This window comes from Paenibacillus pseudetheri, from assembly GCF_924513355.1.
In the GTDB taxonomy this organism is placed as follows: Bacteria; Bacillota; Bacilli; order Paenibacillales; family Paenibacillaceae; genus Paenibacillus_AQ; species Paenibacillus_AQ pseudetheri.
Genome location: NZ_CAKMAB010000040.1, coordinates 1 through 54549, shown reverse-complemented (window position 1 = coordinate 54549; position 54549 = coordinate 1). Strand labels below are relative to the sequence as shown.

At 44.3% G+C, this 54549-nt stretch carries 81 protein-coding genes and 1 pseudogene (1 of these 82 only partly in view); 73 read left to right on the top strand and 9 right to left on the bottom strand.

Annotated features, from left to right (window positions below):
• The 28 genes from L1028_RS25400 to L1028_RS25265 form a co-directional block, all read left to right on the top strand.
• Positions 1–708, top strand: partial view of a phage terminase large subunit family protein gene (locus tag L1028_RS25400; RefSeq protein ID WP_234540731.1) — the 3' end only. Its footprint begins 1152 nt before the window's first position; 708 of the gene's 1860 nt are visible here — the last part of the coding sequence; its start codon lies off the left edge, out of view; its stop codon occupies positions 706–708.
• A 28-nt stretch (positions 709–736) separates the two neighbouring features.
• Entirely contained in the window at positions 737–967 is a 231-nt protein-coding gene (locus L1028_RS25395) for a DUF6148 family protein (RefSeq protein ID WP_234540730.1), read from the top strand.
• Positions 964–2652 (top strand): phage portal protein, encoded by a 1689-nt coding sequence (locus L1028_RS25390; RefSeq protein ID WP_234540729.1) that lies wholly within the window; start codon positions 964–966, stop codon positions 2650–2652. Before L1028_RS25395 ends, L1028_RS25390 begins: the two co-directional genes overlap by 4 nt.
• A gap of 5 nt (positions 2653–2657) precedes the next feature.
• Complete coding sequence (locus L1028_RS25385) at positions 2658–3761, top strand: head maturation protease, ClpP-related (RefSeq protein WP_234540728.1); 1104 nt, start codon at positions 2658–2660, stop codon at positions 3759–3761.
• Positions 3761–4153, top strand: a complete 393-nt coding sequence (locus tag L1028_RS25380; RefSeq protein WP_234540727.1) for a head decoration protein — start codon at positions 3761–3763, stop codon at positions 4151–4153. The genes L1028_RS25385 and L1028_RS25380 overlap by 1 nt, the downstream gene beginning before the upstream one ends.
• A 17-nt stretch (positions 4154–4170) precedes the next feature.
• On the top strand, positions 4171–5211 hold the full coding sequence (locus L1028_RS25375) for a major capsid protein (protein ID WP_234540725.1): 1041 nt from the start codon (positions 4171–4173) through the stop codon (positions 5209–5211).
• A 21-nt stretch (positions 5212–5232) separates the two neighbouring features.
• Positions 5233–5424: a hypothetical protein gene (locus L1028_RS25370; RefSeq protein WP_234540723.1), complete on the top strand. Its 192-nt coding sequence runs from the start codon at positions 5233–5235 to the stop codon at positions 5422–5424.
• A gap of 3 nt (positions 5425–5427) precedes the next feature.
• On the top strand, positions 5428–5751 hold the full coding sequence (locus tag L1028_RS25365; RefSeq protein ID WP_234540722.1) for a hypothetical protein: 324 nt from the start codon (positions 5428–5430) through the stop codon (positions 5749–5751).
• On the top strand, positions 5748–6317 hold the full coding sequence (locus L1028_RS25360) for a phage tail protein (RefSeq protein WP_234540721.1): 570 nt from the start codon (positions 5748–5750) through the stop codon (positions 6315–6317). Before L1028_RS25365 ends, L1028_RS25360 begins: the two co-directional genes overlap by 4 nt.
• Complete coding sequence (locus L1028_RS25355; RefSeq protein ID WP_234540720.1) at positions 6314–6748, top strand: hypothetical protein; 435 nt, start codon at positions 6314–6316, stop codon at positions 6746–6748. Before L1028_RS25360 ends, L1028_RS25355 begins: the two co-directional genes overlap by 4 nt.
• Complete coding sequence (locus L1028_RS25350; protein WP_234540719.1) at positions 6745–7149, top strand: hypothetical protein; 405 nt, start codon at positions 6745–6747, stop codon at positions 7147–7149. The genes L1028_RS25355 and L1028_RS25350 overlap by 4 nt, the downstream gene beginning before the upstream one ends.
• Complete coding sequence (locus L1028_RS25345) at positions 7139–8587, top strand: phage tail sheath family protein (protein WP_234540718.1); 1449 nt, start codon at positions 7139–7141, stop codon at positions 8585–8587. The genes L1028_RS25350 and L1028_RS25345 overlap by 11 nt, the downstream gene beginning before the upstream one ends.
• A gap of 15 nt (positions 8588–8602) precedes the next feature.
• Entirely contained in the window at positions 8603–9121 is a 519-nt protein-coding gene (locus L1028_RS25340; protein WP_234540717.1) for a phage major tail tube protein, read from the top strand.
• A 44-nt stretch (positions 9122–9165) separates the two neighbouring features.
• The gene (locus tag L1028_RS25335) at positions 9166–9474 is read left to right on the top strand and encodes a phage tail assembly protein (RefSeq protein WP_234540716.1); all 309 of its coding nucleotides are present in this window, start codon (positions 9166–9168) and stop codon (positions 9472–9474) included.
• Between the two features lie 17 nt (positions 9475–9491).
• Positions 9492–9629 (top strand): hypothetical protein, encoded by a 138-nt coding sequence (locus tag L1028_RS25330; RefSeq protein ID WP_234540715.1) that lies wholly within the window; start codon positions 9492–9494, stop codon positions 9627–9629.
• A gap of 3 nt (positions 9630–9632) precedes the next feature.
• Complete coding sequence (locus L1028_RS25325) at positions 9633–12578, top strand: phage tail tape measure protein (protein WP_234540713.1); 2946 nt, start codon at positions 9633–9635, stop codon at positions 12576–12578.
• Complete coding sequence (locus tag L1028_RS25320; RefSeq protein ID WP_234540712.1) at positions 12575–12781, top strand: tail protein X; 207 nt, start codon at positions 12575–12577, stop codon at positions 12779–12781. The genes L1028_RS25325 and L1028_RS25320 overlap by 4 nt, the downstream gene beginning before the upstream one ends.
• An 11-nt stretch (positions 12782–12792) precedes the next feature.
• A complete protein-coding gene (locus tag L1028_RS25315; RefSeq protein ID WP_234540735.1) occupies positions 12793–13815 on the top strand; it encodes a phage late control D family protein in 1023 nt (340 codons plus the stop codon).
• Between the two features lie 7 nt (positions 13816–13822).
• A complete protein-coding gene (locus L1028_RS25310) occupies positions 13823–14203 on the top strand; it encodes a phage baseplate assembly protein V (protein WP_234540710.1) in 381 nt (126 codons plus the stop codon).
• A gap of 3 nt (positions 14204–14206) precedes the next feature.
• Positions 14207–14626, top strand: a complete 420-nt coding sequence (locus L1028_RS25305; RefSeq protein ID WP_234540708.1) for a phage tail protein — start codon at positions 14207–14209, stop codon at positions 14624–14626.
• The gene (locus L1028_RS25300; protein ID WP_234540706.1) at positions 14623–14955 is read left to right on the top strand and encodes a GPW/gp25 family protein; all 333 of its coding nucleotides are present in this window, start codon (positions 14623–14625) and stop codon (positions 14953–14955) included. The genes L1028_RS25305 and L1028_RS25300 overlap by 4 nt, the downstream gene beginning before the upstream one ends.
• Before the next feature lie 4 nt (positions 14956–14959).
• Positions 14960–16087, top strand: coding sequence for a baseplate assembly protein (locus L1028_RS25295; RefSeq protein WP_234540734.1), 1128 nt, complete (start codon positions 14960–14962; stop codon positions 16085–16087).
• Positions 16080–16631, top strand: coding sequence for a phage tail protein I (locus L1028_RS25290; RefSeq protein WP_234540705.1), 552 nt, complete (start codon positions 16080–16082; stop codon positions 16629–16631). The genes L1028_RS25295 and L1028_RS25290 overlap by 8 nt, the downstream gene beginning before the upstream one ends.
• Positions 16632–16661: 30 nt before the next feature.
• The gene (locus L1028_RS25285) at positions 16662–19934 is read left to right on the top strand and encodes a phage tail-collar fiber domain-containing protein (protein ID WP_234540703.1); all 3273 of its coding nucleotides are present in this window, start codon (positions 16662–16664) and stop codon (positions 19932–19934) included.
• Positions 19935–19937: 3 nt separating this feature from the next.
• A complete protein-coding gene (locus L1028_RS25280; protein WP_234540702.1) occupies positions 19938–20786 on the top strand; it encodes a hypothetical protein in 849 nt (282 codons plus the stop codon).
• 126 nt (positions 20787–20912) lie between these two features.
• Entirely contained in the window at positions 20913–21158 is a 246-nt protein-coding gene (locus L1028_RS25275; RefSeq protein WP_234540701.1) for a hemolysin XhlA family protein, read from the top strand.
• 1 nt (position 21159) lies between these two features.
• Complete coding sequence (locus L1028_RS25270; protein WP_234540700.1) at positions 21160–21426, top strand: phage holin family protein; 267 nt, start codon at positions 21160–21162, stop codon at positions 21424–21426.
• Entirely contained in the window at positions 21426–22097 is a 672-nt protein-coding gene (locus L1028_RS25265; RefSeq protein ID WP_234540699.1) for an N-acetylmuramoyl-L-alanine amidase, read from the top strand. The genes L1028_RS25270 and L1028_RS25265 overlap by 1 nt, the downstream gene beginning before the upstream one ends.
• Positions 22098–22347: 250 nt before the next feature.
• On the opposite strand, the gene L1028_RS25260 is transcribed toward L1028_RS25265, so the two are convergent.
• Positions 22348–22554, bottom strand: a complete 207-nt coding sequence (locus tag L1028_RS25260) for a hypothetical protein (protein ID WP_234540697.1) — start codon at positions 22552–22554, stop codon at positions 22348–22350.
• Between the two features lie 106 nt (positions 22555–22660).
• On the opposite strand from L1028_RS25260, the gene L1028_RS25255 reads away from it, so the two are divergent.
• From L1028_RS25255 to L1028_RS25245, 3 genes are all read left to right on the top strand, one after another.
• Positions 22661–23428, top strand: coding sequence for a hypothetical protein (locus L1028_RS25255; RefSeq protein WP_234540696.1), 768 nt, complete (start codon positions 22661–22663; stop codon positions 23426–23428).
• 258 nt (positions 23429–23686) lie between these two features.
• Positions 23687–23923, top strand: coding sequence for a hypothetical protein (locus L1028_RS25250; RefSeq protein ID WP_234540695.1), 237 nt, complete (start codon positions 23687–23689; stop codon positions 23921–23923).
• A 53-nt stretch (positions 23924–23976) separates the two neighbouring features.
• Complete coding sequence (locus L1028_RS25245) at positions 23977–24192, top strand: hypothetical protein (protein ID WP_234540694.1); 216 nt, start codon at positions 23977–23979, stop codon at positions 24190–24192.
• A 52-nt stretch (positions 24193–24244) separates the two neighbouring features.
• Here the strand turns inward: L1028_RS25245 and L1028_RS25240 are convergent, their stop codons facing one another.
• Positions 24245–25108 carry an ATP-dependent DNA ligase gene (locus L1028_RS25240; protein WP_234540693.1) on the bottom strand — a complete coding sequence of 288 codons (864 nt, stop codon included), beginning with the start codon at positions 25106–25108 and terminating at the stop codon, positions 24245–24247.
• Positions 25109–25807: 699 nt separating this feature from the next.
• Here L1028_RS25240 and L1028_RS25235 point away from each other — a divergent pair.
• Together L1028_RS25235 and L1028_RS25230 are read left to right on the top strand one after the other, a co-directional pair.
• Positions 25808–26023, top strand: a complete 216-nt coding sequence (locus L1028_RS25235) for a helix-turn-helix domain-containing protein (protein WP_234540691.1) — start codon at positions 25808–25810, stop codon at positions 26021–26023.
• Between the two features lie 84 nt (positions 26024–26107).
• Complete coding sequence (locus tag L1028_RS25230; RefSeq protein WP_234540689.1) at positions 26108–26416, top strand: hypothetical protein; 309 nt, start codon at positions 26108–26110, stop codon at positions 26414–26416.
• A 114-nt stretch (positions 26417–26530) separates the two neighbouring features.
• Here L1028_RS25230 and L1028_RS25225 read toward each other — a convergent pair whose 3' ends face one another.
• From L1028_RS25225 to L1028_RS25210, 5 genes are all read right to left on the bottom strand, one after another.
• A complete protein-coding gene (locus L1028_RS25225) occupies positions 26531–27493 on the bottom strand; it encodes a hypothetical protein (RefSeq protein WP_234540688.1) in 963 nt (320 codons plus the stop codon).
• Positions 27494–27747: 254 nt separating this feature from the next.
• Positions 27748–28170 carry a type II toxin-antitoxin system HicB family antitoxin gene (locus L1028_RS25220; protein WP_234540687.1) on the bottom strand — a complete coding sequence of 141 codons (423 nt, stop codon included), beginning with the start codon at positions 28168–28170 and terminating at the stop codon, positions 27748–27750.
• A 37-nt stretch (positions 28171–28207) separates the two neighbouring features.
• Entirely contained in the window at positions 28208–28396 is a 189-nt protein-coding gene (locus L1028_RS25215) for a type II toxin-antitoxin system HicA family toxin (protein WP_234540686.1), read from the bottom strand.
• A 181-nt stretch (positions 28397–28577) separates the two neighbouring features.
• Positions 28578–28805 carry a helix-turn-helix transcriptional regulator gene (locus L1028_RS31770; RefSeq protein ID WP_423803087.1) on the bottom strand — a complete coding sequence of 76 codons (228 nt, stop codon included), beginning with the start codon at positions 28803–28805 and terminating at the stop codon, positions 28578–28580.
• Between the two features lie 207 nt (positions 28806–29012).
• Positions 29013–29405 (bottom strand): helix-turn-helix domain-containing protein, encoded by a 393-nt coding sequence (locus tag L1028_RS25210; protein ID WP_234540685.1) that lies wholly within the window; start codon positions 29403–29405, stop codon positions 29013–29015.
• 216 nt (positions 29406–29621) lie between these two features.
• Here L1028_RS25210 and L1028_RS25205 point away from each other — a divergent pair, with 216 nt between their 5' ends.
• The 25 genes from L1028_RS25205 (at position 29622) to L1028_RS25085 (ending at position 42913) form a co-directional block, all read left to right on the top strand.
• Complete coding sequence (locus L1028_RS25205) at positions 29622–29846, top strand: helix-turn-helix domain-containing protein (protein WP_234540683.1); 225 nt, start codon at positions 29622–29624, stop codon at positions 29844–29846.
• A gap of 76 nt (positions 29847–29922) precedes the next feature.
• The gene (locus L1028_RS25200; protein WP_234540681.1) at positions 29923–30882 is read left to right on the top strand and encodes a ParB N-terminal domain-containing protein; all 960 of its coding nucleotides are present in this window, start codon (positions 29923–29925) and stop codon (positions 30880–30882) included.
• A complete protein-coding gene (locus L1028_RS25195; protein ID WP_234540680.1) occupies positions 30875–31312 on the top strand; it encodes a hypothetical protein in 438 nt (145 codons plus the stop codon). Before L1028_RS25200 ends, L1028_RS25195 begins: the two co-directional genes overlap by 8 nt.
• The gene (locus tag L1028_RS25190; protein ID WP_234540679.1) at positions 31309–31548 is read left to right on the top strand and encodes a DUF7667 family protein; all 240 of its coding nucleotides are present in this window, start codon (positions 31309–31311) and stop codon (positions 31546–31548) included. The genes L1028_RS25195 and L1028_RS25190 overlap by 4 nt, the downstream gene beginning before the upstream one ends.
• Positions 31545–31715 (top strand): hypothetical protein, encoded by a 171-nt coding sequence (locus L1028_RS25185; protein WP_234540678.1) that lies wholly within the window; start codon positions 31545–31547, stop codon positions 31713–31715. The genes L1028_RS25190 and L1028_RS25185 overlap by 4 nt, the downstream gene beginning before the upstream one ends.
• Positions 31712–31900, top strand: coding sequence for a hypothetical protein (locus tag L1028_RS25180; protein ID WP_234540676.1), 189 nt, complete (start codon positions 31712–31714; stop codon positions 31898–31900). Before L1028_RS25185 ends, L1028_RS25180 begins: the two co-directional genes overlap by 4 nt.
• Complete coding sequence (locus L1028_RS25175) at positions 31897–32172, top strand: hypothetical protein (RefSeq protein WP_234540675.1); 276 nt, start codon at positions 31897–31899, stop codon at positions 32170–32172. The genes L1028_RS25180 and L1028_RS25175 overlap by 4 nt, the downstream gene beginning before the upstream one ends.
• 187 nt (positions 32173–32359) lie before the next feature.
• Positions 32360–32647, top strand: coding sequence for a hypothetical protein (locus tag L1028_RS25170; RefSeq protein ID WP_234540674.1), 288 nt, complete (start codon positions 32360–32362; stop codon positions 32645–32647).
• A 31-nt stretch (positions 32648–32678) separates the two neighbouring features.
• Positions 32679–32951 carry a hypothetical protein gene (locus tag L1028_RS25165; protein WP_234540673.1) on the top strand — a complete coding sequence of 91 codons (273 nt, stop codon included), beginning with the start codon at positions 32679–32681 and terminating at the stop codon, positions 32949–32951.
• A gap of 90 nt (positions 32952–33041) precedes the next feature.
• A complete protein-coding gene (locus L1028_RS25160) occupies positions 33042–34673 on the top strand; it encodes an AAA family ATPase (RefSeq protein WP_234540672.1) in 1632 nt (543 codons plus the stop codon).
• 3 nt (positions 34674–34676) lie between these two features.
• Positions 34677–35486 (top strand): RecT family recombinase, encoded by an 810-nt coding sequence (locus L1028_RS25155; protein ID WP_234540671.1) that lies wholly within the window; start codon positions 34677–34679, stop codon positions 35484–35486.
• Complete coding sequence (locus tag L1028_RS25150) at positions 35473–36288, top strand: PD-(D/E)XK nuclease-like domain-containing protein (protein WP_234540668.1); 816 nt, start codon at positions 35473–35475, stop codon at positions 36286–36288. Before L1028_RS25155 ends, L1028_RS25150 begins: the two co-directional genes overlap by 14 nt.
• Entirely contained in the window at positions 36288–36626 is a 339-nt protein-coding gene (locus L1028_RS25145; RefSeq protein ID WP_341482581.1) for an HNH endonuclease, read from the top strand. The genes L1028_RS25150 and L1028_RS25145 overlap by 1 nt, the downstream gene beginning before the upstream one ends.
• Positions 36623–36805, top strand: a complete 183-nt coding sequence (locus tag L1028_RS25140; protein ID WP_234540666.1) for a TraR/DksA C4-type zinc finger protein — start codon at positions 36623–36625, stop codon at positions 36803–36805. Before L1028_RS25145 ends, L1028_RS25140 begins: the two co-directional genes overlap by 4 nt.
• Positions 36806–36821: 16 nt before the next feature.
• Positions 36822–37715 (top strand): hypothetical protein, encoded by an 894-nt coding sequence (locus tag L1028_RS25135; protein WP_234540665.1) that lies wholly within the window; start codon positions 36822–36824, stop codon positions 37713–37715.
• A gap of 20 nt (positions 37716–37735) precedes the next feature.
• Complete coding sequence (locus L1028_RS25130; protein ID WP_234540664.1) at positions 37736–38671, top strand: hypothetical protein; 936 nt, start codon at positions 37736–37738, stop codon at positions 38669–38671.
• Entirely contained in the window at positions 38601–39014 is a 414-nt protein-coding gene (locus L1028_RS25125) for a hypothetical protein (RefSeq protein WP_234540663.1), read from the top strand. The genes L1028_RS25130 and L1028_RS25125 overlap by 71 nt, the downstream gene beginning before the upstream one ends.
• Positions 39007–40347 (top strand): replicative DNA helicase, encoded by a 1341-nt coding sequence (locus L1028_RS25120; protein WP_234540662.1) that lies wholly within the window; start codon positions 39007–39009, stop codon positions 40345–40347. The genes L1028_RS25125 and L1028_RS25120 overlap by 8 nt, the downstream gene beginning before the upstream one ends.
• Positions 40344–40592, top strand: coding sequence for a hypothetical protein (locus L1028_RS25115; RefSeq protein WP_234540660.1), 249 nt, complete (start codon positions 40344–40346; stop codon positions 40590–40592). Before L1028_RS25120 ends, L1028_RS25115 begins: the two co-directional genes overlap by 4 nt.
• 12 nt (positions 40593–40604) lie before the next feature.
• Entirely contained in the window at positions 40605–40796 is a 192-nt protein-coding gene (locus L1028_RS25110; protein WP_234540659.1) for a hypothetical protein, read from the top strand.
• Positions 40797–40800: 4 nt separating this feature from the next.
• A complete protein-coding gene (locus L1028_RS25105) occupies positions 40801–41436 on the top strand; it encodes a hypothetical protein (RefSeq protein ID WP_234540657.1) in 636 nt (211 codons plus the stop codon).
• A gap of 12 nt (positions 41437–41448) precedes the next feature.
• The gene (locus tag L1028_RS25100; protein ID WP_234540656.1) at positions 41449–41613 is read left to right on the top strand and encodes a hypothetical protein; all 165 of its coding nucleotides are present in this window, start codon (positions 41449–41451) and stop codon (positions 41611–41613) included.
• Positions 41610–42287 carry a hypothetical protein gene (locus L1028_RS25095; protein WP_234540655.1) on the top strand — a complete coding sequence of 226 codons (678 nt, stop codon included), beginning with the start codon at positions 41610–41612 and terminating at the stop codon, positions 42285–42287. The genes L1028_RS25100 and L1028_RS25095 overlap by 4 nt, the downstream gene beginning before the upstream one ends.
• A 5-nt stretch (positions 42288–42292) precedes the next feature.
• Complete coding sequence (locus tag L1028_RS25090) at positions 42293–42718, top strand: hypothetical protein (RefSeq protein WP_234540654.1); 426 nt, start codon at positions 42293–42295, stop codon at positions 42716–42718.
• Positions 42719–42730: 12 nt separating this feature from the next.
• A complete protein-coding gene (locus L1028_RS25085; RefSeq protein WP_234540653.1) occupies positions 42731–42913 on the top strand; it encodes a hypothetical protein in 183 nt (60 codons plus the stop codon).
• Positions 42914–42941: 28 nt separating this feature from the next.
• On the opposite strand, the gene L1028_RS25080 is transcribed toward L1028_RS25085, so the two are convergent.
• Positions 42942–43226 (bottom strand): phosphatidylinositol kinase, encoded by a 285-nt coding sequence (locus L1028_RS25080; RefSeq protein ID WP_234540650.1) that lies wholly within the window; start codon positions 43224–43226, stop codon positions 42942–42944.
• A 122-nt stretch (positions 43227–43348) separates the two neighbouring features.
• Here L1028_RS25080 and L1028_RS25075 point away from each other — a divergent pair, with 122 nt between their 5' ends.
• The 3 genes from L1028_RS25075 (at position 43349) to L1028_RS25065 (ending at position 44956) form a co-directional block, all read left to right on the top strand.
• Positions 43349–43561 carry a hypothetical protein gene (locus L1028_RS25075; protein WP_234540647.1) on the top strand — a complete coding sequence of 71 codons (213 nt, stop codon included), beginning with the start codon at positions 43349–43351 and terminating at the stop codon, positions 43559–43561.
• Between the two features lie 163 nt (positions 43562–43724).
• Positions 43725–44336, top strand: a complete 612-nt coding sequence (locus tag L1028_RS25070) for a nucleoside triphosphate pyrophosphohydrolase family protein (RefSeq protein ID WP_234540644.1) — start codon at positions 43725–43727, stop codon at positions 44334–44336.
• Positions 44333–44956, top strand: coding sequence for a hypothetical protein (locus L1028_RS25065; RefSeq protein ID WP_234540642.1), 624 nt, complete (start codon positions 44333–44335; stop codon positions 44954–44956). The genes L1028_RS25070 and L1028_RS25065 overlap by 4 nt, the downstream gene beginning before the upstream one ends.
• 458 nt (positions 44957–45414) lie before the next feature.
• On the opposite strand, the gene L1028_RS25060 is transcribed toward L1028_RS25065, so the two are convergent.
• Complete coding sequence (locus L1028_RS25060; protein ID WP_234540639.1) at positions 45415–45582, bottom strand: DUF4083 family protein; 168 nt, start codon at positions 45580–45582, stop codon at positions 45415–45417.
• A gap of 151 nt (positions 45583–45733) precedes the next feature.
• On the opposite strand from L1028_RS25060, the gene L1028_RS25055 reads away from it, so the two are divergent.
• The 12 genes and pseudogenes from L1028_RS25055 to L1028_RS25000 all read left to right on the top strand — a co-directional run.
• Entirely contained in the window at positions 45734–46021 is a 288-nt protein-coding gene (locus tag L1028_RS25055) for a hypothetical protein (protein WP_234540636.1), read from the top strand.
• A complete protein-coding gene (locus tag L1028_RS25050; RefSeq protein WP_234540634.1) occupies positions 46018–46725 on the top strand; it encodes a hypothetical protein in 708 nt (235 codons plus the stop codon). Before L1028_RS25055 ends, L1028_RS25050 begins: the two co-directional genes overlap by 4 nt.
• A gap of 37 nt (positions 46726–46762) precedes the next feature.
• The gene (locus L1028_RS25045; protein ID WP_279306914.1) at positions 46763–47449 is read left to right on the top strand and encodes a putative metallopeptidase; all 687 of its coding nucleotides are present in this window, start codon (positions 46763–46765) and stop codon (positions 47447–47449) included.
• Positions 47450–47505: 56 nt separating this feature from the next.
• Positions 47506–47976, top strand: a complete 471-nt coding sequence (locus tag L1028_RS25040; protein ID WP_234540630.1) for an ArpU family phage packaging/lysis transcriptional regulator — start codon at positions 47506–47508, stop codon at positions 47974–47976.
• Positions 47977–48014: 38 nt separating this feature from the next.
• Positions 48015–48227 carry a hypothetical protein gene (locus L1028_RS25035; protein ID WP_234540628.1) on the top strand — a complete coding sequence of 71 codons (213 nt, stop codon included), beginning with the start codon at positions 48015–48017 and terminating at the stop codon, positions 48225–48227.
• Between the two features lie 67 nt (positions 48228–48294).
• Positions 48295–48897, top strand: a pseudogene (locus L1028_RS25030) (ABC transporter substrate-binding protein); the annotation flags it as partial.
• A gap of 53 nt (positions 48898–48950) precedes the next feature.
• On the top strand, positions 48951–49727 hold the full coding sequence (locus tag L1028_RS25025) for an ABC transporter ATP-binding protein (protein ID WP_234540627.1): 777 nt from the start codon (positions 48951–48953) through the stop codon (positions 49725–49727).
• A complete protein-coding gene (locus L1028_RS25020) occupies positions 49727–50563 on the top strand; it encodes an ABC transporter permease (protein WP_234540626.1) in 837 nt (278 codons plus the stop codon). Before L1028_RS25025 ends, L1028_RS25020 begins: the two co-directional genes overlap by 1 nt.
• 95 nt (positions 50564–50658) lie before the next feature.
• Complete coding sequence (locus tag L1028_RS25015) at positions 50659–51645, top strand: aromatic acid exporter family protein (RefSeq protein WP_234540625.1); 987 nt, start codon at positions 50659–50661, stop codon at positions 51643–51645.
• A gap of 165 nt (positions 51646–51810) precedes the next feature.
• Entirely contained in the window at positions 51811–52833 is a 1023-nt protein-coding gene (locus L1028_RS25010; protein WP_234540624.1) for an HD-GYP domain-containing protein, read from the top strand.
• A 226-nt stretch (positions 52834–53059) separates the two neighbouring features.
• On the top strand, positions 53060–53617 hold the full coding sequence (locus L1028_RS25005; RefSeq protein ID WP_234540621.1) for an outer spore coat protein CotE: 558 nt from the start codon (positions 53060–53062) through the stop codon (positions 53615–53617).
• A gap of 221 nt (positions 53618–53838) precedes the next feature.
• Positions 53839–54549, top strand: a 711-nt coding sequence (locus tag L1028_RS25000) for a putative amidoligase domain-containing protein (protein ID WP_423803086.1), incomplete at its 3' end; no start/stop codon positions are given.

Here is a 54549-nt window from a genome sequence, read left to right as displayed (position 1 = left end):
ACACGCTTTGAAATTGACGTGATGGGCTGGGGAAAAGGGTACTCAAGTTGGAGAGTTCAGCGCCATATCATCGTCGGGGACCTTAATCAGCAACAGCCGTGGGATGAATTGGACGAGTTCCTGGCGCGGACGTGGAAAGATGCTGAAGGCAGGACGTTTCGCCCGGTCAGAATCTTGATTGACTCCGGAGGACACCACACATTGAAGGTATACAAGTTCTGTAAACCACGGCAGGGAAGAAATATTTACGCTTTGAAGGGTGAAGAGAAAGGCGACGGAACGGAGACTCCGTTACTAAACGGGATAAGTACAAATAATGTTGTTAATGCGACTGTAATCCGTGTCGGAGTATCTGAGGGGAAGGCTACAGTATTTGCCTCTCTAAAATTGGAACCGGGGAAGCCAGGATCATGTCGATTTCCGTTGCCACACCCTGACAACCCAGATGCTTTCGTGTATGACGAGGAATATTTCATGCAACTAACAGCAGAACAATTGGTAACCCGGTACAAGGAAGGTCTACCTTACACTGTTTGGGTTAAAACACGAGTGCGAAATGAGGCGCTTGACCTTGCTGTTTACAATCGAGCAGCTATAGAAATGATCAACCCGAATTTCGACTTGCCTTTGCCTAATCCTGTCAAGGTGAGGGAGGCTCCAGCTAAAGGCAAAAAGCCAAAGAAAAAGAATGTACCAAGCAGCATTTAGACCAGATGAAGGAGGTGAGAAAGGGAAAATGCCAAGAATACCTTATGAGGAAGCTAAAGCCAAATATCAAATGTGGAATGAAGCTGAGGATGCTATAGCTACAGGGAGTTCCTACAGTATTGCTGACAGATCATTAACTCGTGCAGATATGGCAACCGTTCTAATGATGAAAAGGAAGTATGGTCGTATTGTTGATGCTTATGAGAATGGCGGAAAACGACGTTCTAGGACAGCGGGATTTTACCCCGTTGACCGATGAATATCATCGACAGAACGCTTAGTTTTATTGCTCCCGGTATTGCTGTAAAACGAGAGAAAGCTAGGACAGAGATAGTACGGCAGCAGGCGGTGCGTAATGTCACCAGCCAATTAATCGGAAGTTCTGGGAGCAATGGACGGGGTTATGGTAAGCATGGGGCTAGCTCATCTAAGTCATCCATGTTGTTTTGGCAAACGCCTGCCGGAGACGCAGACGTGGATATCCATCAGAACGTTCCTAAATTGCGGGAACGGGCTCGCGATTTGCACATGGGCACTGATATTGTAGCAGCTGCACACAAAGGATTAAGGACTAACATCGTCGGAACCGGACTACGTCTAAACCCTTCCTTTGATGCTAAATTCTTAGGCCTGAATGAGGTTAAGGCTGAGGAGTTACGTAGTGCCATTCAGCGAGAGTGGTCCTTGTGGGCAGATACAACAAAATGTGACGCTGCTGGACTCAGTGATTTTTACCAATTACAAGCCTTAGCGTTTATATCAACCATGATGAGCGGCGATGTATTCGCACTTATGCCGAGTAAAAAGCGCCCGTGGTCAATATATGATCTCAAGGTTAATTTAATTGAAGCAGACAGGTGTGCCACTCCACCGGAAAAGACAGTAATAGATAGGGATCTTATTCAGTCAGGGGTTGAAGTTGACGCTGACGGAATGGTTACGGCATACCATTTCAGCAATCGACATCCTGGAGCAGATGGATACAACTTGACTGGAGCGAATGAATGGGTGCGTGTAGAGAAGTATGGCAAACGAACTGGACGTGTGAATGTTCTACATCTGTTTGAAGCAGAACGCCCAGGTCAGAGAAGAGGTATTCCAGTCATTGCTCCGATCATCGAATCGCTGAAGCAACTTAGTCAGTACACCAGCGCCGAGCTAGCAGCAGCTGTCATTACATCTATGTACACGGTTTTTATTACAACTCCAGCAGATGAAGAGGGTGGAAGCCCGTTCGATGGAGTAGGGATGGATGACGATGACTTAGATGGCACAGATAATGTGCCAGGATCTAATGGTGACGAAATCAAGCTTGGTCAAGGTGCTATCATGCGGACTGATCCGGGCGAGGATGTGAAATTCGCCGACCCGACTAGACCTAATCCGAACTACGAGGCGTTTGTTCGTGCCATGCTTAAGCAGATGGCAGCGGCGCTAGAGTTGCCTTATGAAATATTGACTAAACAATTCACCAGTTCATATTCAGCGAGTCGCGGCGCTCTCCTAGAAGCCTGGAAGATGTATCGTATGCGTCGTTCATGGTTATCAAAAACATTCTGTCAGCCTATCTATGAAGAATGGTTTGTGGAGGCTGTGCTTAAAGGAAGAATTGCAGCACCCGGCATCTTTGATGATCCGGCTATTTTTGCTGCCTACACAAAAGCAGAATGGCACGGTCCTTCTCAAGGTCTACTTGATCCAACCAAGGAAGTTGATGCGGCTGTTAAGCGGATGGAGAACAATCTTTCCACAGCAACGCGTGAAACTGCTGAGATTAACGGCGGTTCATGGGAGGACAACGTTAGGCAACGGGCATATGAAAAGACTCGTTTGAAAGAGCTGGGGTTGACAGAGTCTCCTTCTGGTTCAGCAACGCCCGTGATGCCATCTGAGCCTTCCAAGGAAGGCGACGCAGATAACGACGACGAGGAAGGGGGTGAATAAAACGAATGGCAATAAGGATTAATCTGTATGGAACAATTGTGGCCAGTGAGGATTCTTGGATTTACGAATACTTTGAAATGGACCACACCACACCTCGCCACATAAACGAACAACTCGCTCAAGCAAACGGTGATGATGTGGAGATCTATGTTAACTCTCCTGGCGGAGATATGTGGGCAGGTTCAGAAATCTACTCGTCCCTTCGCGAATATGCAGGTAATACAATTGCGAAAGTTATCTCTCTCGCCGCGAGTGCGGCTTCTGTTGCAATCTGCGGGGCAAAGCGAGTATTGATTTCTCCAACAGCACAAATCATGGTACATCGTTCTTCTACGGGAGCATGGGGAAATAAGAATGACCTTGACCAAGCATCGCAGATGGTCAAAAGCGTTGATGAGGGAATGGTCAATGCCTATGAATATAAGACGGGTAAGACCCGAGACGAATTGTTTGCTTGGATGGATGCAGAAACGTTTATGAATGCCCAGCAAGCCGTTGAAAATGGTTTTGCAGACGAAGTTATGTTCGGGCAAATGGAAAAAGTAGTTGCTGTTGCTACAGCGGCACCTCTTTTTTCAAACGAAGTATTGAGCAAGGTTAAGTCAAAATTGCTGAAGGAAAATATGTTTCCATCAGCAACAGTAACTCCTTTAACATCCGGAATGAATGAAAATCCGGCAGGTGTTACAGCGAAAAATGATAACGAGGAGGAAGCAAAAATAATGGATATTGCAGAATTGAAAGAGAAACACCCTGATTTGTTCGCACAAGTGACTGGCGATGCACAAACAGCAGAGAGAACTCGTGTCGCGGCAATCACAAGTCTTGCCGAAAAGACTCCGGGATCCGCAGAACTTGTTAAAGCGGCAATCGCAAATGGTGAAACAGCCGGAGAACTGGCAATTAAGATGATCGAAGCTTCGCAGACGCGTATTGTCAACGCTGGTAAAGACCGTGCTCTCGATGCTGAGGAAAGTGGAGTCGATACGGTGGCATCGCTTGAGGCAAAGCCTACAGGAGCTGCTAAGGAAGAGGATGCAGAGGCGGCAGTCACCAGTATGATTGCAATGGCTCAAAATATGAGACCAAAGAATGGAGGTCGTAGATAATGTCTGAATATACAAGCCCATCGTTTGATGAATTGTTTGCAGGTGGAGTGCAGCCAGAGAGAATGACAGCGATTATTATCAAGTCTGGCTCAGGAGTAGTGACCCGCGGTACAGTGTTGGGTCGTGTTAGTCAGTTGTCTGAAAGTGACTTGTATGCAGGGACACCTGTTACGACTCCAGTTGACTCTACTAAGTCGGATGGTTCACAAGACCCTTACTGTATTCTGGCCGATTCAACTATTGATGCAACTACAAAAGATGTACGAGCTGCAGCGTACCTTGATGGCGAATTTAATCGTAACGCTCTTAAGTTTGGTGGTACAGATAAGGTTGCTCAACATGAAGTTGCTATGCGTAAGATCGGTTTGATTACAAAACGAGTAATTAAATAAGAGGAGGACAAAAGAATATGGCATCTTATCATGATATTTTAGAAATTCCAAAACTAGTCCGGGTTGTTGAAGCATTTCCTGAAGACTCATACTACCTGACAGACACTTTTACTCGTGAAGGCGAAGTCTTCACAACTGATGAAGTCGAAATTCAAACGAAAAAAGGTCACCGCCCTTTGGCTCCATACGTAAATGAATTACTCCCAGGTAAAGTTGTTTTGCGGACAGGGTTTACATCCAAAACATACGCTCCTGCATTGTTGAAACCTTTGAGAGTTATTACGCGCCATGATTTAAAAGTAAAACAGCTTGGCGAAACACTGTTGAATCCAAAGACTCCTGAACAACGCTATCAGGAACTGATTGTTAAGGATCTATCTGACCTGACGGATACTATTCATCGTCGTAAAGTGGAGCAAGTCTCAGGAATCATGTTCACAGGGAAGACTGTGCAGATTGGTGAAGGCGTTAGCCAGGTCCTCGACTGGGGATTTACAAATATTGAAGTGCTGTCTGGGACTGATTTGTTTTCAAATGAAGCTACCAACGTCGTTGAGTATCTAACTGACTGGGTGCAGGAAGTCATGGATAAAAGTGGTCGCACAATGCGCCGTGTACTTACTACCGCGAAAGTAGCTCGGACTATTGTAAACCACCCAACGCTATTAAAGCTGATTGAGGCTAAAAAAGAGACGTTGGATATAGGTGATCTGAATCAGCAAATTTTGCCGGAAGGAGTTATCTATCATGGATATCTGCGTCAGGCAAACCTTCAGATCTGGTCATATACAAATTCTTACTCGAATGATGAGGGGGAAGACGTAAGCTATATTCCTGATGGAACACTTGCCCTCCTGCCTGATGGGCAACCGTTCGAGTTTTTGTACGGTGCAAATCTGATAGCCAACAAGGAGGGAGATTTTGTTTTTGCGAGTGAAAAAATTCTTCCGCAGGTGCTGAGTGAAATAGAACCGCCAAGCCGTAAACTGCAATTACTTTCCCGCCCTATCTGCGTACCGGACAATGTAGATGGCTGGTATGTCGCAAAAGTTCTTTAATCCAAAGGAGGATATTGATTCATGGTATATATCGCAGAATGGAACATCCGTCACAATGGCAAACGAATTGCTATCGGGGAGCAACTCCCAAAAGAAATGAAGAAAGAGGAAATTGAACGACTGCTTTCCATGAAGGCAATCAAAGATCCTGATGTTGAGGCCAAGGCGATCAAAGAAGCTGCCGCCAAGAAAGCAGAAGCTACTGGAGAGTAAGGGGTGTTTGTTGTGAACCTCCGTGATCAGATTAAAATTGATAATCAGCGGACATTCCTTAATACAAAAGAATTTGCTGATATTTTCAAAATTGACGGTAAAGAAGTTAAAGCAGTTCTTAACTCAGCAACCGACAGCAAGCACCCCCTGGCATACGCTGAGGGGGTTTCGCTTGTTACTGAGACATTATATGTAGATGAGTTGGAATTGGGATATATCCCAGAACAGGGTCAACGTATGAATGTGAACGGTAAAATGCGGACGTTGATCCGAGTGGCTTCAGAAAAAGGAATGCTCGCGTTGTATTTGGAGGCGAATGTTACATGATTGATGTGCGTGGCGAAGCAAGGGGGATAAGGGACGCGCTGAGACGGATTGGGTCGTTGGATACGGATGTACGCAAGTCTTTTTATTCTGCACTTAACCGAACCTCTCAGCGCCTGAAAACCGAATCTGGGCGGAAGGCAAAGGAAACGTACATCGTGAAATCTAAAGCCGTTACAGATCAGGTAGTGCTCAAGCGGGGGAGTGTCAGTAATCTATCCAGTGAGCTTCGCTGGAAGGGTGGAAATATACCTTTGCTGCAGTTCCGTACAAACCCCAAGTCACCATCTGCCAAACGTCCGCGTGTGCTAAAGGCAGCTGTTAAACGAGCTGGTGGTAACAAAAAAGTTGACGGTGCGTTTCTTACTCGAATGAGTAGCGGGCATATTGGTGTTTTCCGCCGCAGCTCACGTCGCCGCTTACCTGTTGAGGAACTATATGGTCCTGCAGTTCCAGTCATGCTCAATAATCCAGAAGTTACTGAGCACCTGGAGCGGGTAGCAGTGGAGGAAATGGATAAACGGATTGAGCATGAACTTAACCGCCGTTTAGGAGGTGGAGCATCATGACGTCAGTTATGTTGATGATTGCAATCAAGGACTTTTTGAAAAAAGAGTTGGCTGATGATGCCGTGACCATTCCAGCGGTGCATCTTGGAGCGTTGCCGAGTAAGACTGCAGAAAACCGGAATGATCCAGTGTTCCCCCTTATTATTGTTCGTCCTATGGATGGTGACAGCGATAACGACGAGAGTCGAGTTCAAGTTAAACTGTTGTTCGGTACACAGTCGGAGGATGACAGCGGATTTATTGATGTTCTTAACCTCATGGAGAGGGTTCGCATTTTGCTAATGAGGCAACGGATTATCGATAAAAAATTCCGGATTGAATCAAATTGGAAATGGCAGTTTTTAGAGGACCAACCAGAACCGCAATGGATCTGCCAAGCTATAACGACTTGGACACTTCCACAAATTAGACAGGAGGTTAAGTATATATGACACGAAAAAAAGAAGATCCAATCCAAGTTTTGAATGAGGCTGTTCAACAAAATGCGGATGAATCCACTTCTGATCCGACCCTGACAGTAAACCCGTCAGAGAAAGAGGTAGTAGGTGTATTCACAGAACAAATAGAATCAGTGAAAGAAAAGGAAACGAACTCCCTCATCTATCTGGGGCCAAACCTACCGGGCGGACGTTTGCTTCAGTCCACAGTATTCCGTGAGGGAATTCCAGCCTACTTGGAACCCTTGCTTACTGAAAGACCAGAAGTCCAAGATCTGATTTTTCCGCTAAATGAAATGATCAACTCTCAGAAGCTGATCCTCCAAACTGGCACCGCGCAGTATGTGGCATATCAAGCCCTAATGAAAGGAGAAGTGAATAATAGTGGCATTTAAACATGGTGTAAGTATTATTGAACAAGCAACATCTGTACTCGCTCCAACACAGGCGAGCAGTGGTATTCCGTTTGCAGTAGGCACAGCACCGGTAAACATGGCATCAGCAGCAGTGCCGGTGAATACTCCCGTGTTGGTCCATACGTACGCGGAAGCAGTATCTGCACTTGGCTATTCAGACGATTGGGAGGATTACGGGCTATGCGAACTTATTTACTCGCATTTTGCGTTGTATGCCATGGCTCCAATGATACTAGTCAATGTCCTTGATCCATTCACACACAAGACGACCGTAGAACCGGCTGCTATAACCGTTGCAAATCGAGTGGCTACATTAGCTGTCAGTGGTGTAATACTTCCAACACTAATTGTCAAATCCTCGGATGGCGCTACTGCCTATGTCAATGGCACAGATTACACAGCGGCTTTTAACGATGATGGTCACGTAGTTATTACAACTAAGGCCAGTGGTGCTATCGGGGTAGCAATTACATCACTTCAAGTGGGATATGACAAACTTAATCCTGCAGCTGTTGATGAGGATGACGTTATTGGTGGGGTAACTCTGGAAGGTGCATATACTGGTTTTGAATTAGTGAATCAGGTTTACCCACGTTTTGGCATTCTCCCTGATTTGCTAGTTGCACCGGGTTGGTCGCATAAACCAACGGTAGCAGCTGTTATGAAAGCTAAATCTGGCAACATTAACGGCAATTTCAAGGCAATGGCTTTGACTGATATTGATCCTGCTCAGCCTTACACTGATGCAGGAGTTTGGAAGTCAGAAAATAACTATACTGGACCGTTGCAAATTCCAGCCTACCCTCTACTTACGCTGGGAGATAAGGTTTTTCATTACTCTACTCAACTTGCTGGACTAATTGCGGCGACGGACGCGGCAAACGGTGGTATTCCGTCTGCATCTCCATCTAATAAATCACTTCAAGCGGATGGAACGGCACTAGCTAGCGGAAAAGACATTTTTCTGGGGATTGATCAAGCTAGTTATCTTAACAGTCTAGGCATAATGACTGCATTGAATCTTGGCGTAAGCGGCTGGAAGTCTTGGGGTAACTATACCGGAGCATTCCCGGGCGTGACGGATCCGAAGGATAGTTTCATTCCTATCCGGCGCATGTTTAATTGGGTGGGCAATAGTCTGATTCTAACCTATATGCAAAAGGTCGATGATCCGATGAATAAGCGGCTGATTGCTGCCGTCACAGATTCCGTCAATATCTGGCTGAATGGACTTACGGCATCTGGTGCGCTACTAGGTGGACGAGTGGAATTCTTAGAATCCGAGAATCCTGTAACAAGCCTGATGTCTGGAAAAATCGCTTTCCATGTATTTATCACACCACCAGGACCAGCACAGGAAATTGATTTCTTGCTTGAATACGACACAACTTATTTGGCTGCGCTTTTCGCGGCATAGAAAGGGGAATATCATATGCCAAAAAGATCAGAACGAGTAATTGATTATTCTGTGCATTTAAATGGTTCAGAATATTTGGGAACAGCAACGGCCGATCTCCCTGAGATTGGATTTTTGTCTGATACGACCAAAGGAGCCGGAATTTCGGGGGAGATGGAGGCTCCATCACCAGGACAAACAAGTGCAATGACACTAACGTTGAACTGGAGTAACGTTGGAAAGGCAGGCTTGCAGTTGCTAGCTCCAAAGGTTCATGCACTTGATTTGCGGGCGAGCATCCAAGAGTTTGATACAGCTACTAATGAATATTTTGAATCTGCCCTGAAGATTACAGTTCGGGGACGTCCTCTTAGTGGTGGGCTAGGCAGCTTAGAGACGATGACGGCTATGGGTTCGACAACTGCTTTTTCAGTTCACTACCTCAAGGTTTCAATTGATGGTGAGGAGATTTTAGAGATTGATAAGCTCGCTTACATTTACAAGGTTCTTGGTGTGGATTATCTAGCCAAAACTAGAGCTAATCTCGCATTGTAAATCATAAAACCCCAAACGCTTGGGAATTTGAGGAGGAAAACGGAATGTCTGAGGAAACACAAGGCTTGGCAGAGGTTTACACCTTTGCGAAGCCTTTTATATTTGAAGGGCAAGAGACAAAGGAAGTCACGCTCGATTTTGATAATTTATCTGGAAACGACATCATCTCTTGTGATCGGCAGTATCGCGCGGAACAGAGAGGTGGTATATCCCTTGCTCCTGAAATGGATAAAGCATACCTGGCATATGTAGTTGCCAAAGCAGCAGGGGTGCACGTTGAATTGATTCGCACAGCCAAGGCAAAAGACTTTACTGCATTGACATTGAGGGCTAGAAATTTTTTGCTGCTGTAGGCTGTGGAGACAGTGAGGTGATTAAAGACCTCGCTGTCTCTCTAGCCATGATTACCTATACACCAGTCTCTTACTATTTGAGCTTGCCGCTTGATGAACTCAGGGACTCGGTGGAGCGGGTAAATAGAATCCGTAAACGGAAGGGGAGTAAATAGACCGTGGCAGGAAGAAGCAGAGAATATGATATCGCCTTTCGGTTAAACGGGCTCATGGACCCTTCTTTCCGGCAGTCGATGGGCAACGCGGAACGTCATATAGAGGAATTGGAACGCGCACTGAGAGAAATGTCTCGGCGCGGAGATTTGGACGATGTGCGGCGTGACGCTGACCGTACAGATGATTCACTCCGTAATCTGAGAGATAGCGCAGGGGGATTTGGTGATACTCTACGACAAGTTGGCGAGTACACTGGAGCATTTGCCCTAATACAAGGTGCTGCTGGCGGAATGCAAAATATCGTAGGAACCATTGCTGATCAGTCTGATGCTATGGCTCAGCTACAGGCTGCAACTGGCGTAACTGCCGAAGAAATGCTTGCGATGAAGGATAGCGCTGAATCCCTTTATAATGATCGACTTGGCGAGGATTTTAACGATTTGGGCGCTGCACTTGCAACAGTTCGGCAGGTAACGCAGGCTACGGGCGCTGAGTTAGAAAGTACGACTAAAAACGCCATTGTGTTTAGAGATGTGTTTGGCGAGGATATTACCCAAAGTATCAAGGCATCAGACACGATGATGAGAAACTTCGGTGTCACCTCAGAGCAAGCATACAACCTCTTGGCTCAAGGAGCACAGAATGGACTTAATAAGTCTGATGAACTTATTGATACTGCTAACGAATACAGTGTGTACTTTAAAACCTTGGGTTACGATGCTGAAGAGATGTTCGATCAATTCGCAGCTGGACTTGGTGCAGGCGCTTTTAACATAGATAAAATTGGAGACGCAGTTAAAGAGTTCGGTATACGGATTAAGGACGGCAGTACAAGCACACAAACAGCTATGGCCATGTTGTTCGCACCGGATGATATAGAAGAGTTTACGCAAAGGCTGACAAAAGGGTCTAAGAAGTCTGCTGAGTATATGGAATTACTCAAACATGTATCCAAAGATACTGCATCTGAATTAGTCAAGAACTTAAAAGCAGGCGGCACTAAATCAGCAAAAGCTTATGAAGCATTGCAAGGAATCATGGGTCAAGGCATTAATATTTTAGATGGAATTGCTGATGGATCAGTCAAAGGTAAAGACGCCATGCAACAAGTTATTGATAAGCTTGGCGAGATTGAAGATCCAATTCAAAAAAGCACAATCGGTGTGGCATTGTTTGGTACGCAGTTTGAGGACATGGAGTCCGGTGTTATCGCAGCCTTAGGCACTGCCCGTGAGCAGTTCGATATGACTAAAGCGACCATGGAGGAAGTAGCGAAGGTTAAATATGATACCTTGAGCAAGGACTTTCAAGCAGTGGGCCGTCAGCTTATGACAGAGCTTGTAATTCCAATTGGTGAGGATTTAATGCCAGCACTCCAAGGATTTGCTGACTGGATGGGCGATAACACCGAAATATTAAAAGCTATTGCACTTGTGGCACCAGCGGCATTGATCGGTAAGTCTGTATCTAAGATCGTTAAGGGTTTTGGAACAATTACAACAGCAGCTGACGGAGCTGGAGGGGCTGCAGGAGGCTTCACAAAAGCATTGGCGCTATTAACTAATCCTGTTGGACTTGCTGTTACTGGTGTAGCCGCCCTTACTTTGGGGGTTATGGCTTATAAGAAGCATCAGGAAGATGCGAGACAAGAACTGATTCACATGGGAGATGAGTTAAAAGAGTCATCCAAGCAGTATGAGGAAGCTTCTAGCAAAGCAAAACTTACTAATAACTTATTGTGGGAGTATGACCAACTTAGTAAAAAAATTGCGGATAGTGCCTCTAGCTCCGAAGATTTAGCAGGTAGTTCCGCAGAGTTGACGGCACAACAGGAGCGGCTGAAAGAAATTACCCAGCAGTTACAAGATATGTTCCCTGAGACTATAAGCCAACACGATATAGAGATTGGGAAACTTCGTGAAAAGGCCGGTCTTGCGAAGGAAATGGCAAGTGCTGATGAAAAAATAGCAAAATTACAACTCGAAAAAAATGTTACAGAAGGCAAGCAGAAGTTACCTGAAACTGTAGCAGAAATTCAGAGGCTTCAGGAACAAACGGAGGCTACTCAAGCTCAAAAAGATGCGTTGGATGCTGCTATTCCCGCCTTAAAAGAATATGCAGCTGAATTTGAGAATCTTAAAAACGCTGATCCTTCTGATGAATTAAGCACCCGACTTACTGAACTTGTCCAAAAAGTCAATGAAGTAGGCTCTACTGTAGGATTTAACTTTGCAGGGGCCTTTCAACTCGACGGATTGGATAAAGCAATTGAAGATTTGACTAACAGACAAATTGATTCAATAGATACTCAAATTACAAAGCTTGGTGATCTTGACGCAGCCCAGCAAACTTACCAGGAACTTTATGAGCAACAATTAAAACTCATTGAGTTAAATCTTGGCGGTACTCTAGAAGTGCAATCCAAGAAGTTCATTGATCTATCCGACGAAGAAAAGAAACGTTTCGGAGCGGCTTTGGCCGATGTACAGGAGCTAAATGAACAAATGCTGCTGTTACCTACAGAAAAACAAATCAATATTGAGTTGCTTTATTCTCAAACCGGTCTTTATACACCAAAGGCACCTAATACTGTAACAGATATAACAAACTCTCTTTTGCCTAAACAATTTCGAATGGATCAATATGCTGACGGCGGTATTGCTACGGAAGCGTCTATCTTCGGTGAAGCTGGTCCAGAAATCGCAATCCCAATTAATAATAAGCCCCGATCTCGATCATTGCTTGACATGGCTAATGATTTAATGGGCTATAACAGTAACTCAGGTGAAACGGTAATTCAGGTGAACAATGCTCCGGCTATTACCATCCCAGGCGTCGATCCATCCATCATGCAATTGGTAAACGATGCAATAAAGCAAGCAAATAACGCTTTAGAACGGCGTTTAAATGAAATCGCTCAGCAGCAAAGGCGGGTGAGTTTTCAATGACCACATACAGAACGTTACAGGGCGATACTTGGGACGGTATCGCCTTTAAGCTGTACAATAATGCGCATTTAATGACGTTGCTAATTAACGCAAACCCAGAACAAGCAGGAACCGTTGTGTTTTCTGGAAATGTAATCTTAAATGTACCGGATAAGCCTACTAACGCTTCTGAGACGCTTCCGCCATGGCGGAGGGAGGGATAATATTGGAACTGATGCAGGACGCGCGTAGGGCTGTGCTGGTACTTTCGTATAACGGAAAGGATGTTACAAAGGACATCGCCAAAGCATTAACTGATTTTCAGTTTAACGATGCGGCCCCAGGGACACTTGATAGTCTTTCGATAACTTTGGAAGACAGGGAACGGAACTGGCAAGGTCCTTGGTCACCGACTGAAGGGGATCGTGTCAAAGGGGAGATTCGCACAATCAACTGGGATGGTCCTGGTGAGATTAAAAAGCTTCCCCTTGGCTCTTTTGAAGTTGATTCCTTTGATTTTAATGGCCCTCCAGATACAGTAGCTATAAAAGCTGTGTCTTTACCTGTGAGTGCGAATATACGGCAAGAAAAGCGCTCGAAATCTTGGGAAAAGGTGACCCTTAAAATGGTAGCTGGGGAAATCGCCAAACGTGCGAGTTTAAAATTACTATTTGAAGCTACAGACAATCCTTCCTATGATCGCCTTGAACAGTCTCAGCTTTCTGATCTTGCTTTTCTGCTGGAAACAGCAACCAAGGAAGGTGTTGCTATAAAAGTATCAAACGGATCTCTCGTACTCTTCGACGAGTCTGTTTATGAGAAAAAACCAGTTATTGCAACGATTACGCGTGGAGAAGATAACGTAAAAGGTTATGGATTTTCGTGGGGGACAGCTTATACAGCTTATTGTGCGTGTGAGGTATCTTATACAAATAGTAAGTCTAAAAAGACTGTAAAGGTGACCTATACACCGCCGGGAGCTCCCAAAAGTGGACCTATATTAAAGATCAACGAGCAGGCAGATTCTCAAGCAGCAGCACTCAAGTTAGGTAGAAAAAGACTGCGAGAGAAAAACAAGGAGGCGGGAAGAGGGACTTTAAGCCTTATGGGTGATATCCGTATGGCTGCGGGACTGACGATCAATATAAAGGGTTGGGGACGATTTGATGGTAAATATATTATCGTATCTGCCAATCATGCCATAGGCGGTAGCGGGTTCACAACTGATTTGGAAATCAGAAGGGTATTGGGGTGGTAGCATGATTGTGATCGGTCAAGTATCAACGTCAGATAAAACGGTGGGCAGTGTGAGGGTAGTCTTTCCAGATCGCGACGATTTGGTATCTGGCGAGCTTCCTGTTATTACGAGCGGAGGCTGGGGGCAAGAGAACGCCGTGCCACAGCCTGGAGAAACTGTGCTATGTGTCTTTTTGGATAACAGTCGTAGCGCTGGTTATTGTCTAGGTACTTATTACGGTTCAGAGGATAAGATGCCCGGGACAGCTGATCAGCGTGGTATATGGTTCGAGGATGGTAGCTATGTCTATTATGATCGCGCTACTAAGACTATTAACCTCAAAGCGGCCAGCAGCGTACAGATTGATGGCAATCTAAACGTAACTGGCAAGATAACGAGCGGAGGGTAAGGCATGGGAAGCCAAGAATATGCAATGTCTAAGATTGGCAGTCTTGGTCCTGTGGTGTTTGTTGTTTCAGAGGGAGCTACACGAACGATTGATGAGTTTACCAGGAACACCGCAGGACGCTGGGCGCAGCACGACATTATCGGCAAGAAACCGAAAAAGGAGTGGCTAGGACCGGGAGTTGACTCGGTGTCGTTCTCGGTACGTTTTGATGCGCGATTCGGACTCAATCCCCGGAAAGAACTGGACCGACTCATTGAATTAGAACGGTCAGGTAAGGCGCTGCCGTTGATTATTGGGCGCAAGGGTGTAGGAACTGGCCTTTGGATAATTGCAGACATATCTCAAGCTTGGGAATCCATGGATAACATTGGAAATGTCCTCACATCAAACGTGAACATTACACTGGAGGAGTATGTTAAATGATCTATACCGTCGATATGACTCAGCCATCGAGAATAAATTTTGCTCCAGCGACCAGAGTAGAAGAAATATCCCAGAACATCCGTACAATATTAACCACTCCACTCGGTAGCGCACCACTAGCACGAGATATTGGGATTGACTACAGTATAGTTGATGAGCCTTATCAAATCGCACAAGCACGATTGACTGGCGAGATATACGCTGCTATTGCTGAGCAGGAACCACGAGCGCAACTCATAGATGTATCTTTTAAAGGAGCAATAACGGACGCTTTGACAGGGCGTATAGCGGTTGTAGTGAGGTACACACTGGCAGAGGAGGTAACGTAATTTGGTGCAATACGTAGATTTACCAGAGATACAGTTTGTTGCTGAAGATGCGGCGGACATACAACAAAACATTATCACTGTGTACGAAGGTCTAACTGACAGTACCCTACAGCCTACCGATCCGGTAAGGCTTTTTTTGTCTTCTCTTGCTGCGGTAATTGTACAGCAGCGCGTTATGATCAACCGGACATCCAAGGGCAATTTGCTGCGGTATGCTTCCGGCGTAGTATTGGACCACATGGCGGCGTTTCAGGGGGCTGAGCGGTTAGATGCAGCACCGGCTATTACATCAGTTAAATTCACGTTGTCGATGCCGTTGCCTTCCGCGACATTGATCCCAGCCGGGACGCGTGTCGGTGCTCAGGGCGGAGACGGATCAATTTATTTCGCTACTACTCAGGTACTGGAGATTCCAGCCGGGGCAGTTGTTGGATCAGTGTTGGCTGCATGTAGTAATCCTGGTCCTACCGGGAATGGCTTTCTTCCTGGACAAGTCAATGTGTTAATGGACCCCTTGCCTTTTGTGATCTCAGCTATTAATCAGACAGAGAGCGGTGGCGGCGCAGCTGCGGAAACTGATGATGCATTCAAGGAGCGGATCAGGACAGCGCCAGAGTCGTACAGCACGGCCGGTCCGCGTGGGGCTTACGAGTTTTGGGCAAAGTCAGCATCATCAGCCATATTAGATGTGCATGCATACTCTCCCACTGAAGGTGAGGTAACGGTGTTACCTCTCTTGACTGGCGGTAAAATCCCTGGTGCAGATACCATAGAAGCGGTAGCGGCTGTATTTGAGTCTCGGGGAGTACGTCCGTTGACAGATAAAGTGACGGTTAAACCTCCCCAGGCTGTTAGCTACAATACTGGACTAACTTATTACATTAGCCGCAGTAGAGCAATTGAAGCGCCAGCAATTCAGGCGGCTGTAGCTGCATCAGTAAGTGCATATCAGCTATGGCAAAGGTCTCGTCTTGGCAGAGACATTAATCCATCCGAGTTGATTTCACGTGTAATGGCTGCCGGTGCTCTTAGGTTATCAGTTACAGCACCAACCTATACACCTATTGAGGCGACCCAAGTAGCACACGAAGGTTCCACAACAATCACCTATGGGGGGTTGGTCGATGATTGATCTTAAAACTATTAGTTTGAGAGATATTCTGCCGCCAAATTTAGCTAGAGACCCAGCAATAGCAGCAGCAGCTACAGCATTGGATTTTGAATTACAGCAGACGGCCATTCTCATTGAGCGATTAGACATCTTCGGCAGAGCAAACGAATGGACAGAAGAAGAGGTTACGGAGCTGGCGTGGCAGTTCAAGCCGCCTTACTATGATCCTGATTTACCTATCGAGCAGCGTCGCGAGCTGGTGAGCACTGCGATTCCATTCTATCGCCGAAAGGGTACACCAGGAGCGGTTGAAGATCTGATTGCACTGCTCTTTGGTGAAGGAAGGGTTGAAGAATGGTGGGAATACGGTGGAGATCCATATCACTTCCGTGTTTTGACCAATAACGCGGACGTGACCACCACGCGAGCACATGAATTTATCCGGGCAGTAGATGCGGTAAAGCGCCTGTCTGCTGTGCTGGATAGTGTGACAATTACACAGTCTGAGCCGTTGCAGCTCTATTTTGGTGGCGTGATTCACTTCGGCGAAACGATACGAATTTAAGGAGGGTTTGCATTGGCTGTTTTTGGAGGCATGACAATTACAATAAAAGGTTTGGCTCTGCAAGGTAAGGCGCAGGCAGGCGCAAAGCTTGAATATACCCGGGTAGCAATTGGGGATGGATCGCTTAACGGTCAGTCCATGCCTGCGCTTACTGGATTGATATCGCAGAAGATGGTTCTTCCCATTACCCGCATCCGGGCTCAACCGCCAAATAAGGCTACAATTGGTTCAGTGGTAGATAACAGCAGCGTCACATCGGGCTTCTATTTCCGAGAGATAGGCTTGTTTGCTACAGACCCAGACGTCGGAGAAATCTTATATGCTTATGCGAACTCAGGTGTGACTGCTGATTACATCCCACCAGGCGGTGGCTCAGATATTATTGAGAAGGTTTTTGATATTGATGTTGTTATAGGTACCGCAGCGAATATCTCAGCCAAGATCGATGATTCGCTTGTCTTCACTCAAAAGAAGGAATTTCTTGCTCATGTAGACAACGCTACAACCCACATCACAGCTGCAGAGCGTACTGCTTGGAATGCAGCAGAGACTAACGCCAAGAACGCATCTATTCCCTTGGTACAGAAAGGCGCTGCTGGCGGTGTTCCTGCCATGGATGCAGCGAAATATATGCTAGGGGACGGAATCAGTCTAAAGGAGTTTTCTACTGAGACCGTGTACACATTTAGCTTCACACATAACGTAGCTAATCAAAAGGTAGACCTGAGTAATGCAGGTGCTCTTGCTGGTTTTTTTGAAGTGACCGTCACAGGCACATTTGGTAACCAGAATAACGTAGGTAGAATGACCAAGCGTTTCAATATCATGACTAATACATCAGGTACTATAAACAGTCAGTTAACCCAGTACACGGAAGTTACTGGTCCTATAGTTAGCTGCTTATCTATCTCCGACGTGTACTGGAGCGCGTCTAGCAATCTATGGCGTATCACCATAGATGCACGAACAAGTAACGGTAATGGGTATGCTGTCCATATTAAGCGGCTTACATCACAAGCAACGATTAACACCAAGCCGTTCACTATAGGGACTCCATACACAGGTACGGCTGCAACTACGCTTCCTGTAGCAGTTCAGACTATACCAGATGACACAAAAACTCAGTCCGGTTATTTAATTCAGAAGCACCTACTAACGGATAACAGCGGAAAAAATATTAAGCTACCAAACGGTACCGACTTAGACACCGTACTAGCTAACGGGTTTTATAACGGCATAGCACTAGTTAATGCACCAACCACGGCTAATGTATGGTATTACATTGAAGTACAGCAACACACCGAGAATTCACAGTTCGTACTTCAACGAGCTACGCTTATGAGTGGTACGGCTGGAGACAAACCCCTTAGATACGAGCGCATAAGAAAACTCAATGTATGGAGTACTTGGGTTGAAATTGAAGGAGCGGACAAAAAGAACGTAGCTAATGGGTATGCGGGACTCAACGAGTTCTCTATGGTTCCTGATGCTAATATAGGAGCAAGTATTGCCCGTAGAGCCACCCTCCTTAATACTAATGCCTTGGACATGAACAACATGACCAGCGAAGGGGAGTTCTACACTATATCCGACGCTGTGGCAGGAACGTACCTTAACATGCCACCGCTCAAGTACGCGTTCCATTTAAAAGTATCTAAACACGCTGGTTTAAACCAGACAATAACTACTTATGGTACCTCACTCGTAAACGCTAAACTAAGAATGTACAGTAGGAACTTCTACAGTGGTACTTGGGGCGCTTGGGTAGAAATTGAAAACACAAATAGTAAGGGTGTAGCTGATGGTTACGCAGGACTAAATGCTAATGGAAAGGTACCAATAGTAAATACGTATAGCTCACTAGCCGGACAAGGCGCAGTAGTAACTAATATGGATACGTTGCTCACAGCGGGCACTTACTCTATATCTAACACTGCTACAGGGGCTCCCGAAGGGTGGTTTGGGCAGGCATTAGTCCACAACAGTTCGGGTGAAACCCATGACAACGCAACTAACTGGATATGGCAGATGTTCTTTAGTACTACCGGGAATACTTATGTTCGTAGAAAAATAAACGCAGGGGCTTGGGAAAAATGGGTTCCTATGTGGACAGGTTACAATGACTCTGCGCTACTTGTGACGAGAAGTGCAATTGCCAATAACACAGATTTTAACTCACTAACAACAAACGGTGTCTACGCCATGAGTCAAGCTACGGGTCTGTTAAATCCTCCACCTAATGTATCCTTCGGGGTAGTGATTGTATCGAGGACTGACGGAGGCTCCCCTTTTGTAAAACAGGAGGCGACAGACGTAGTAACTGGAAATACAAAAACGCGCTTTAGAAATGGATCTAACGTCTGGACACCATGGGTATCCAATATAACCAGTGGTGGTGTAGGGGTAATGGAAGCAATGCTTACTACGAGGTATACGGGAACCTCTTATAAGTACGCCAACATAGCCTCCTATAGTCTTGGCGGCTCTACAACAGGAACAATGAAGATCACCCTCCCTGTGGGGTGGACTCAGGCAATGATGCGCATCAAGATTAGCGGATATGAGTACGTTACAGGTAAAGGCGCTTGGGAGCTACTTCTTGGGGGATATAACTTCGCTACAGGGTGGGCACAAACTACAGCGAACATCGTAGGAAATCCACCCTTTAACTCAGTACGGTTTGCGTACGACGGATCAAAATGCTGTATCCTCCTAGGGGGAGTGACTACTGCGTGGAACTTTCCGAACGTTGAAGTATCGGAGGTTCTTGCAGGGCATACGGGAGCTAGTGGGTTAGGTGGAAACTGGTCGGTCGCTCCGATCACTGTAGAGACAGGAATCACCAATGTGCTCGATACTCCCATATCATACGGAAACGCCAACACGCTGAACGGGTACGCTCCTTCCCAAACCGCAGTACCTAACACTATTCCTATACGGGACGCAAACAAGAAGATTGCAGAAGTTGCGGCAACTAGAGTTGTGGGTAGTGAAGTACAACTAACCACGACAACGGCGACAACAGTAGCCACGTACTCAGTTATTACGTCCGCAATGTTTACGGTATTGCCATATCTTAGAGTAACGGCGGCTGGGAAGTCTGTCACTATAACTGTGAACTACACAAGCTTGTCAGGAGTGCAAGCAAGGGAAGTTCTACCGCTGACTCCAATGCCTATCAATGACTACGATTTCATACCCGTTACATTAAAGGCACAAGTGGGGACAACCATTACAGTTGTGGCAACAACAAATTCAGCGAATGGCGTTTTTATATCAGCGACACTCAGAGAGGAAGGATAATACATGGTACTTTATATACCGGGGAATGCGAAGGCTTCAGATGTGACTGAAGGAGTTAAATACAGTGCGGGAACAACAGTAAACGGAACTGGCACACTAAAAGATTTTCGTAATCAAGGTCAAAAAACTGGAACTGTGATATCTCCAGAGGAGGGATATATTTCTGTAGGCGTTCCAGAAACAGGTGTGTACCGTGCAGAAAATACAGAAGCGCTTCTAGTTTACGATACTAATTTTATTCCTTCGAATATTTTACAAGGTAAACCCATTTTCGGAATGGATGGAACAATCGGGGATCTAAGGGGCAAAGAGGTTACGTTTGGCGGATTCGGACAATCGGGTACAAGTATCCTGCTTGCCCAGCCTAGCGCAAAAGGTGTGTATGATGATTTAACAAACTTTTCAGTTAGCGACCCTGATTTCATTGATAGTAATATTAAATCTGGAGTCAGTCTTTTTGGTAAGACAGGCACGTATGCTGGAGCATCACCATTTAAAAAATTGACTTTAACTTCTAGCAGTACTCCAATGAACGTTCCAAATCAAATCGGCGGGAATGAAAATGATACTTACGTTATAATTGATATGGTAGCTCTTGGATTCAGACCTAAGATTATAACATCTAAATTTTCACTAGATGTCAATTACGCGTGTAGTATTGTTTGGTCAGATCTTGGTATATATGCAAATTTCCCGAATGGTGGTTACGCTAACTATATACGAGCATCGAATCCCGCGGGTACAAGTGCTTATAAATCTGAGATGTTACGTGTTCCTTACGAGCTTACGTCCACCTTCAAATTTCCAGTAGGACGAGCAAACCAAGAATACGAGTTACTGATATACGGGTAGACACTTGGAAATATCCAGTAGGGCGAGCAATCGACAAAATATTCCAATCTATTACGCCAATAGTAGGCGTTTTTATTTTGCCCTCGTAGCAGTTACGGGGGCTATTTATGTTGAGGGGGAACGGGAATGGGCGTGGAACAATCCGAGGTTTTGCAACGGATAACGAGAGTAGAAACGAAAGTAAACGAAATGGACAAAAAGTTAGATCGAGCGATTACAGCTAATGAGACAGCGGTTGAGGCATTATCATCTGCAAGGTCTGCTCACCACAGATTAGACAAAATCGACAAAACAATCTTTTGGTTAGGGACGACTGTAGTCGGAGCCGTTATATTGGCAATCATAAAATTTACTATGGAAGGTGGAAATTAATATGGAATGGAATGTAGTTATGGAGTTTATTAATCCTGAATTATTGGTTGTTGTCGTAGCTTGTTGGATCATCGGTTATTGGTTAAAAAAAACGCCGAAAGTACCGGACTGGAGCATTGTGTACATTGTTACACTGGTCGCCATCGTATTTGCTGTATCGATGCTAGGGTTTGTTATTACAAGCTTTATTCAAGGTATCCTATGCGGTGCTGTGGCTGTGTATGGTAACCAACTGGTCAAACAAGCGAAGAAAAGCGGTGATGAGTAATGATTTACCGTAAAGATTACATCCCCTCAAAAACAGCCTGTAATCGACGTCCTGCGCTTGCAATGACTGCGACAACAATAACTATTCACAATACAGGCAACCCATCCAGCACAGCCGCCAATGAGCGCTCATGGCTTACGAATGATACCAACAATAGACAAGCATCATTTCATATCGTTGTGGATAGTAAAGAGGCTATCGAATGCATACCACTTACGGAAAACGCTTGGCACGCTGGGGACGGAAGTAAGGTGGGAAGTGGCAATAGGTCTAGTATAGGCGTAGAAATCTGCGAGAGCGGCGATTATGCCAAGACTTTAGATAATGCTGCTACCTTGGTTGCGTCGATGCTAAAAGAGCGTGGATGGGGTGTTGATCGGCTTCGACGTCACTTTGACTGGTCGGGTAAGATTTGCCCTCACTTGATGTATGGCAGCGGTAAATGGACAGGCTGGACAGCGTTTAAAAACATGGTTGATTACAAACTTAAGACAGGAGGTGTAGCAGTGAACAAAGGCGTTAAGGTGACAGTTAACGTAAACGGCAAAAAGGTTGCCGATGGAGTGCTCGATAATGGCACGACCTATACACCTGCACGAGCTGTAGCAGAGGCACTAGGTGCTACGGTTGTATATGACGCAGAAACAAAGACTGTTAATATCACAAAGTAATTCCTAAGCGTTTGGGAATATGCCCACTGGATATTCGGCTGTTTTTTTGTTTTTTGCATAAAATCCCAGCAAGTTGAGGCTTTCGTTCGACGTTATCTGAAAGATGTTTTGTCTGGAATGATATTAATTTAGAGAATACCTAAAGTAACCCGCCGTTTTAATTACTCGGTGGGTTACTTTATTACCTTTGAAGATACTAACACATTGTCATTCCCATAATAGAAATTACATATCCTAATCTCCTACATCATTATTTTTTTTTGAAAAAACTTATTACTATATTGATAGCGAAAAGAACTATCAGGATAATTAGTAGAGTATTTGTATTTTCCAATACATTTCTTAAATTAAAAATCTGCCCAGAAATTTCAGATAAACCTTTACCAGTCTTGTCGCCAATTTCGCCTAAACGACCACCGATTTCATTTGTATATTGTGACAATTCAGTTAAATTCATATTAAACCTCCTGATTGAGTTTTTAATGTTATTTATTGACAAGTTAATTGTAATAGATTAGGATACTAGAGTAGTTTACCATAATATTGAAATAGGAGGAACAATTATGAAAAAGATTAAGAAAGTAGTAGGAATGGCGTTTTGTGGTTCGTTATTGATGGGGGCAGTACAGGTATCTGCTAACGCTGCAGATCCAGTGGCTTCTCCGGTCGTTTCCAATGACACAGAGCAAGTACATAATTTCGAAGTTAATAACTTTAGAGAGAAGGTTACTCTTGATGAGAACGTTACTTCGGACGATCTAAAATTGAATTACATAAAGATCGAGGATATCATACCTTCAAATGCAAAAGCTGTTAGAACAGAATCACCTAACTCTGTAAAGCTGGATTTGTATGATAAGGATACAGGAGCACTTTTAGTTAGTTATTCAGAAACCGATAAGCCGAATTTTTCGGCAAAAAGTTTTGCTACTGTTTCCGCAGGGGAGAATAGAATTGTAACAACATCTACTCAGAAATATTGGGGTCCAGCATATCTTGATTTGACTGTAAATATGGATGTCTTTGTCTCAGGTGGGTTCAAACAAATCAATGGAATTTTAAACACTTCAATGCAGGTAATTAATAGTGGGACATTTACGATGGAAGACAAGACTATGAGTGCAATATCTACAACAGGATCTTTCCCTACTTATAAAATTTCTGCCACTGGTCAGGGCAGTGTTGTTTATCATTACACTGGAACTTTTGAAGCAGGTTTCTCATATTCTGCTTTTTCTGCAGGTGATTACTCTATGAGTGGTTCGATCACAGGTGATTGGTATGCTAGAAGATGGACTACTATGGGTCTTTCATACAGCGTTGGTAATTAATTTTTAGTAGCTTTAATTTGAACAAATACTAAATAGAAGAAATGTGTCTATATATCTTTCCAGAATAAATAAAACAGAAACAATAGAAGTACCGTACCCTGCCAGTAATGGCGGGGTATTTCTTTATGTTCTTCCCTTATCAGTGATATAGAGTTCATATACATAATGTTCCAAATCATTTATATTAATTATTCAGAGGTCGGCAACGGCATTTTTTGGCTACTAATTTAAATTTAAAATATAGGAGGAATAATCTTAATGGGGAAAAATTCGAAATTACTTTATTGCATGCTGGGGAGTGCTATACTTGCTTTATTGAATAACCCTACCCTTAGTTACGCTAAACTTGGAATGTTCAGAGGTGGGTATGGAAATAGCAGATTTGGTGTGTTGTTAGTTTTAATTACTAATATATTTTCTTTAGCAGGATTTATACTATTAATTTTATTCTCCATTATATTAATAATCAAAAATATAAATTTCAAAGAAAAGTAAAGGGATCACATAAAAACTCGCTGGAAGAAATTTTATACCTAGGAGTGATCATTTTGAGCAATGTATATAAAGTCATACAGACTGACTCTGAATTTCTAACGGCTGCTTTGTCACAGTCACAAGTTGAAATACTTGAACTGCGTGGCGATCTGGCCGACTTTGTAATTGATTGTGAGGGTCCAGTCCAGAAATGGAGCCCGGTTAGCGTTAAGGTTGCTGATACTTATTACATAAGAAGTGAATTTGAATTTAGGATTGTTTTAGCATAAGCATGTACAACAAATACCCACTAACCTTAATTGGTCAGCGGGTATTTTACGTTTAAACTATAAACTCTGTAAACACCGGACTTCTCAGGATTCCAGATTTGGTCCAGTTCCTCATACGCACCTTTGCCCGTAATCTTGGCTCGAGATGTACAAACTCTTTGTCCTCGCCTTTTACAAGCTGCTGGGCAACGCCTCTGAATGCCTGCTTATGAATAGGTGACGCACCGAGCTCTATAATTCCGGCTGGACGTAACTTTCCAGACGAACCGGATGGTACAGCAGCCAGCCAGCCAAATTCCTGTTTGCGATATCCGGTTATAAAAACATCTGCATAGGTCCAATTGATGACCTTTTGCCACGCATGAGAGCGACGGCCAGTCTCATATATGCTATTTTTACGCTTACCTACTACGCCTTCCATACCCCGAGTTTCGATCTGCTCAAATAATGCCTCTCCAGCACCTTCTACGTGCGGTACTACTCCAAAGCTATTAGACGGTAGAGTTAATCCCGTCAGTATCTCCTTGCGGCTCATCAGGGGCAACCCACGCACATCCTGACCTTTGTACATCATGATATCAAAGATGGCATAATACACGGGGAGTGTCCCGGTGAGTTGTACTATCTTCTCTGCTCGCCTTGTCTGAAATCGACTCATAACAGATTCAAAGTCTGATACACCAGTTGTAGGATCGACACAGGCAACTTCGCCGTCCAAAACAACATCATCCGTAAATGGGAGATGTAGTTCAGGGTACTGTTGGGTACAATCATTATCGTGTCTGGTATATAACCGGATCTTGCCGAATTCTTGAGAGTAAATAAGACGATGGCCATCTATTTTTGGTTCAAATATATAATCGTTGTGGGTAAATGGCCCTGGAGCCGTCTGCAACAACATTGGGGATATAAACATAGTTTCACCTCTACCTAATTATAAATGCCAATGGAAGAGGAAAGGACAGGGAAGTATTGGGCATGATAATACCCCATCAGCCTTAATTGGTAGATGGGGTATTTTTTTGTTTTTAGAATTAACGCCGTCCACGGGCTTTAATTAGTGCTACGATTGAGATGACAAACGCAGCCACAACGACTCCCCATACAATTATATTGAACATCATTACTCCTCCTTTAGAGGGGCTGTAGCCCCTGCGTTACTTAAAGAAAATCTTCGAAACTGATGGTGACTGTTCAAGATCGAAAAGCTCATCCTCTGTCACCCAAATTTCATTTGATCCACCAAAACTCCATAGAACTATAGCTAATCTCGCCATTTCTTTATTTCCTCCTGTGTATGCCCGCCGCTAATTGTATCGTTCAAACCGTTTATGTTATGATTGGGTGGAGAGCAAGGGGTGCAACCCTTACTCTCCGGGAACCTATTTACGTTTGCGTGGTCCGCGGCGTTTTTTGGTTCCTTTCTTTTTGTCCTTTAGCAGCACCGTTGCGGTAATGAGTTGAATGATTGCTGTAAGGAGCGTAACCCAATCTTTCATGTGCCTTGTTCACCTCCTTTCTATATCCTAATTATACAACGAATATCGTTGAATGTCAACGAAAAACGTTGAATTTATAATTGGTATATAGTATAGTCAGATTGAGGTGATTAGGAATGCTGAGATTGAAAATTAAAGAACTACGAGAATTAGAAAAGTTGAGTGTACGCCAATTAAGTGAGACCACAAATATTCGATGGAACACATTAAGTGATATGGAAAAGAACACTGCGAAGCATTGGCCGCCTGAACACTTAGAAACGCTCATGAAATACTTCAAGCTAAAACATATCGATCAATTGATTGAATACGTGGAGGAACCCGGAGAATAACCGTGGCTCCTTTTTTTTACATTGATTTAAGAACATGTGTTTGGTTATAATACAGACAAATGTTCTTGTTTTGGAGGGGAAACAATGCTCAGTGATACAGCATGTAAACTGCTCATGATCATGACTCACTCAGCGAATCATCATGCTCATATGCCGAGTCTGCCTGAACTGGAACGTCTAAGTGGATGTATGCCAGTACCAATTAAAGCGGCTTTGCAGGAGTTGGTTCAGGAAAATTATATCGAATGGAATCCAAACACACCGCCTGAGACAGCGATCATAATAGAGGGATGGGAACGCCCTGACCCACGGTTTAAAAGGCATGAGTCAGTACCGCAGGATATACAGTGGGGCATGAATGGTAGCAACATCGAATACTGGACTAAGTACTAGGAGGGTTACGACTAGATTAAAATAGAGGATGTAGTAGGTGTGAGTACATAGTAAATTACCAAACGCTTGAGAATATGAAAGCCCTACTAACCTATAAGGTCGTTAGGGCTTTTTTTATTTGATGTTAATATTCCATTGTCCGTCTGATTTTATCGTAAGAGGGTATGTTCCTTTTTCTTCAATTGACAAGGCTTTTGACCCTGAATAATTACCGTTCTCTACGCCCAACAATCTCCCATCCAGTTCAGTCATGAACATTTTTGTTCCCTTGTTTTCGAGATTAAATATTCTATTACCTGTTTCTAAATTCACGAAAAAAACGTCATCTCCTGATCCTGAAATGGAAGCGGGAGAAGAGTATGTTTTCCCTGCGTAGCTTTGAGTCATATTCACGGACCAGGTTCCGTCGGCTGTTATGTTTATTAGGTAAGAGCCATGTTCAGAGATTTCCTTATATATCCTGCCCGTATATTTCCCGTGATTTGCGACAAGTAACATTTCATCACCTGAAGGACTTAACAAATTCGCGTAGAAATTGGCGTCTCCTGTATAATCAATTTCAAATATGGCGTAGCCTGACTCAAGATCGAAAGAGTCAGTGGCTTTTGTACCTGTACCTTTTAAGTGAATAGAAGGAGTTTGTACGTGTGATGAGGCGGCATTTTCTGCAAGGTTATCGATTTCTGGCTCTGCAGTGTAAACGGGAGTGTTGGAGAGTGTCCCACTTGACTCTGGAATGCTGAATGAAGTAACGTCCCCTCCAATGTCTTCATAAATATTCTTAACCTCTTTTGCGTTCCCCTCTTCTATTGCTTTGGCAATCAAAGAAAAACTATCTGTATTTGGTCCTTCATAATATGACATGATCGAATTAATACCATTGACGGCACTTTCCTTTTCTTCGGAAGTTATTCCCCAAACGCTACTGGCTTGAATTAAGTAAAGTTCTGTTTGTTTCATTAATGCGGTGTTGTCTTTTGTCCAGGAGTGATCATCTTTTTTTCCACAACTCGACAACAGAAGAGCTATTAAAACACCGCCGATCACAAGTTTAGGAATAGATCGATTTTTGCTCATTTCCATCCTCCAATCCAATAAATATAGATAGTTTATCAGAATTGGATTAATTTTACTATGTTTGTATTTAACAAAGAACATTGTATGTAACGGCTAGCTTTGCAAAGCTAGCTCGTAGCGGGTTCCCGCGACCATCCTGCGCCGTAGCGCAAAATGGTTTCGACCGGTTCCCATCCGGCCATCATCAGGCGGTTGAATTATGTAGTCTTGCGAAACACCCTATAGGATAGGTATGTTCGCAAGGAGGTATCTAATTAAACACGCTGCTTTTCGATTCCAAGACTTCGTTTCAACCCCTCTTGCAATACTTGGCTAAAGTTCAGATGCTGTTTTTCTGCCTCATCGTTTAACCACTTCGGTACCGTCAGTGTTTTTTTTACAGCCTTGGCTTCCATTGCATCCCTAACAGTTGGCATATAGACTTGCACTTCACAGGCGGCCTCTGTCGGTTCTGCTTGCTTCAAGATATCACCGAGCACAGACGGTGAAGGAATAGGGTCATTGTCTTGCTCCATCACATACATAAACCCCTCAAGAGCTTCACGTGCTGCGGTGTGTGCTTCTTCAGCTGTATCACCGGAAGTCAGACATCCGGGCAGATCGGGAAAACGAACAGAGATTCCTTCATCTGCCGTGTCTAGCAACGCCCAGTAGCGATAAACATCTTTCTTACTCATTTATATTAACCTCCTTGGGGGAGAGGGGCTTGCGCCCCTACAACCCTGCTGATTTTAGAATACTCTTTTGTGTCTTAGGAGGAAAGCTACTTCTAGGATGTGGGACTGTTATTTTCCCTGCCTTCGTTGGATGTTTGTAGTAATGGTGGCTACCATGTACTCCAACTATGTACCATCCGTCTTCTTCGATAATTTTTATGATTTCCCTCGAACTGTAAGCCTTCATCTCAACCCTCCTTGTACTTATATTATACACGTATTATAAGTACGTGTCAACGTATAAATAATACGTATTAAAAAATTGCTTTATCATGAGATTAGACATTGGGACAAGGGTGTATGCTTATTTACAGTACAAAGGTTGTTATCCTATAGGGTTACGGAATGCTCGTGGGAGAGTAGATAATCTACTCGCTCCTGTCTCTAACGACTTCAAGGACGTACAGATCGGTGGTGCGGCACCCAAGTATATGAGCTGCATTCAGTGCGAATTCGAATGACATTTTACGCTCACCACTAATGATCCTATTTACAAACTGGCGAGAAACGTCCATTCTTTTCGCAAAATATGCTTGCGTCCAACCCTTTTCTTTTAGTCGTTCCAACAGGAGACAATCCCCGAGTTGGAACCTCATGGGATACTCCTTTCGTATTGGAATATTTGTGGAAAGTGTTCGTATATTTGTTCGTGTTTTTGTGGTATAGTAAATCTACCATTACAGATGAAATTTAACAGACGAAAGGAATGATGTAAATGGGAGATATAGATTTAGAAGAATACATAATCAATCTTGAAAAGTTAGGAGTAGACGCTTCAGAAATAAAAAATAAACTGGAAGATATTATTTCTTCCAGCGTTTCAAAGCAGCCTCCAGTAATTCAATAATATCATCAGCCTCGTCTTTGGATAATGTATGACCCTTATATGTAAGTTGATATTCATTTAGTCTCTCAATAGGTATATCTGCCAACTCTGATTCTTCATGTGGATCGGAGTTGTTTTTGTTTTCTGAATTACCCTCGTATTGATTTACATCAGTTACCCCGATCAAATAATCCACTGTTGTATGTAATATATCAGCCAGTTTTCCAGCAATCTCAGTAGTTAATCGACGTTCGCCTTTTTCGATATCGTAATAATACTGAGGAGTTATTTCTAATTTCTTTGCGACAGCAATGCCGCTCATTTTATTCTCTTTTCTTAAATCCTTTAACCTACTATTAACGACCGCCATGTTCAGCTCTCCTTTTATTTAAGCATTATGCTGTGTAAATAATAACATGCCCATTTTTTTATAGCAATAATCAAAAGATCAAAATATTAAGTAAATTTAAGCATTATGTTGAAAATAGGACTATGTACCCCTGTTTTATAAGCATAATGCTGTTATTTGTCGTTTTACTAATGTAAGCATAATGCTTATTATTTGGTGCATGGAGGTGAACAACACATGGATTTCACAGTAGCAGTTACAGCGGCTATGGAGGCAACTGGAATGAGCAGAGCGGACTTAGCTCGTGCAACTGGTCGAAGCTATCAGTACATCAGTGATCTACTCAAAGGTGAACGTCGTTGGCATGAGGCAATCATTAATGAGGTGTGTGAAGCACTAGGATTGAGAGTGGACTTCAGAATGCCTGAGCAAGCAGTAGATCAGTCTGAACAAGTTCAATGATAGTTTCAAACGCGCAATAAATACGCACACATAACTTATGGGTTTTACGATTTAGTCAGAAAGGATGGCGAACACAATGCTCACACCAATACACACAATTAACATAGGTAGCCGGATCCGTGAAGACATGGGCGACATTGCAGGGCTGGCAGAGAGCATCAACGCTCGCGGTTTATTGCATCCCATAGTTATTGATGAGTCAGGCAACCTGATCGCTGGACATCGCCGCTTGGAAGCTCACAAGTTGCTAGGTTGGGAGGAAGTTGAGACCAAGACAATATCTGATCTTACCGAGAAAGAAAAGTGGTTGATCGAACTGGAAGAGAATACAAAGCGCAAGGCACTAACGGAGTTTGAAGCTTCAAAGAATCTCATGAATCTGGCGGAAGCTGCTAAAGAAGTGCTCCGAGATGAGTTTCTGCCACCGGGCGGCAAAAAACCTCCGGAGGGCGGCAGGCCTGAAAAACCAGACTCTGAAGCTAAGGTGGCTGAGCGGATTGGCGTTCCCCGACAAACGATCAATGAAGCAAAGCAGCACGTTGCAGCCGTCGAACAATTCCCAGCACTCGAAGTGTTGCCGAAAAAAGAAGCCATCAAAACCGCCAAAGACCCAGACAAGGCAGAACTTTACCAGAAGGCAGTGAATGAGTTTCCGATCCTTGGGGAAGCAAAGCTTCCAGCAGATGTGGTTATTCAAGGAGCTGAGAAGCTACGGAGCGCACCGCCTGAAGTCGCTCAGAAAACGCTGGAGAACATCGCTGCTGAAGAGAAACGGTCTGCACTCCATCAGCAACTGATTGATGAGCAGTACAAACAAAAGCGGGTTGTTGACAATATCATTGATGCAGCTGGGAGAATGTCGGGGGCAGTAACGGAAGAGCGTTGGCTGTCGTGGATAGAGTTACAAACTGACCGAATCGTTATAGATGTTTCGGCAAGTCAAGTTCAGCGCGGTATTGAAGAACTCCAGCGACTTCATTCCAAAATGAAAGAAGCACTGAAAGGACCTCGAAAGGTGGTGAAAGGTCGTGGCTAAGTACAGATTGGACCGGGAGGATCGGACGGATTTCGTTTTGGGGCATCTTCACAAAAAAATAACTCTTGCTGATGCGGTAGCCTTTCTGAAAGAACGAATTGTGCTGGATGAAAAGAAGGCAATTGATGATGCTTGGAACGATAAGGGACGTCAGTTAATTCGCAGTTTTAAGGATAGTGCAGGCGTCCGGCGGCTCGCGGCTTATAATGATTCACCCGAAGGCGAACAGCGCCGGATGGTTTATCAGATGATTGATATCTGTAACGATGTCGAAGTTCTTGAGAAACAAATACGTAACATGTCCAAGAATCGAGACGGATCAGATAAGTTGATTAAAAAAGCAGCGGATCGTATTGAAAAAATTGCGAATCAGTCAGACGAAGCTTTGACCTTTGATTTCGATGATCTGGAGAAAGGAGAATCCCAATGATCGCAATCCATCCTGCACACCGCAAACTAGCTGATCTTTACCACCAGTTTGAGAAAGGAACATTCACACGAATTCAACAAGCTGAGGTAGTATCTTTTCTCAAACAAAACGCCGAGATGGTAGAACAAATCGATGGGCTGAAAGAAGCAGCATATGCAGCGCAATGTATTGGGAACATGGACTTGGTTCAGCATTTCACCGAAAAACTTGAAGAATTGGAGGTACAACTTACATGAGCGTATCAACTGATTTATCAAATGTTTTACAGGATTGCAAACGTCGAGGCTGCACGAAGGAGCAAATGCAGGGTTTTATCGACAGGGCGCGGGGGTACTGGCACGGTAATGCAGGAATGTTGTTAGTCGTAGAATCGTTGCAATTAGAACTGGAGGGAATGGGATGAAAGTCATTGAACAGATTCGATACCACCGCGAACAAATATGGTACTGGACGAAAGCTTTGCAACACGCCAAAGGAGCTCGTGATGAGTACATGGAGCAACAAGCTCTTCGTGAGCGCCGCAATCACACCATTATGCTGAATGACCTTTGGGCTTCTCCTGCTGAACAACTAGGGGTGTGCGTATGACAGTAATCATTTGCAGTACAGTCAGATGCCCTTATCCCAATTGTGGTCATACAGGTGATGTAATCACGGTTAATCATTGCCGTACAGCTCACTCTATGGAACGTAAAGAACTGTTCGGGAGATACGGTAAGCCGCAAAGTATCGGTTACGATCCTAAAGCAGTAGACAAGAATCTAGAGGGACATGTGCCAGCTCAGAAGGTGAACATAGGCTACCCTAGTGATTCTAGGTTTGCAAAAGATACGAGATCAAGTAGACGTAAAGGGAGGTGAACAAAACAATGGGGCAAGCAGCTGAAGATATTTTAAATGGTCTACTGTGTGATGTATGTGGAGGGTTGGTTGATGGTGAGGAACCGGGGTATCCGCGTACCTGCAAAGACTGCGAAAACGAGTAGTCCTATTATTTTTTTGCCAAAATCGGGGTTTTGAGCCCAAAAACACTAGAAAGCGAGGGGAAATGATGGATAAAGTTACGCTTAAACATTATGTGGATCGGGCTAATACGGGGCTTGCAATTGTTGCGAAAATTGATTTTTTGAAGAAAGAACTTAAAAACTCGCAATTTGCTGATTCTATCAAGTTTCAAGACATGTATGGAAATCTTCAATCTCTGATTGTAAAGAATCGCAGTAACGGAAAAACGGAGGAGACATTCCCTACAATTGTAAACGGGATTATCCAAGCAACACAGAAGTTGATCGAGCAAGAAATCCAATTGCTCGAAGATGAACTTGCTGCGCTGTAATAACAAAAAAATCATATCGGAGGAATCATTCATGAAAACAAAATTCCGCATTACCAACAAGAAACACGCTTTTATCGCCGCTGTACAGTCACAAGCTGCCAAGGATTTCGCGCTCTTCAAATCCCGTCGTCAATTCAAGCATGAGGCATCCGGGAAGACAGCATACAAACCCGGCTCACTTGGTCCTTCTGTTGTTGCAACAGCAATCATTAAAGAATATGGCGGTATTATCCCTCGTTCTCTTCGTAAAGCCAAGGCTAAACGCACAGGAAAACCATTCATCAAGTTTTACAGCCATCAGTAAAAACGCCCCTGGCTGCAACCGGGGACGTTAGTCAAACACTTATTCAAAAATTCACGGTCACTATAACACAAAAATCAGGAGGCTGTAAAGATGCTGCATATCAAACGGATTAAAATCACGGATTGGCTAGGGATAAGTGAACTCGAAGTATCTCCCGGAAAAATCAATAAAGTCGATGGTGACTCAGGCGCTGGAAAAACGAGTTTAATAGAGGCGCTGGAAAAGACACTTACCAATAATAGTCGGCGTACAGAGGTCATCAGCCACGGACATGAAGAGGCTGAATTGTTTGTAGAGCTTACGGACGGTCTCCAGATCACCCGGAAGGTTCGGTCGGAAAAGGCGGACTATCTCAAGGTTAAGCATGATAGCAAGGCAGTAAACAGCACGGAGGGATTCTTGCGAAAGCTAATCAACGGCGATATTTTCCGTCCGATTGAATTTGTTCAGAAGGATTCTAAAGAGCAAACCGAGATCATCCTGAATATGCTTCAGATCGATTGGACGGTTGAGAACATCAAAGCTTGGTTTGGAGAGATGCCCGAAGCAGATTATCAATTGCACATTCTACAGATTTTGAAGCAGATCGAATCAGCATATTTCGAAGAACGTTCCAGCATTAACCGTGAGATCAATCTATTACGAGCAAACATCGAAGGGATTAAGCGGGACCTTCCACCGAACTATGATGGTGAAGAGTGGCGCGGGGTTGACCTGCAGAAGCTTTATCGCAAACTGTCCGATGCTCAGGAATCCAATAAGAAGTTGGAAGAGGCGAAATCATTAATTGATGGTTTGAACCTGCGAATAGAGGACATAAAGCAACGCTCTGCTAACGCTACAGAAGAAAGGGTCCTAGGTTATCGGAGACAACGCGATACACTGCAAGACAGCATCAAGAGGTTAGAGGAGCGTATCGAGCAGGATCAAAAGATTATTGACGATGCTGACCGCCGAATCGCAGATGCATCTCTACAATTGGACAACGAAATGGAGCAGGCAATTGAACGCCTCAAGCTTCAATATCAACAGAAAAAGCTTAACGTCCGGGAAGATGTCCAGCGTGAGGTTGAGCTGAATAAGGGATATGTCAGCGAGCACCGTCAATTGATCGCAGAAAAGTCTTCTTCACTTAATAATATCGCGGAGCATGAGCGCAAGGATCTGGAGAAGATCAAAGACCACGAAGCCAGCCTAATTGCGGCAGAGAAAGCCAAGTCTGGCGATGCTGAGCAAGTGATTGCAGATGTTGAATGGATTGACCCTGAGCCGTTACAAGATGCTGCTCATAAAGCGGCTGAGATGAAAGAGTATCTTCGAGAGTGGGAACGGATGAACGATATCATTCGCGAGAAGTTATCTCCAAAAGAAGCGCGGTCCGCTGACCTAACCTCCAAGATTGAGAAGGCACGCGAGCTGCCGAAAGAATTGCTTAAGACAGCTGCACTGCCAGTGGATGGATTGACAGTAGATGATAAAGGTCGTATCCGGATTAATGGCACACTTATTGATGGATTGTCTGAAGGAGAGGCGCTGGACTTCGCATTTAAGCTTGCTAAGGCTCAGTCAGGTCCACTGAAGGTAATCTGCATTGATGGTTATCAGAACCTTGGAAGCAAACAAAAAGCGATACTGGATTCCGCTCAGCACGATGATTACCAATACTTCTTGCTCTCCACGGTTGAGGGCAAAGATCTGAATATCGAAATTGTGGAGGGATAAGCAATGACAAACGCACAGCCAAATACTCAGTTAGCCACAATTCATAGCAATCTTGAAAAATTAATTGATGCTAAATCAGAGGCATTGCCCTCCGGTTTTAATAAGACTAGATTTATGCAAAACTGTCTGACCGTTCTGCAGGATACCAATGGAATTGCAGAATGTAACGCCATGAGCGTAGCCAGAACGATGCTCAAAGGAGCATTCTTGGGGCTAGATTTCTTTAATAAGGAATGCTACGCCATTATCTATGGAGGGTCCGTCGAGTTTCAAACAGACTACAAAGGCGAGGTCAAGCTTGCCAAGAAGTACAGCATTAATAAGATCAAGGACATTTATGCCAAATTGGTGCGAGTTGGCGATGAATTTAACGAGATGATTGAAGGCGGTAAGCAGTCAATTTCATTTAAGCCACTCCCGTTTAACGACGGGGAAATATTAGGTGCTTTCGCCATTGTCTTATACGAAGACGGCTCAATGAATTACGACACCATGAGCAAAAAAGAGATTGAGGAAATCAAAGTCAACTTTTCACGGAAGAACAAAAAGACGAATGAATACTCCAAGGCGTGGGTGGCAACTCCGGGAGAGATGTATAAGAAAACAATACTCCGCCGTCTTTGCAAGAACATTGAATTGGATTTTGACACAATCGAGCAAAAGAAAGCCTTCGAAGAAGCTGCAGACATGGACTTTAACCAGGAACGGGAACGGGCGCGTCCGGCACAGGAAAGCCCATTGAATCCTAAATCAACTGTAATCGACGGGGAGTTTACAGAGGTCGGGGAGGGCGCGACTGATGGAGCTGAATAAATCAAACTACTTCAGCCAAGAAGCCAACCGTCACTATATGAGCGTGAGCCAGTTCAAGAGCTTCCTTCCCTCCTATGGGGGTTGTGAGGCTCAGGCAATGGCAACCATCAACGGTGAGTATGTACGACCTCCTGTCACGGCTTTTATGGAAGGGCATTATGTCCATGCGTGGAACGAAGGAACGCTAGATGAATTCAAAGCTGATAACCCTGATCTATATGCCAGCACAGGAAAGACGGCAGGGCAATTAAAAGCTAACTTCAAACATTGCAACAAAATGATAGAGGTGTTAGAGAACGATCCTTTGGTCATGAAGGCACTGGCTGGAGAGAAAGAAGTCATTATGACAGTGGTGATGTTCGGTATTCCGTGGAAGGTGATGTTAGATAGTTATCAGACGGGGGTGCTTTTCTCCGATCTGAAGGCGCTGAAAGAAATAGACGGAAAGTTCTGGAACCGAGAAGCTCAAGTCTATGAAAACTTTTTAGAACATTACGGATACATCCTTCAAATGTCGGTGTACGCCGAAGCTGAGAGATTAAAAAAAGGGCGTAAGGAAGGAGATTGGTTGCTGCCTCATATGGTTGTTGTAACCAAGCAAGATCCACCGGATCATGAAATCATTTATTTCGATTATGACGCAATCGCAGCTCACTTGCGGATTGTCGGCAATCACATAGAGCGGGTCAAGGCAGTCAAGTCTGGGAAGGTAGAACCGGTTGCTTGTGGCAAATGCGATTATTGCAGAAGTGTTAAGAAGATCACACGTATCAAACACTTTCAAGAGTTGAGTTTGTACTGATGAATTCGTTCGGCTTCCATCCTGCACCAAAGCCAAGCTTTTCTCGTGGAAGTGTGAAGAGAGGCGTTCGAGGAAAGTTCAATAAGGATACCATGCTTGAAATCTTTGAACGCGATGGCTGGTGTTGTGTCCGTTGTGGCACTGGGTCAGACCTAGAAGATAAACCACATCATGTGATTTTCAGGTCACAAGGTGGACCAGGTACCGTTGATAACGGTGTAACTGTATGTAGAACTTGTCACAAATGGGCGCACAGTTGCCGAGCAGGTCGAGTGTGGTTTGAAAATTTCATCTTGTCCATGTACGGAAAACTCAACAATGGAGTTGAGGCTAAATGAATGAGTCAGTGCAAGTTGAGATCCATGTCCTTAGTCCAGATTGCAAGGTGTGTGGTCAAGAGATCAACCCAGATCGCGAGGAATATATTGGACGCACTCGGGTATGTCCTCGCTGCTATGGTGAGCTGACTAGCGGCAGAGACCGCAAGGATCGGAAATATAGAATCAAAAAACTATGAAATAGAGGTGCAGCAGATGCCAATTGAAATAAAGATTCTAAACAAAAGAAGCAGTGGTGATGTGCCTGTTGGAAAATATATCGCACGTTACCTGGATGAGAGGTCGCTAGGGCTGCTTCAGGCGCTTAATCCATGTAAGAATGCGCAAATCATCGAAGGTATTCACTCAGGTCAGATCATCCCTTATGACAGTTATGTTGTAATAGGTGACCTACTAGCTCAAGCCGATGTGATTGAACACAATGAAGAGCTGACCGAGAGATTAGCTAACGCTGGGATAACTATCAAAAATCTAGAAAAATACGTCAATGAGCGCAGAGAGTCGTGGGATAAGGAACGAAAGGCTCTTGAGAAATCACTTGCAGAAGGCGGCCTGATGGTTGGTGAACTAAAAAAGGAAAATGAAAAGCTTCGTAACGGTGAATACGCCATAAACCTTGCCCCACATATCGGAGCACTCAAGGAACGGAATCAGCAGCTAGAGTGGGAATTGGAATCTTGGCGTAACAGCAAGAAAGTGCAACTACCAAGGGAAGTGGCTGCCGAACTTGATGAATTAATCATTAAAGGAATATCGAATGCGGATATAGCAAATAGGTTTTTCACGGCAAATGGTGCAAACAAAGAGCATTACGGAGTGAGCAAACTTTTAAAATGGACGGGGTACGGTCAAACAGAGGGAGGGAAAATTCGAGTAATGATTTTCTTATCAGCTCTAGTCAACGGATACACCGAAGAACCAGAGCCGGAGAAGGATGTTCCATCGAATATCCGATCAGAGGTAACTGAAATTATTAAGTGTTGGATGGGCACACCTCCTGTAGCTGACGAGGGAAACGACGCTGAACGTTTGACCGAATGGATTTTTGACCACTTTCAGCGGCACGGGGATGACAAACTGCCCTTTTAAAGTAAAGCAGGTGAGGTAGTATGAGTGGTTACATCCAGATCGGACGAGAGTTGCAAAACCACTGGCTAAGGCGCGATAAGGATTATTGGATGGTCTTCTGTGAAATGTACTTTCTTGCTAGGTATGCTGAAAAGCCTGAAAAGAGGAACATAGAAGGCTACGAAGTAACAATCCATCAAAAAGAATTCATTTTCGGGCGCCCTGCTTGGAGTAGAAGGATGGATATTTCAGAGCAAAGGTTGAAGACATTGGTTAGAAAGCTGGTTGATGAAGGGTTCATAAAACAGACTCAAAAGCACAATAAATTCACTGTTTATTCCTTCGAATATGTCCCTGAAATCAACCAGCAGAACAACCAGCAGAGCAACCAGCAGGATTTTCCTGAGCAACCAGCAGAACCCCTTGCCCCGCAAGGCTTTGAGGGCGATAGCAACCAGCAGGATTTTCCCAATCAACCAGCAGAGCAACCAGCACAGCAACCAAAGAAAGAAGAAGGTATTAAAGAAGAAGGTATTAAAGAAGAATGTTTAAAACCCATAGGGGGGAAAAAGATGCCTAAAATATCCGAGGCTCAGGTCAAAAAAAGCCGAGTTGATAAGGTTGAATTCGACGATGAGGTTTGGCTTAAACAAGCTGAGTACGAAAAACTTGTGAATGAATTGGGAGAAGAAGCGGTAACGTGGATGATTCAAACGCTCAGTTCATACAAGGTTTCGAACGGAAAGCCTTATTTGAGCGATTATGCCACTTTCAAAAAAGGCGGTTGGGTTCGGGAAAGATACGCAGATTACCTTACCAAGAAAAAGGGCGGATATAAAAACAAATCGCAGCAGGCAACCAGCAATTTTAAAGGTATGAAAAAACTATTTACAGGGGGTGTTGAGCTTGGTAATAACGCTCGAACAGACGGCAGCCCTTCTATCGAGAATCCAAATAGCATACCCCGCCTTCGTTAACATATTTGAGGAGGATGATTACGGGAACGTCATTAACGCTCCAACTGCTCAGTTATGGCAACAACGGTTGTTTGCAAACGGGATAACAATTGAACAGGCTGTCCAAGCATTGGATAAGCACATTGATACCAGTCAATTTGAACCGAAAATAGCGGACATCATCAACAACAAACCGCAATTATCCATTTACGACATACAGGCGCAGGAGAGACAGCAGGAACAGCTTGCGCTGCTGGAGTACCACGAGAGCAACGAGGTTATACCGATGCCGGACCATATTCACGAACTGCTGGAGCGTTTAGAGAATAAGCGAACGTTAGGCGGTGACGACAACCTTGAATGATTACAACTACCTGTACGAAGCTGAAATAAACGTTCTCGGAGCGATTATGAAGAAGAAGGTCCTCATGGAAGAGTGCGTGCTGAGCGAAGAGAGCTTCAATCCTGAATGGGACAATGGGCTGATTCTTCAGGTACTGCAATACGCCTATGATCAATTCTCAGGCAGAGAAGATCCATTTTATATCCCTGATTTGATTAATCATTGGGGCGATAAGCTTTCAAAGGTTGGCGGCGGCGTAGCGTTGATGGATATCTCAAAGAGCGTTCCAGAAACATCAGCTGCAATGTTTAAGCACTACATGGGAATAGTCAACGAAGCTCATGTCCAGCGCGAAATTGAGCGGGTGGCACGTGAACAGTATTCTCGAGGATCACTGGAGGATATGAAGAACGAGGTTGCACGGATTGAAGCTATACAGGCAAAGACATCCAGTGGCTCAGAAGTAGTGCGGGTATCTGATTTAATTAAGAGTCACACTTCACTTCTCATTAAACGTTCCCAGAATCCAGGAGGAATCACTGGGCGAAAAAGCTGTTCTGATGACCTTAATAATCTGACCAAGGGACATCAGGAAGAGGATTTCATTGTTGTAGGCGCTCGACCATCCGTAGGTAAGACAGCCTTTATCTGTAATGATATGTTGGCATCTACGGCGGACGGATCAGCTGCCCTGCTCATATCAGGAGAAGACGGCAAGATGAATATTCTTGAACGGACGATTTCAGCTTCCAGCCGCGTTGAGCTGGCACATATGAAATCCGGCAGAATGACTGAACGGGACTGGGAGCGTTACGGATTCGGTGCTGAGCTTATTGAAGGGCGGAATATCTTTATTGATGATACTTCAGCCCCGACAATTGAATCGATCCGCCGGAAAGTTTCCAAACTGATTCAAAAGTTCCCGAAACTTACGCTTTATGTTGATTATCTACAACACTTACGCAGCGAAAAACCATTCGCTTCGGATCGTGAAATGTATAAGTACATCAGCTACGAATTAAAGCAGATTGGACGAAAATACCACGTCCCGGTTGTATGCTTAGCCGCACTGAGCCGCAAGGTGGATGAAAGAAATGATAAGCGACCACTCATGTCCGACATACGAGATTGCGGAAACATTGAGAGCGATGCTGATGTGGTGATCTTCCTGTACCGCGATGATTATTACAATGCCGATAGCAATCGAAAAGGACTGATTGATCTGATTGTGGCTAAAGGCCGGAACGTTGGTACAGGCACAGTTAGCATGGTGTTTGATAAGGCATGCCAACAACTCATTAACATTACTGAAAAAATAAAAGAAGAACGGAAAGAAAAAGGGCTCACATCATGAGCAAGGACGGAAGAATACCCGACGATGAAGCTTATGAGAATTCACTTGCATGGCTAGTCGAAAAGGCGAAACTACTGGATGATCCTTTAACGCTGGCAGCGGAAGAACGACAAAAACTGCAACGTACTTATGACTTCGTTGAGCAGCGCATACATGAATATAAACGCGGTCAGATGCTGCTTACAGATCCAGTACGCATCAAGCTATACAAGGCTGCAGGGGTTGCATATCAAGAATTCAAATAGGAGGGATGATAGATGGAAACATGCAAAATGCCACATTGCAAAGAGGCAGGAACACATACTTGGGCATTAGTTCCTGTTTGTGTAGAGCATCGCAGAGCGATAAAGCTGGAAACCAAGCAATACTATTTACGGAATATCTCCTATCAAATGCGGACGAACTACATGGGAATCATGCCTTTGATACCGTGGAGTCGGAAGGAGTGAGGGTATGCGATTTGTAGGTATTGATCCCGCCACCAAAACTGGATTTGTGGCACTGGACGAGGACGGTACTGTTCTTGTTGAGAGGGAAATTCAAGGGATAGGAAAGAAGCAGCCCGGCGGCATTACAACGGAGCAATTAGTTTCCTTGGAAAACCAGCTCTATAGTCTGCTGAAGCCCGGTGACATCATCGCAATAGAACAGCCGGCAGTTGGCACTCAGATGGGGGTCACAACTGGAATGATACACGGTGGCTTACGGTCCATGATCTACCGTAAAGAGCTCACTTATGATGACGTTAACCCACAGCGAACGAAAAAGTTCGTGGATGCAAATAGGAGGGTTCCGACCAAGGAGAAAAAGGCTGTCATTGCCGCAGCGGTCAAGGATCATTATGGATATGAGCACAGTAGTGACAACGTGACGGACGCCTACATTCTAGCTCAGATCGCGCGGGCGATGGAGGAGGCACGAAGGACGGGGTACATCAAGAAAACGCCGTTGTTCCAATATGAGGTACTAAAGGCCATTCTCGATCCTGAACCTAAAGCAAAAACGAAAGCAAAAACGAACAAACGCCCAGGTAAGCCTGCGGCGGCGGGCAGTCACACCCATTTGAAGGAACAACAGTTCTTATTTTAGGGAGGTGCAGGGGTGAATTGGAAAAAAGCAACGCTTGGACAGCTATACGAGATCGCCTATAACGATGACGGAGCTGCACCAATTTATAAAAGTAGTGCTCTGGCTGAGATCCAGCGGAGACGGAAAAAACCTATGAGCAAGGTCAATCACAAAATCAAGGCGGTGTATCCAAGATGAGCTATTACGATAACGATTTTTATAATGAGCCAAGTGAGTTCGAACAGCAGGTAGATGAACTTAAAGAGTCCTTGAGCAACGCTGTAAAAGATGAATTCAAAGCTGAAATGGAACGGTTGCGGAAAGAGAATGCTGAACTGCAGGTTGTGAAGCAGGATTTCAAAAAAATCCAGCAGGATTACAAAGCGAAGGAACAGGAGTTGGAGCGTGAGCGGAGTGTTGTACGTCAGGAGATCCGCCGAGAACGACTCTCCAGCTTGATGAAGGATTTTGAAGTGATCCTATACACGCCAAACTCAAATCGAAAGAGTGGACCAAAATGCGACAAGTGTGACAACAGTAGGAAAATCCCCTACAAGACACCTCTTGGCAAAAGTGTCACGGAAGATTGCGATTGCAACAACAATATTACTTATTTTGAAATTAAGGAACATGTTTGTTCTTCCTTCTCAAGCAGTGATGGAGAATTCAGAGCTTGGTACAAACCATACGACAGCACAGAAGATTACTTCACTTATGACTCTTCGGATCTAGCAAAGTTCATTTATTCAGGAGAGAAGTTCGAGGATCTAAAAGAACATCATTGGCGCATCTATTTCAGAACTAAAGAAGAATGTCAGGCATATTGCGACTGGTTGACTGAGAAGGAAGCCAACAAGCTAAAGGAGCGTTGATCAAAGTGAACAAGTCAATCTATAACCCAACTGTTCAAGAGCCTTTTTACCACGGACACATATATCACGAAGCGCTTTTGACATACGAACAGCATCTTGAAAAGAATCACGGCGAAAAAATGCGAACAGCTGATCCAGATGATAACACGAACTGGGGAGCGCTGGACTGGTACAAAAACGGTAGCATGTCTTTTGCTGAAAAAGAATGGCCAAATTTCATCTCACACCTTCGCGATTGTTTTAAAGTTCATTGCGGGATGGGTTTCTATCTCAAAGAAGACAGTACACAGTATTTTTACCACTCTGGTTCTGTCCCTGGTCTGAAAGGAACTTTCTTACTCCGAAGCCACATCTATATCCAACACTTAGCAGGTGTAGGAATGGATGAGGAGCGATTTATGAAAGATCTATCAAAAATCGGTAGATGGTAGGGAGTTGATCCAATGAAAACAGTCATTAAATTGCGGGACGACAACGGCCGGATTATCGCCACAGCCCGCAGTGAGGCAGACAAGACACTCCCGGAGATCATTGGTGACATATTAATTGCTGCCGGGCTGGTATGGATAGCAGTAGAGGCTGCGGAGCTGTTTCGTTGGCTGGTGCTGCTGCAATATAAACCATAAGGGGGGGATTAATATCCCCCCCACATCATCAAATGAAAAATGGAAGCAAGAACAAAGCGGCAATGGCACCAAAGGGTATGCGTCTGTGGATAAAGCGGCGTCTTGGGAAAAAACCTGGATGGAACCCGAATTGTCTGTAGGTAGAATTTTGCGCTGGCATACCATGAACCATTTCGTTCGTGGGAATAGCAAGAGTAACATAATCCTGATCTACGTGAGCGATAAAACCATCATGAGACTGACCATCAGTTGTTGTTATCCCAACGTATTTATTCATGCAGGTCCAGCTGATCTGTTGATAATTTGTATCCATGAGTAACCTCCTTAGATAATACATCTCGACAACAGTCTATGGACTTATACCTATATTGTTCACGGCGAATGCCCATTAATAAATATTTGGATTTATTACATTCAAAGGGAGAAATAAACGATATGGCAAAACAACCAAAGCTCAAAAAATCTGGACTGAAGCCGGAAGACAAAGTAATCATGCATTCATGCTACGAAGCTCGGAAGGAAAAATACAAGGATAAGGTATGGACGGTGAAATCGGAGCCGTGGGACTTGTGTGGATCGGAAGTAGTGTTGCTGGAAGGTTTTAATGGCGGATTTGCTACTGAATATCTGAAGAAGGTAGAGGGTTAACCATCCTCTACTTCCCCGAATAATAAAACATATAGTTGAGTCCAATGAAAAAGAGAATTAATAGAGCAGCTGTTACTATACCAAGCCAGATTAGTACCTTGCGATTCATTAATTATCACCTCTTGAAATTTTCATAATTATACCATAGGGAGGCATAACCAGTATGAACAAACAAGTGATCTTGGATGTATTGAACAGTTTGGAAGTTGTAGAGCAAAATGGCGGTGATGAAGCCTATATTTTAGTCGATGTAACACCGGAAATGGTAGATGAATTGGTTGAGGTTGGCGTTACGCAAGATACCATTCACAAATACGGAGATGCTGAAACAACTTGCATTTTGGCAATGGCATTTTGTGAGGGTTACGCAAACGGATTTGATAAAGGGAAGTTGGTTTATCGCACACCTGGAACAATCAACTACTTAGTTAATGAAGCTCACTGTAATGCTGTAGACAAAGGTTGGTGGGTTGAAGACCGGAGTTTCGGAGAAATCATTGCTCTTATACATTCGGAAGCTTCAGAAGCGCTAGAAGACTACAGAAATGGGAGCAAGCCGGATGAAATATGGTATCAACACAAGGTCACTGGCTATTCCACAGATAGAATTACAGAGGAGCATAAGCCCTGTGGCATCCCTTCCGAGCTGGCTGATATCGTAATCCGCGTATTTGACGCTTGCGGTCGATACGGCATTGATCTGGAACAAGCAATTAATGAAAAGATGGCGTACAACGCAACACGTCCGCAACGACATGGCGGTAAAGTGCTATGAGTGAATCAGGAAAAGTTTCCTTACCTAGCATGACACCAGAACGGAAAGAAGAGATAAGACAATATGCTGATACCTCAACTACATTTGCAGCCGAATATTTACGGGAGTTGCTGGCTGCTCTAGAAGAGTCAAAACAAAACGCCGAAGTTGAGCAAAAGCTAAATGATACGCTCCATGGAACGAATAAGGATTTGCGAAAAAAGTTAGTAGTGGTGCAGCAACAACGGGACGTTGCCCAAGCTAACTATAAAACCTACTATGCCGAGGCAACGGAGGTATCAAAACGACTGGCAGAGGCACAGCAGACCATAGCCAAACACGAAGAGGCTTTGAACGGAATAATAGCTTACAGCACAGATAAAAACGCAGTAGATATTGCGAGTGAATCAATGGGATACCCGGAAGATGAAAACAAAGAAGAAAAATGCAGATATTGTACGGGCAGACCATTAGTCGATAGAGAACCGTTGATGAAAAGTCAACTAAGTGATTATAACGTGTTCATCAATAGCGTGAATTACCTAGAAGATAGCATCATTGGCGGAAGCGCACCGCATTCATTGTATGGAGTAAAAATAAAATATTGCCCTGTGTGTGGTAAGGATTTGGGTAAGTCATGACACAGGTAAAGGATAAGACAAACATTTGCCCCCGAGAGAGGGCAGAGGAGGCATATATCACGCTAAGTAGTGTTAAAGAGTAGACACAAACTGTGAAGGAAGGTGCGATTTTATGAAATATGTAATATACGTGGAAGGGCTAAGCGAATTTTACAGGGGAAACACATACACTCACCAAGGGGAGACATTCCCCGCAGGGTGTAAATTATCTGAGGCTAAACGCTATTCTTCTAAAAAACGTGCAGAAAATACTGTGACGGTACTAGAAAGAAAGTGTGATGATAAATTTTGCGTACATGAAATTGAAGAATGATGCACAGTACGAAGAAACGGCCGACAGGCCCCCGTAACGACCGAATAGGCGCGAGCCGTAAGAGATCATTAAGGAAGTAGGAGTATCCCTCCTCTCCCAAAGGCAAAGTAGACGCATACTGCGACATAAAAAAAGATAAAAGTGATTATGCACCCTTATCTTTTTCAAGCAATTCTATTATTCTGTCTAATTTTTTCTCTATGCTAGCACTTTTATCTGAAACCTTGTTTTTAGTTAGATAATTACCTTTTAAAAGTAAAACCAAGGGAATTACCCAAACAAATGCCAATGGTATTAAAAAAATATATTGCAAGATAACACCTCATTAATAGTTTTTATTTTATTATAACAAACTAAAACAAAAACTAAATAAAAGAACTTATTTGAAGTTATCTACTGTGCATTACGAAGATACAGAGACAGAGAGGGTTAATAGCCCTCCTCTCCCACAAGGAGGATATAACGTGGCATGTTCAGCATTTAACGGTTCTACATGTTCGGTAAGCGGCAGCTCTTGCATGTTTGTATTTCCTGACAGCCAAGCTTGCGCTGAAATCTACAATGAAGGTCCTGACGCTCATGTCGATAAGTGCGAGGATTGCAGGTTCTTTTACACGAAAGATGGAAAGCGTTGCTGTACAACGAGACCTTATTTTCCAGTATGGGAAGGAGATCCGCCTAAGACAGATTATTTAGAAGATGACTTAACGTCTTGTGGTGGATTTGAAGCAGCAAGGGAGGAAGCCCAATGATACAAAGGGACTGGCTAAAGGATATGGCGATGTGCAAGGCAGCGACACCGGGAAGATGGGGATGGTATGAACCGACGCGATGCATTTATACAGCCAGAAAAGATAGGGACGCACTAGATACGATTTTATATGATCCAGCCGGGGCAGGTCACTTGCAAGAAGAAGACGCTGAGTTTATTTCAGAGGCACGTGAAGCCCTTCCTTACTGGCTCCAAGAAGCCAAAGAACTCCAAGAGATCGTGTCGGGACGTGGTAGAGAATTGCTAAGACTTCGCAGCTTATTGGGAGGTCTCAATAATGAACTGACAGTAACAGAAGCCCGTGCAGACGCAGCAGAGGCACGGGAACAAAAATTAATAGATATCATGCATATCATCGCATTTGAATCAGATGACGAAAAGACCCTGAAATACGCATCACAGATGTTATCCACCATTTACCCAGATACCCCATCGCCAAAGGAGCAAACAGATTGGATTAACGAAGAGTCTTGCGCTCGATGTGGAAGAAACAAGCCTATTGAAGGATATGAATGGTGTTCAGAGTGCAGACCGGATCTGAAAGCCAAGGAAGATGGTTCACTTGTTCAATGCCCTACATGTAACAATCGGAACCTCATACCACATCCAAGTGAGTCTAACATATGGCTTTGCGGTCCATGTAATCAAGTGATAGAAGATGGAACTGACATCAATGTGGATTAAGATCAATAAAACCAAAATTTGAGAGGAGTAATTATACATGGCTAAAGCAGAAAAATTTCACACAGAGGCAATCGAAGAAACATATGAAATGTTGGCAGATATGATCCAGAAGCACCACCATTATTTTGGTGACACAGAGGTACTAATCCTCATGAAGCACGGCGGGTGGAAGTCCAAAGGCAAGACGGTATTTGGCAAGTTCAAGGTGCTAGGTGACGATCTACGGAGCACATGGGACAAAGACGCCATCCTGTACCTCAACGCTGAGATGTGGAACAAGATGAGCGAGCCACAGCAAAGGTACGTATTGGATCATGCACTCTTTACGCTCGATCTCAAGTCTGATAAGGATGGTAACACTTTGGAAGCTGCTGACGGACGTCCATTGCTTAAGACGGTACCGCCAGATATCGAGGCATTTGTTGAGGTCATCAAGCGTCACGGTCCAACGACTGAAGACGTAAAACGCCTTGGCCTCGCAATTAAAGAAGTGAATATGGACCAGCTCACAATTGAGGATGTTATCGCTAAGCAACAGGGCGGTGATCAATCAAAACAACCAGGCAACGGCGTCAAGGTTACTCATAACCCAGATGGGACAGTAGAAGTTGAGGACAAGAATCAACTCACGATTGAACAGCTCGCTGAAGCAGAAGCTGCTGCTGAAAATGGTGCTGGTGATGGTCCTAAAATCCCTGAGAGCGATGACGATCTGCCGTTCTAAGATGGTACAAGCCCCGGCTTCGGTCGGGGGATTCTTTACAAAGGGGTGATTGCCCAGTGCAACAGAGCTTTTTACCAGAGATAGACCGGGAACAGACACAGGCTGCTGTAGAGGCGGCGTTCGAACGATACCGGATTAATAAGTTCCTTACTTTCGAAGAACGCGAAGCAACTACAACAGCAGCTTGGTCAGCAACTCCCCGAAGTGATACGGGTACTACATCAGATCAGACGGGAAATATTGCGATTTATAATGTGGATGGTCTTGCAGCACGTAAGGATTACTGTGAGAGAATTGAAAGGATTGTAAATAGGCTTCCACGCATGGAAAAGTTTCTGATAGAGACAAAATATATGAGTAACGATCATGACTATATCACTCACGAGAAAGTTTATACTCTTGAATTCGCTCCGCCGATCAGTTCGAGAACCTATGGCAAGCTTCGCTGGAAGGCGTTTTATAAACTAGCTCTTCATTTAAATTTGATAGTGGAAAAGGAAATTGAACTCAGGAATGATGAAACATGACCAAGTCCACTTAATTGCTAGTAAAGGGGGACATCCATTTGAGCATAGCCTTTAATAGGAAGGTGGTGCCTGTGAATAAAATAAAAGAAGAGAAAAAGTTGACTGTTACAATGAGGTTTGTTGATGATGAAGGGAATGTCGTTTTCAATAGCATGGAGGAAGCATTCACCCAATTAAGTCAGCCTGAACGAAACAAACTTCTTGCTCGTATAATGTGGGCAACTACTGGAAAAAAACACAGGGCCTTATAGACTAAAGACCACCCTCAACAGGTGGTCTTTCTTTCATTGATTTGGTATTTCTAAATATATCTTTCCCCAAAGAAAAGGCGGAATGCCACAAATGGCAGGTGCGTTTACTTTATCTAAAAAAGGAATAGATCCTACCAAAGACATTACCTTGATCCAAAATATTGACTTTGCCAATATTGCCGGTGCGTTTGCTTCAGGCACAGGCGATTATGTGCAGCTGTTTGAACCACAAGCTTCAATCTTTGAACGTGAGGGCCGAGGGGCAGTAGTGGCTTCGTTTGGTGTGGAAAGCGGCTATTTACCGTATACCGTGTTTATGTCTAAGAACAGTTATATTAGTAAAAATGGAGACACGGTACAGAAGTTCACAAATGCGATCCAGCGTGCTCAGCTTTGGGTGAAGGATCATAGCCCTGAAGAAATTGCGGATGCGATAATGACTTATTTTGATAAGACGGATAGAGATATCGTGGTCTCTGCAGTCAAACGTTATAAGGAACAGGATACCTATGCGGTCAATCCAATTATAGATCAAGAGGAATGGAACAATCTGCTCGATGTCATTGATAATGCTGGTGAGCTTAAAGAACGCGTTCCCGCTGACAAAATAGTGAATAACAGTTTTGCTGAGAAAGCTGAGAAGAGCATAAAGAGCAGCACTTCAAAATAAGAGAGAACCAAAGATCCTAAATAAGATGTGTAAAATTGAAGGAGGGGCTGACAATGCTTCCAGTAGTGCAATTAAAGGGAGTAACGCATGCCTATCTTGGCGACCGTGAAGCTTCACTGGCCGTTGAGGACCTGAACCTTAATGTTGAGCAAGGAGAGTTCGTTAGCTTAGTTGGACCAAGTGGTTGCGGTAAGACGACTCTCCTATCGATTATTGCAGGACTGCTGCAGCCATCTCAGGGCGAAGTATTCGTAAATGGAGAGCCCATTATGGGACCCTCACCAGAGGTTGGATATATGCTGCAGCAGGATTATCTTTTTCCTTGGCGGAGTATTCTGGACAATGCCATTCTAGGTTTAGAGCTGACTGGAAACTTAACCGAGGAGAGCAGAAAGCGGACGTTGGAGCTACTTCGGGAGATGGGCTTAGAGGGCAAAGAACACGCCTTTCCTAATCAGTTATCTGGTGGAATGCGGCAGAGAGTGGCTCTGGTACGTACCTTAGCAACGAATCCTGGACTCCTTCTACTAGACGAGCCGTTCTCGGCACTTGATTACCAGATCAAATTACAGCTGGAAGATTTGGTCTCTGAGACCTTACGCAGCAGGGGGACAACTGCAATATTAGTCACTCATGATCTATCTGAGGCTATTGCGGTAAGCAGCAGTGTTATTCTTCTACAACGAAATCCAGGAAAGATCCGAAAAGTATTTTCAGTGCCAGAGCAAATCCGGTCAGCACCTCCGCTATTTGCGCGTGATCAGCCAGGCTTTTCGGAGCTTTTTCATGAAATATGGAAAGAGATGGAGATTGCAGGGAGGGAAAGCTAATGAGACATACGGAGCAATCGGGGTTATTAGCTTCCCGTGAACAGTGGCTACAACAATTGCATGGCAATTATAAAAAAACGAAGCACCGCTGGCGCAATCAAGTGATTGTTGTAAGGAGCAGCCTGTTACTGCTGTTTTTTGTTCTCTGGGAAGCTGGTGCAAGAATGGGCTGGATTGATGAGCTATTGTTCAGCTATCCCACAAAAATCTTCCGCCAGATCTGGGGAGACATGGTTAGTGGGAGCCTGTGGCCCCATCTGGGGATTACGGTAGGTGAGACTGCGGTAGGCTTTGTACTGGGAACGCTGCTAGGGACTCTGCTGGCTGTAATTATTTGGTGGTCTCCTTTTTTATCAGAAGTGCTTGATCCGTATATGGTCGTATTTAACAGTATGCCGAAAGTGGCGCTGGGGCCGATTTTTATCGTCATGTTCGGGGCCGGATTCACTGCTATCGTTGTTACTACTTTATCAATAACGGTTATTATTACGACGCTTGTTGTATACAACAGTTTTTGCAGTGTGGATCCGAATCTGGTCAAGGTGGTTCGTTCATTCGGGGCCTCTAGAGTTCAGGTGTTCTTTAAAGTGATTCTTCCAGCCTCATTCCCAACCGTAGTATCCACCCTAAAGGTGAATGTAGGGATGTCATGGGTAGGAGTTATCGTAGGGGAGTTCCTGGTCGCTAAATCGGGTCTGGGTTATCTGATTATTTATGGTTTCCAGGTGTTTAATTTCACGCTAGTAATGTCTAGTCTTTTGATTATCGCGGCTGTAGCTACGGCAATGTATCAATTAGTGGTATATCTTGAGAAGCGGTTGTTATCCCGGCGATGAACCTTATGTAATATTGTGTCCGTACACAAAATCTTGTAACATGTCTATATCTTTACCTATTTATTGGGTTAGTGCTTGTAAGGAGAGATAAGGCTATGGGATTTCGTGTGATAAAAACAGCCGCAGCTACGTTATTATCCGTACTAGTTGCGTCTGCAGTGGGTATACCTAATGCGCAGAGTGCAGGCTTGCTGGCAATTTTGGGTGTAGAGGTTACTTTGAAAAGGAGTTTCCGAACGATAACGGCTCGTTTTTTAGCCTCGCTCGTGGGACTCTTTTTTGGCTGCATCCTATTCTGGCTTCTAGGGTTCCATTACTGGGTGCTCGGGCTGTATGTACTCGTAGGCTTTCCGATGATTGTAAAGTCTGGCTACAAAGAAGGAATTGTCACCAGCTCGGTTATCGTGTTTCGCGTGTTTGGACAAGCTGAGCTATCGCTCCATGTCCTGTTGCAGCAAATAGAGCTTCTAGCTATTGGGCTCGGTTCAGCAGGGCTGGTAAACTTGATTTACATGCCTCAGACTGGTGGGGTCATTTATGGGATCCGTAAGGAAGTGGATCGCTATTTTTCGGTTATTTTTACCCAGATGGCCCGGACGCTTCGAGATCCATCGTATATTTGGGACGGCAAAGAATTAATTGACGCTGATAATACAGTGCAGCGGGGATTAACGGCAGCTACCCGTGAGATGGAGAATCATGTTATTCATCCTGATGAAGCATGGAATGTTTATTTCTACATGCGGAAGGAGCAACTGGAATCGATTCAAAGTATGATGCAGCTGCTTTCTCAAGTGTATCGCCATTTACCGCATGGGGAGATGGTTGCTGAGTTATTTGACCAGCTTAGCGGGGATGTGCTTGCGGAAGAATATACTGGACGAACTGAACATTTACTGGACGAACTAACAAGAGAATTCGAAGAAATGGATCTGCCAGAGACACGTGAGGAATTTGAAGTGCGCTCAGCTATTCTTCAGTTATGCAGGGAACTAGCACTTTATTTAAAGATCGCTAAGCGGCATAAAATCCCGGTCAGTTACAAGCCGGAAAAACGTTTGAAAATTCGAAATAAGGCTTAAATTGAGGCTTTAATAAACTGAAGTATTAACTATCTCTGTCAAAATCACGATAAGATATGTATGAGCTAAAAGTTGATCACAGAATATGATTAACGATTTTATGGTGAGTTCAAATAATAGCAGGAAGTTCGGTAGTCGAATTTTCCGCATTGGCAGGTGAGGCGTATGGACAAAGTTATGGAATCATTTATAGGAAAACAGCTTATAGCTAACCTTTTTAATGACAAAGGAGTATTTGTTTTACCCGCATTGACTTTATTAAGTGCTGAGCATATACGATTAATCAATCAACATAAGATCACTCTAGAGTCACATGACGTCGTACAGCTGGATAGCGCGGAATTTTTCCAACTTGCAATCGATGATTGCACAGCTGCGATAGAGAATATTTTTGAACAGCTTCGTCATAACAAAAACAAACGAATTCCTATGCTTGAAGTTAGAAATGAAGTCATTCCGTTTATTCAGCAGGTAAGCGAAAAGAATGACTTCTACGGCGTATTGGCTGCATTGCAGTCCAAGGATGATTATACATACAGACATAATGTAGCGGTTGGTATTTTATCTACATTGCTAGGTAAATGGCTAAAATTAAAGCCTGAGGATTTGAGTATGCTGACGATCGCAGCGACCCTTCACGATATCGGAAAAATGAGGATTCCGGATGAATTATTAACCCGGCCGGGTCCGTTGACCGCTGAGGAGTATCAGCTTATGAAAAAGCATACGACCTATGGTTACGAGATGATCCGGGACACTATTGGAACCAATCATATGCAAGCGCTCGTCGCCCTGCAGCATCATGAAAGAATGGACGGCAGTGGTTATCCATTCGGCGTACTTGGGAATCGTATCACTGATTTCAGTAAAATTGTTGCAGTAGCAGACGTGTTCCATGCGATGACATCCGACCGGTTTTATCGTAAAGCTTCACCTCTTTATGAAGTGTTGCTGCAGATGGAGGAAAGCGTATTTGGCAAGCTTGACCCTTATATTTGTAGAGTCTTTATTAATAAGTTAATGCAGTCAATGATAGGGAATGAAGTGGAATTGACAGATGGACGGACAGGAAAAATCATTATGATTCTTGCTACTGATCCACTGCGTCCCCTCGTGAATATTGATGACGAATTTATTGACTTGAGCAAACATAGATCTATTGGTATTGTGCGCGTAATCCCGCAATAGCGGGCTTTGAAAGGTTTTTTAAGTTCAGAAGAATGGATATGTATTAGGCTGGACCATTTTTATAATCTACTCATATCTGTACAAATTTTGAAATAAAATGAACTATAAGTCTCCTGATAAGAGCCTCTGGAGGGCTTACTCAAATTTATTTATAGACTAACAATCAACAAATGCCTAGAACCTGCATACACTTGATAGTGAATGATTGTATGGAGGAGGTTTAAAGATGTCATTAAGCCATAAACGTCAAACAAGGGAGATCATTACGAAGGCAATTTGCGGCAAAGGTCGTAAGTTCTCTACAGCAACCCATACCGTGACTCCGCCACATCACCCGACTAGTATTCTGGGGGCTTGGATTATCAACCACCAGTACGAAGCGGTTGCCGCCGGGAACGGAATCGAAGTAATTGGTACTTACGATGTAAACATCTGGTACTCGTACGACAAGAACAAGCAGACCGAGGTAGCTAAAGAAACGGTCTCCTATGTGGAGCTCATTCCGCTTTCGTACCTGGACACAAGACACCGCACTTCTACTGTTGAGGTCTCTGCGGAGGCAACGCAGGAACCCAACTGTGTAGAAGCGGGCGTATCGCCAGGCGGAGGCAGTGTGACACTTCGCGTAGAGCGCGAGTTCGAAGTGGAGTTGGTGGCTGAGACCAAAGTCCGTGTGTATGTCACTGAGCAAAGTGATGATCTAGAAGACAAGGATTATGATTTTGAAGGTGATAGCTTCGATTACGATGATCTGGACCCTGACAATCTGGATGATGAGCTGTAAGGAAGGATACGCCGCCGCTAACTGAGTACTGATGGGTTATGGTCCATTATATGTAGGGAGGGCGGCGGCGTAGAGGGCGAATGCCCTCCTTTTTTTTATTTATTTTTAGAATTAAAACTGGAACCAGAGTGGATTAAGAATTACTTGGTTCGTATGTATGGGCAAGATGTGCTTCTGCAGGGCTTTTAATCTTGGGCTGCGATGGATGGAGGGGCAGGAGAATGAATGAAGGGTTTAAGGTGTATTCAGGATTGTCATCAGCACAGAGAGAGTCCAGATTATTTCGGAGTGGTATTGAAGCGATGCTTACTTCGTCTAGCAAGGGAATGAAGGGCTCGCAAGCATCTCTGAGGAGAAACCAGACCTCTGGTGAAAGAAATCGTTTAGAAGATACATATGAAACTCTGCCTTCCGATAAGGCCCATAAACAGTGTTATAACATACTCATGTATAATTTGAGCGTTCTGCAGATCACTCCACTAGGAGCAGGTCCAGGTATGCGCGCAGCCTCCGATTTGCTATCCGGGGCTGTACGATTGGATAGTGTCGATAGCAGCGAATCCATGGGGGCTGCACCAGGTGAGTGGCGTGGAGTAATGAAATTACTTCAGCGTATTGCTGTTCGGACTTTGTACAGCCTGGGGCTGGATAGCGGTGAGGTCCTGCTGAGGGCAATGGGGAACCGGAGGTATGTCGTGGAGGGAGTCACTCCACTACTACAGCGTTCCGGCAAATCATTGCCAGAGCCTTATCGTTCCGCAGCATTAGCGCTGGAACGGAGCCTTGCTCTGGAGCAGCCAGGCCGCAGCGGCCTGCTCATGGGCATGGACCCGGAGTTTATCATCCTCCGGGAGTCCACGGGCCGCGTCGTGCCTGCGTCGCGGTACCTGCCCACGGACGGCGTCGCAGGCTGCGACGCCGGACCTCCGGGA

Bases quoted from the DNA above. Each gene is read 5' to 3' on its own strand.
- L1028_RS25395 (WP_234540730.1), top strand. From the start codon at position 737: ATGCCAAGAATACCTTATGAGGAAGCTAAAGCCAAATATCAAATGTGG.
- L1028_RS25390 (WP_234540729.1), top strand. From the start codon at position 964: ATGAATATCATCGACAGAACGCTTAGTTTTATTGCTCCCGGTATTGCT.
- L1028_RS25385 (WP_234540728.1), top strand. From the start codon at position 2,658: ATGGCAATAAGGATTAATCTGTATGGAACAATTGTGGCCAGTGAGGAT.
- L1028_RS25380 (WP_234540727.1), top strand. From the start codon at position 3,761: ATGTCTGAATATACAAGCCCATCGTTTGATGAATTGTTTGCAGGTGGA.
- L1028_RS25375 (WP_234540725.1), top strand. From the start codon at position 4,171: ATGGCATCTTATCATGATATTTTAGAAATTCCAAAACTAGTCCGGGTT.
- L1028_RS25370 (WP_234540723.1), top strand. From the start codon at position 5,233: ATGGTATATATCGCAGAATGGAACATCCGTCACAATGGCAAACGAATT.
- L1028_RS25360 (WP_234540721.1), top strand. From the start codon at position 5,748: ATGATTGATGTGCGTGGCGAAGCAAGGGGGATAAGGGACGCGCTGAGA.
- L1028_RS25355 (WP_234540720.1), top strand. From the start codon at position 6,314: ATGACGTCAGTTATGTTGATGATTGCAATCAAGGACTTTTTGAAAAAA.
- L1028_RS25350 (WP_234540719.1), top strand. From the start codon at position 6,745: ATGACACGAAAAAAAGAAGATCCAATCCAAGTTTTGAATGAGGCTGTT.
- L1028_RS25340 (WP_234540717.1), top strand. From the start codon at position 8,603: ATGCCAAAAAGATCAGAACGAGTAATTGATTATTCTGTGCATTTAAAT.
- L1028_RS25335 (WP_234540716.1), top strand. From the start codon at position 9,166: ATGTCTGAGGAAACACAAGGCTTGGCAGAGGTTTACACCTTTGCGAAG.
- L1028_RS25320 (WP_234540712.1), top strand. From the start codon at position 12,575: ATGACCACATACAGAACGTTACAGGGCGATACTTGGGACGGTATCGCC.
- L1028_RS25315 (WP_234540735.1), top strand. From the start codon at position 12,793: ATGCAGGACGCGCGTAGGGCTGTGCTGGTACTTTCGTATAACGGAAAG.
- L1028_RS25305 (WP_234540708.1), top strand. From the start codon at position 14,207: ATGGGAAGCCAAGAATATGCAATGTCTAAGATTGGCAGTCTTGGTCCT.
- L1028_RS25300 (WP_234540706.1), top strand. From the start codon at position 14,623: ATGATCTATACCGTCGATATGACTCAGCCATCGAGAATAAATTTTGCT.
- L1028_RS25290 (WP_234540705.1), top strand. From the start codon at position 16,080: ATGATTGATCTTAAAACTATTAGTTTGAGAGATATTCTGCCGCCAAAT.
- L1028_RS25285 (WP_234540703.1), top strand. From the start codon at position 16,662: ATGACAATTACAATAAAAGGTTTGGCTCTGCAAGGTAAGGCGCAGGCA.
- L1028_RS25280 (WP_234540702.1), top strand. From the start codon at position 19,938: ATGGTACTTTATATACCGGGGAATGCGAAGGCTTCAGATGTGACTGAA.
- L1028_RS25275 (WP_234540701.1), top strand. From the start codon at position 20,913: ATGGGCGTGGAACAATCCGAGGTTTTGCAACGGATAACGAGAGTAGAA.
- L1028_RS25270 (WP_234540700.1), top strand. From the start codon at position 21,160: ATGGAATGGAATGTAGTTATGGAGTTTATTAATCCTGAATTATTGGTT.
- L1028_RS25265 (WP_234540699.1), top strand. From the start codon at position 21,426: ATGATTTACCGTAAAGATTACATCCCCTCAAAAACAGCCTGTAATCGA.
- L1028_RS25260 (WP_234540697.1), bottom strand. From the start codon at position 22,554: ATGAATTTAACTGAATTGTCACAATATACAAATGAAATCGGTGGTCGT.
- L1028_RS25255 (WP_234540696.1), top strand. From the start codon at position 22,661: ATGAAAAAGATTAAGAAAGTAGTAGGAATGGCGTTTTGTGGTTCGTTA.
- L1028_RS25250 (WP_234540695.1), top strand. From the start codon at position 23,687: ATGGGGAAAAATTCGAAATTACTTTATTGCATGCTGGGGAGTGCTATA.
- L1028_RS25240 (WP_234540693.1), bottom strand. From the start codon at position 25,108: ATGTTTATATCCCCAATGTTGTTGCAGACGGCTCCAGGGCCATTTACC.
- L1028_RS25235 (WP_234540691.1), top strand. From the start codon at position 25,808: ATGCTGAGATTGAAAATTAAAGAACTACGAGAATTAGAAAAGTTGAGT.
- L1028_RS25230 (WP_234540689.1), top strand. From the start codon at position 26,108: ATGCTCAGTGATACAGCATGTAAACTGCTCATGATCATGACTCACTCA.
- L1028_RS25225 (WP_234540688.1), bottom strand. From the start codon at position 27,493: ATGAGCAAAAATCGATCTATTCCTAAACTTGTGATCGGCGGTGTTTTA.
- L1028_RS25220 (WP_234540687.1), bottom strand. From the start codon at position 28,170: ATGAGTAAGAAAGATGTTTATCGCTACTGGGCGTTGCTAGACACGGCA.
- L1028_RS25215 (WP_234540686.1), bottom strand. From the start codon at position 28,396: ATGAAGGCTTACAGTTCGAGGGAAATCATAAAAATTATCGAAGAAGAC.
- L1028_RS31770 (WP_423803087.1), bottom strand. From the start codon at position 28,805: ATGAGGTTCCAACTCGGGGATTGTCTCCTGTTGGAACGACTAAAAGAA.
- L1028_RS25210 (WP_234540685.1), bottom strand. From the start codon at position 29,405: ATGGCGGTCGTTAATAGTAGGTTAAAGGATTTAAGAAAAGAGAATAAA.
- L1028_RS25205 (WP_234540683.1), top strand. From the start codon at position 29,622: ATGGATTTCACAGTAGCAGTTACAGCGGCTATGGAGGCAACTGGAATG.
- L1028_RS25200 (WP_234540681.1), top strand. From the start codon at position 29,923: ATGCTCACACCAATACACACAATTAACATAGGTAGCCGGATCCGTGAA.
- L1028_RS25190 (WP_234540679.1), top strand. From the start codon at position 31,309: ATGATCGCAATCCATCCTGCACACCGCAAACTAGCTGATCTTTACCAC.
- L1028_RS25185 (WP_234540678.1), top strand. From the start codon at position 31,545: ATGAGCGTATCAACTGATTTATCAAATGTTTTACAGGATTGCAAACGT.
- L1028_RS25180 (WP_234540676.1), top strand. From the start codon at position 31,712: ATGAAAGTCATTGAACAGATTCGATACCACCGCGAACAAATATGGTAC.
- L1028_RS25175 (WP_234540675.1), top strand. From the start codon at position 31,897: ATGACAGTAATCATTTGCAGTACAGTCAGATGCCCTTATCCCAATTGT.
- L1028_RS25170 (WP_234540674.1), top strand. From the start codon at position 32,360: ATGATGGATAAAGTTACGCTTAAACATTATGTGGATCGGGCTAATACG.
- L1028_RS25165 (WP_234540673.1), top strand. From the start codon at position 32,679: ATGAAAACAAAATTCCGCATTACCAACAAGAAACACGCTTTTATCGCC.
- L1028_RS25160 (WP_234540672.1), top strand. From the start codon at position 33,042: ATGCTGCATATCAAACGGATTAAAATCACGGATTGGCTAGGGATAAGT.
- L1028_RS25155 (WP_234540671.1), top strand. From the start codon at position 34,677: ATGACAAACGCACAGCCAAATACTCAGTTAGCCACAATTCATAGCAAT.
- L1028_RS25150 (WP_234540668.1), top strand. From the start codon at position 35,473: ATGGAGCTGAATAAATCAAACTACTTCAGCCAAGAAGCCAACCGTCAC.
- L1028_RS25145 (WP_341482581.1), top strand. From the start codon at position 36,288: ATGAATTCGTTCGGCTTCCATCCTGCACCAAAGCCAAGCTTTTCTCGT.
- L1028_RS25140 (WP_234540666.1), top strand. From the start codon at position 36,623: ATGAATGAGTCAGTGCAAGTTGAGATCCATGTCCTTAGTCCAGATTGC.
- L1028_RS25135 (WP_234540665.1), top strand. From the start codon at position 36,822: ATGCCAATTGAAATAAAGATTCTAAACAAAAGAAGCAGTGGTGATGTG.
- L1028_RS25130 (WP_234540664.1), top strand. From the start codon at position 37,736: ATGAGTGGTTACATCCAGATCGGACGAGAGTTGCAAAACCACTGGCTA.
- L1028_RS25115 (WP_234540660.1), top strand. From the start codon at position 40,344: ATGAGCAAGGACGGAAGAATACCCGACGATGAAGCTTATGAGAATTCA.
- L1028_RS25110 (WP_234540659.1), top strand. From the start codon at position 40,605: ATGGAAACATGCAAAATGCCACATTGCAAAGAGGCAGGAACACATACT.
- L1028_RS25105 (WP_234540657.1), top strand. From the start codon at position 40,801: ATGCGATTTGTAGGTATTGATCCCGCCACCAAAACTGGATTTGTGGCA.
- L1028_RS25095 (WP_234540655.1), top strand. From the start codon at position 41,610: ATGAGCTATTACGATAACGATTTTTATAATGAGCCAAGTGAGTTCGAA.
- L1028_RS25085 (WP_234540653.1), top strand. From the start codon at position 42,731: ATGAAAACAGTCATTAAATTGCGGGACGACAACGGCCGGATTATCGCC.
- L1028_RS25080 (WP_234540650.1), bottom strand. From the start codon at position 43,226: ATGGATACAAATTATCAACAGATCAGCTGGACCTGCATGAATAAATAC.
- L1028_RS25075 (WP_234540647.1), top strand. From the start codon at position 43,349: ATGGCAAAACAACCAAAGCTCAAAAAATCTGGACTGAAGCCGGAAGAC.
- L1028_RS25070 (WP_234540644.1), top strand. From the start codon at position 43,725: ATGAACAAACAAGTGATCTTGGATGTATTGAACAGTTTGGAAGTTGTA.
- L1028_RS25065 (WP_234540642.1), top strand. From the start codon at position 44,333: ATGAGTGAATCAGGAAAAGTTTCCTTACCTAGCATGACACCAGAACGG.
- L1028_RS25050 (WP_234540634.1), top strand. From the start codon at position 46,018: ATGATACAAAGGGACTGGCTAAAGGATATGGCGATGTGCAAGGCAGCG.
- L1028_RS25045 (WP_279306914.1), top strand. From the start codon at position 46,763: ATGGCTAAAGCAGAAAAATTTCACACAGAGGCAATCGAAGAAACATAT.
- L1028_RS25025 (WP_234540627.1), top strand. From the start codon at position 48,951: ATGCTTCCAGTAGTGCAATTAAAGGGAGTAACGCATGCCTATCTTGGC.
- L1028_RS25020 (WP_234540626.1), top strand. From the start codon at position 49,727: ATGAGACATACGGAGCAATCGGGGTTATTAGCTTCCCGTGAACAGTGG.
- L1028_RS25015 (WP_234540625.1), top strand. From the start codon at position 50,659: ATGGGATTTCGTGTGATAAAAACAGCCGCAGCTACGTTATTATCCGTA.
- L1028_RS25010 (WP_234540624.1), top strand. From the start codon at position 51,811: ATGGACAAAGTTATGGAATCATTTATAGGAAAACAGCTTATAGCTAAC.
- L1028_RS25005 (WP_234540621.1), top strand. From the start codon at position 53,060: ATGTCATTAAGCCATAAACGTCAAACAAGGGAGATCATTACGAAGGCA.